The organism is Actimicrobium sp. GrIS 1.19, from assembly GCF_035984655.1.
Classification (GTDB): domain Bacteria; phylum Pseudomonadota; class Gammaproteobacteria; order Burkholderiales; family Burkholderiaceae_D; genus Actimicrobium.
The window spans coordinates 1-48,061 of the sequence record NZ_JAXCHT010000027.1 but is presented as its reverse complement, the minus strand read 5'-3'; the positions used below and the strand labels follow the sequence as shown (position 1 = coordinate 48,061).

Sequence of the window (48,061 nt, the reverse complement as noted above, 5' to 3'; positions counted from 1 at the left end):
TCTGGTTGGGCTTGAAAGATGTGCATGTCGCTGTCAAAACGATGCGCGCGCTACGTCGGCTGGGTGATCAGGCGAATTGTGTATAACGAGGTGCATTGATACCAGTACACAGTGTTGTGCAACGGAATAGAAAGTTGCAGTTTGTCCATGAAATCGACAGATATTTGACAAGCCCTGGGCGATATCTTCGAGATGAATATCCGATTCGCGTGGTGCTGTGAGATTCAAGAAATTTCCAGTGAATAATTCAATGTGCCCCATTTTCGCCACCCTTAAGAAAGAGATTTCGCCGGGAAAGGAGTCCATGCAGGTATCAGCTGCCGCCAAGCGCGATGCCGTGTTTTTCCATCAGGCGATACAGCGTCATCCGCGATATCCCCAGTTCTCGTGCCGCGTGCGTCACATTACGGCCGACTCTGTTGAGACTCAGGTGGATGGCATCGCACTCGGCGACCGTGCGTGCGCGATCCAGATCGATATAGCTGATCATTTCGTCTTCCTCCAGGCCCAGGTCGGACGGCGAAATCATGCTGCGTTCCGTCATCACCACCGCGCGTTGGACCCGGTTGTACAGTTCCCGGACATTGCCGGGCCAATCGTGCGACGTCAGGGCTGCCATCGCCTTGCGGTTGAAGCCGCCGGCGCGGGTTTTCTTGTCGGCTGCGCAGACGTTGAAGAAATGCAGTGCCAGCTGCGGCACATCTTCCTTGCGCTCGCGCAGCGGTGGCACGATGATCGACAGCACGTTCAGGCGGTAGAACAGATCCTCCCGAAACCGACCGCTGGCCACGGCCTCGGCCAGATCGACATGCGAGGCGGCGATCACACGGACATCGACATGAATGGCCTCGGTGCCGCCCACCCGGTTGATGGTTTTTTCCTGCAGGAACCGCAATAAATTGGTCTGCAGATCCAGCGACAGGTCGCCGATTTCATCGAGAAACAAGGTGCCGCCATGGGCAGCCTCGATCAAGCCGCATTTGCTGGTGGAGGCGCCGGTGTAGGCGCCGCGTTCATGGCCAAACAACTCCGATTGAATCAGCGACGGCGAGATGGCGCCGCAATTGACGGCGATGAAGGGCCCGCTGCGGGCCCGGTTCGACATCTTGTGTACGGCTTGTGCGGCAAGTTCCTTGCCGCTGCCGCTTTCGCCGCCAATCAACACCGGCGCGCTGGTTGCCGCGACTTTCCGGATCTGCCGCCGCAGGCGTCCAATGGCCGCGCTCTGGCCAACCATGCCCATGCTTTCGGCCGAACGCAGGTAGTTGTCATGCTCGCACCGCAACATGGCCCGGCCATAGGCATGGCCAAGCGTGCGCGCCAGATAGTCCGGGTCGACCGGATCGGTGTGATAGTCGAAAAAATAATTGACGATCAATTCGCGCATGGCAGCGGACTCCAGCGCACGGGGACCGAGCACGCCCAGCCATTCCGCCGAGGTCGCCAGCTTCATGCAGGCCTCGATGCGGTCGAGCGTCTGCGGATCAGTTTGCGGCAGCACCAGCACGCAGGCAAAGAACTGGTGATGCTGCAGGATCTGGCGTGCCTTCACCAGGTCGTTTGCCACCACTACTTCCCAGCCGGCGTCGCGCAGATGCGGCTCTACCGGCGCCGCAATGTCACCCAGGGTCATGCAGAGAATTTTGCGCGATGTCATGGCGGCGTCTAGAACGACATGGGGAGGCGTACGTTTAGCGTCAGATCCGGCGTGTCGCGCGTCAACCCGGCGCCGACCGACACATTCAGCGTGGTCTTTTCCGTGAGCCGGTGCGAGTAGCCGAGCAGCAGCGTGGCCAGTTGCGTGCGCACGGAGGCGGGAACGGTCACGCCGTTCTGCTTGGTGCGTCCGATCGAGTTCAAATCGAAGCCGGCGCTGAATGAGGCGCGGTCATTGAGCGCCAGACCCATGCCGAAATTCATGCCGAGGATATCGCCGGGTTCCACCGAGCCCAGGAATTCACTTTCGCCATTGAGCACGCGGCGGTAGACGTTGTTGCGCTTGAAGTTATAGGTGTAGCTGAAGCTGCCGAAGAACACCGCCGGGTCGGAAGCAAACAGCCAGGTCAGGCCGGGTTGCAGCGACAGGAAGCCCGAGCCGGTTGGCAGTTCGGTTGGCAGCCCGGTGCCGCTGGTATTGCCAACGCAGCGCGTGATGCAATCGGTAACGACATCGAACGGGTCCTTGCCGGTGCGCGACTTGAAGCGCAGGGTGCCGATCATGTAAGGCTTGTTCGCATCGCCATCGTTGAACTGGTAGCGGCCGGTGAGTTCGACATCGCCGAGCGCCTTGCCGCTGGTGTTGAAGGCATTCTCGTTGGCCGTGCCGGTGAAGATCTCGCGGCTGACGGTTGCGTCGGATCGATACACGTACGGCACCTTCGCTTCCACTTCAAAATGATTGGTAATGCCGAAGCGTCCGGTCAATGCGGCGGTAACGGTATTGCGCTTGACCTCGCGCACGTCGATCAGCCCGATCAGCAGCGCGGGGATCACGGTGTAGCCAACCAGCGCGACCCGGTTGTTCGACGAGTACGCGTACTGGATCGATGGTTCGACGACCGATGTGCCCTTGGGCGTCAGGATGCCGGGCTGTTCGAACAGCGGGGCCACGGCCAGCGGCTGTGTCTCGCGTTGCGGCGCGGCGCCGACCCGCACCGAGCGCGGCGCTTCGGGCTGCTCGGCCACGGGCGCAGCGGCCGTCGTCGTGCCGGCCACGGCCGCGCCGGATGGCTGCGCCGGGTACTGCAGACCGAGCGCGCGCTGGACATCCCGATAGCGCGCTTCCTGCGTTGCCATGGATTGCTTCAGCGCGGCAATCTGGCGGGTTTGTTCCTCGATCTGACGGCGCAACACATCGAGCTGAACGGCCTGGTCCTCTTGTGCGTTGGCCCATGGCGCGGCGATGCTGGAGAGGGCAAAAGTCGAACAAAGGGCCCATTTGATGGGTGCAAGCTGCATTGCTTTCACGCGAATTTCCTCCGGGCGATGGGGCGATGCTGGCCTTCAGCAACGCTTTTTTTGCGCGCACAGTGCGCACTTCTTGTTGTAAAGATGCTATCAAAATTCGGCTGCAGATCGCTCGGCGACGGCGCATTTATGGCGCTTCTTTGCGTTGGAATAAAGTTCGCTGAGGCATTCCGGCACGGCGTGATGGGAATGCCACGCGCGCCTGGCGCGACCAGGTGTCACAGGCTTGGTACAGGCCAATTGATGTTTCAGGGATATTTGCGGTCGCAGCATTGGCGGCGGGGTGCGCCGCAATCGCCAGTCGGTGGCGCATGAACGCTGCGCCCGCGTCACACAGGCGTGACAGTCAGCTCGCCGCGGCCGCGCAGGTTGCGCGACGAGGCTCACGTAGCTACAGAGCGCGGGTCGCCTGATACTGTCACAAAACAGTTACCGATTTGAAGTGATTGCTCACACGAATCCGGCTGCCGCGATACCGCCGGGGTACAGGCTGCCGGCGTCCCCGAATGACACGCTGATAGCGCCGCATTGAGGGCGTTGACTGGCACCGAAATTGCTGTCCGTTGCCACGTTGGCCACCAATCCAACTCAACCCGAACTCACAACCATCTCAATGGAGAATTTCTATGAACAGGACTTTATTGGCCTCGGCGCTTGCGCTTGCCTTTGGCCTTGGCGGTCAGGCAATGGCACAGACCACGACGCAAAGCGGTGGAGGGGCATCGGCCAGCGACAATTCGAGCGCGTCGCAGGATAGCAGCGACAACAGTGATCGCAGCACCAACCAGGCGTCCGGTGGGGCTTTCGCGAGCGCAGCGCGCAGTGTCTCGACCAACAATGGCTCGAACGCGTCATTCAGCGATGCCTTCAATATTTCGAAGGCGACGGCAACCAGTTCCCTGAGCGGCACGGTGACCAATAACGTAGTCCACAGCATTGGCAACTATGCCGATAACTATGGCAATGCGAATGGCGGCACCGGCAACGGCGGCACCGGCGGTCAGGGCTTCGGTGGCAATACGCAAGGCAATGGCGGCAATGGCGCGACGGCCACGGGTGGCGCCGGAGCGGTGGGCGCGATCGGTGGCTCGGCCTCCAACGGCAGTGCCTCGAATGGGTCGAGCACGGCTGGTTCCGGTGGCTTTGGCGGCGCCGCAACCGGCGCCTACAGCGGGCGCGGTGGCAATGGCGGTACAGGCGGGGCAGGCGGCGCTGGCGGTGCTGGCGGTGCGGCAGCCGGCGGTGCTGGCGGCGCCGGTGGCAACAGTGGCGATACGCTCGGCGGTGTGGGCGGCAACGGCGGCAAATCGTATGGCGGCAGCGGCGGCTCTTCGGGTCTCGCATCGGGCGGTAACGGTGGTAGCGGCGGCAGCACCGGCAACGCATCCGGTGGCTCGGGCGGCAGCGGTGGCGATGGCGGCAATGGCGGTCGCGGCGCCAGTGGTTATGGCGGTGGCGCAGTCGTGTCGAATGGCGTCAGTGGTGGTGGCAGCACGGGCGGCAGTACTGCAGCGTCGACTGGCAATGCCAATGGCGGCACGGCAACGCCACCTGCAACCGGTGGCAACGGCGGTAGTCAAGGCGCTGGCAGCGGCGCTGGCGGTGGCAGCACCGGCGGGGCCGGTTCGTCGGGCGCCAATACGGCCACGGCCGGCGCCGGCAATGGTGGCAGCGGTGCGGCTGGTGCGGTTGGTGCGGCTGGTGCGGCGGGTGCGGCCGGAACCAATACTGCGGCAGCCGGCGCAGCGGGCGCAACCGGTTCCAGTGGCGCTGGCGGGGCCGGAGCGGCGGCCGGCGGCGGGGCTGGCGGAACGGGTGCGGCAGCCTCCAGCGGCACGGGCGGATCCGGCGCAGTTGGCGCAACCGGCAACAGTACCGGTGGCAATGGTGCGGTGGGCGCAGCCGGCGGCAACGGCGGCAACAGCGGCTTTGCACAAAACACCGGCGGCAATGGCGCAGCGGGCGGTTCGTCGACCAATGGCGGCGCCTCCAATGGCAGTGCTACCGCAGGCAATGGCGGCTCAGGCGGCGCTGGCGGTGGCGGCAACACGGGCGGTTCCGGCGGGTCGGCAGGCACCAATACCGCTGGCGCTGGCAATGGCGGGGTGGGCAATGGCGGTGCTGGCGGCGCAGGTGGCACCAACACGGTCAATGCCGGCACCTTCAACATGTCCAACACCATGTCCGGTACGGCGCAGTCGGCTGCGGGCGTTCTGGTGATCTCGCAGCAAAGCGGGTTGTCCAGTCTGGTCCAGCAAAGCGTCAACGTGCAGTCCAATCTGGCCGTCGGCAAGTAGTGCGTCGTCCCGAGCAGTGCCGCGCGCCTGGTTGGGGCGCGCGGCGCTGGTTGGCCAGCCTGGATGGAGTTTGCCAAGGAATCATCATGCCTGTTCTGAAACCGTCAGTATTATTTTGCGCAGCCATGCTGGTCGCGCTGCCGTGTCGCGCTGCGGACGACCATCCTGGCGCGGCGACCGAGCCGGAGCGGATCGACACGCCGGCCATCGCGACAACCGCGCCCGGTCCGTTTGGCGCGCCGATCGAAGCCGATACGCTGGAGGGCTATCGCGGCGGCGCCGAGCAGGTCAGCAACGACATGACGCTCAATGGCACCACGGCGCAGAACACCGCCGACCGGGTCGTCACTGGCGCCAATTCGATCGGCACCGGAGCGTTTTCCAATCTCAGCGGAATTCCGATCGTGATCCAGAATTCCGGCGCCAACGTGCTGATCCAGAACGCGACCATCATCAACCTTCAGCTCAACTGATCCATGAAGCCATCGGGATTCCTGCTGGCCGTTGCGCTGCTGGCCGCCGCGCCAATCACCTGTTCCGGGGCGAGCTTCGCCGCACTGGGCGGGGCGGATTACGCGGTGCCGGTCACCAGCATCAAACAGGCGCGCATGCTGGGCACGACGCTGCAACAGTTCGATTTCAGCTGCGGCTCGGCCGCGCTGGCGACCTTGCTGACCTATCACTATGGTTTTCCCATTACCGAACGCGAAGTGTTCGAAGAAATGTACGTCGCCGGCGATCAGCAAAAAATCCGGCGCGAGGGATTCTCGCTGCTCGACATGAAGCGCTTCCTGGAAGCCCGCGGGTTTCATGCGGATGGTTTCGAACAGCCGCTCGACAAGCTGATGGAGGCAAACATCCCGGCCATCGTGCTGCTGGTCGAAAACGGCTATCACCATTTCGTGGTGGTCAAGGGCATTCACGGTGATCGGGTCCTGCTGGGCGACCCGGCCACCGGTACGCGTGCCATCGCGCGTGCACAGTTTCAAGCGATCTGGAAAAAGGAACTGCTGTTCGTGATCCATAACCGGATGGAGCAGGCCCGTTTCAACCGCGCCGAGGATTGGCGGGTTGCGCCGAGCGCACCGCTGGCGGCCGGTGTGATCCAGCGCAGCCTGATCGATTCGGCCTTGTCGAAATTTGGTCCGGGGGACTTTTGATGTCAGTGCTATTGCCGTTGCGAGGGCGTGTGGCCGGATGCGTTTGCGTACTGGCGAGCGCGTGCTGTGTGTATTCAATCCCGGCACGTGCCGAGGAGGGCGATGCTTCGGCGCTGCAGGAACCCAACGACGTCGCCAACGATGCGCTTGCGCCCATCGCGCTGGAAGCCGGCGATGAGGCCCTGCCCGTTGCCGGCGAGCCGGTCGAACCGGTTCGCGCCGATTCGATCATGGCGGTCGAGGCCGAGCCGGCAGACGCATTCTGGCCAGGCGATCCAGTCACGGAGAATAGCGCGACCGCTGTCGTCGAGGAGATCATCGGCAAGGAGGAACCGGTCGCGGTCGCGCTGGAACCCGGCAACCAGGAGTCGGTCGCGGTTGCGCCGGAACCCGCCGACGACGAGCCGGTCGCGGTCGGGTTGGAGCCCGCCGACCCCGATACCGTGTTGACGCCCGCCGCCAGTGCACCTGATGCGATGGACGAAGCGGTCACGCCGCCGGCTGCGGCAGCAGAGGAAGCGGTCCGGCCAGCGCCGCCGGTTGTGATGGCGCCGCCTGTCGCTGAGCCGCTGGATCCGCAACAACAGGAAGCGAACCGGATCGTCGAACAGTTGGCCGCAGAACAGCGCAACGCCGACATCGCCATCGAGCAGCTGGGTGCCGCGACGCAGGAAGTGCCACTGGTGGTCGAGGAACTGGCCGTGCGTCATCCTGAAATCGCGTCGTCTGCGGCGCCCGTCGCGCCAGCCGAGACGCCGGTCGTGACGGCGCAGGCTGCGGCCGCCAGCAGTGGCGATGAATGGCTGACGCTGAATAACCGCGCGCTGGATGCGATCCGCGGCGGCTTCGATGTGGGCAACGGATTGATCGTGACGTTTGGCATCGCCCGTGCGGTGTACATCAATGGCAATCTGGTCACCACCACGGCGCTGAATATCGGCGACCTGAGCAAGGTCACGCCGGAGCAGGCAATGGCCTTCAACCGCCAGGCAACCGCGCTCAATCTGGTGCAGAACGGACCCGGCAACACCTTTCAGCCGGGCGCCGGCAGTGTCAATTCACCCACCACGGTGATCCAGAACACGCTGAGCAATCAGAACATCCGGAGCCAGACCATCATCAACGCGACCAGCAATGCGTTGGGGATGGTGAAGGGCCTCAATACCATGAGCACGCTGCGCGATGCGCTGAGCAATTCGGTCGGCGCAAAATAGCCGCGCGCCGCTCCCGCGCGGTCAGCCGGTATTGCGCAAGCCGGCCGCGATGCCGTTGATCGACAAGTGGATTCCGCGCCGCACCCGCTCATCCATCTCGCGTTCACCCGCCACCGAGGCGCGGTGGCGCTTGATCAGCTCGACCTGCAAGTGATTCAGTGGATCGAGGTAGGCGAAGCGGTTCTTGATCGAGCGCGCCAGCAGCGGATTGCCTGCCAGTCGTTCCTTCATGCCGGTAATGGCAATTAATGCTTCGGTGGTGCGCTCATGCTCGCCGACGATGCGCTTGAAGATCGCCTTGCGCAATTTCTTGTCGACCACCAGTTCGGCATAGCGCGACGCCAGCGCCAGGTCGGTCTTGGCCAGCACCATGTCCATGTTCGACAGCAGGGTTGCAAAGAATGGCCATTCGCGCACCATCGCGCGCAGCAGCGTGCGTTTCTTGCTCAGGCTGTTGCCATCGCTGCTGTTGGCCAGCCAGGCGGTCACGGCGCTGCCGAAGCCATACCAGCCGGGCAGCAGCAGGCGGCATTGGCCCCAAGAGAAGCCCCAAGGAATGGCGCGCAGGTCTTCGATGCGGCGGGTCTCCTTGCGTGAGGCCGGACGCGAGCCGATGTTGAGCTCGGCGATTTCGGCAATCGGCGTGGCTTCGAAAAAGTAATCGGTGAAGCCCGGTGTTTCGTACACCAGATTGCGGTAGGCGCGATAGGCATGCTCGGACAACTGCTCCATCACCGCCTCGAATTCGAGCTTCTTCTTGGCGCGACGGCTGTCGATCGGTTGCGGCATCAGGCTCGCTTCCAGCGTGGCAGCCACCAGCAGCTCCAGGTTGCGGCGGCCGATTTCCGGGTTGGAAAACTTCGAGGCAATGATCTCGCCCTGTTCGGTCAGCCGGATCTGGCCGTTGACGGTGCCGGCCGGTTGCGCCAGGATCGCCTCGTAGCTGGGACCGCCGCCACGGCCGACGGTACCGCCGCGACCATGGAACAGGCGCAGCTTGACGCCGGCCCGGTCAAAGATCTGCACCAGCTGGGTTTCAGCCTTGTACAGCTCCCAGGTCGAGGTCAGGAAACCGCCGTCCTTGTTCGAATCCGAATAGCCCAGCATGACTTCCTGCAGCATGCCCTGACGCGCGATCAGACGGTTGACCTGGGGCAGCGCCATCCACTGTTCCATGATCTCGGCCGCCAGCCGCAGGTCGGGAATGGTTTCGAACAGCGGGATCACCATCAGATCCAGTTCGGCGCCCTCGCTGCCGAGGCGCAGCAATCCGGCTTCCTTTTGCAGCAGCAGGACTTCGAGCAGATCGGACACGGTTTCGGTGTGCGAAATGATGTAGTTGCGGATGGCCCGCTCGCCGTAGCGGGTGCGGATCGAGCAGGCGGTGCGCAGGATCGTGAGCTCGGATTGGGTTTCGTCGGAATAGGTCAGGTAAGGCGAGGTGAGCAGGCGCGGCTGCGACAGTTCCGCCAGCAGCAGCTTGATTTTTTGCTGCTCGCCGAGCGCCGCGTAATTGGTCTCGACGCGGGCGCTGGCGAACAGTTCGCGCAGGACGCGTTCGTGCACGTCCGAACTTTGCCGCATGTCGAGTGTGGCGAGGTGAAAGCCGAAGATGTCGGCGGCGCGGCGCAGCGATGCCAGGCGCGGCATGATCAGTGCCTCGCCGTGATGCGTGGCGAGCGAATCGGCCAGCACCTGCAGGTCGGCGGCGAATTCATGCGCGGCCGCATACGGCGCAGCCGGCGCCACTTCGCGCCGCAGGATATTGGTCGCGCCGAGTGCGCGCGCGGTGGCGGCGAGGCGTGCGTAAATGCCCACCAGCGCGCGCCGATACGGCTCGTCGGTGCGATGCGCCGAAGTATCCGGCGAAGCCGCAGCCAGGGCCTGCAGCGGCGCGCTGACATCCACCAGCAGCGTCGAGATCGACAGTTCGCCACCCAGCGCGTGCGCCTCTTCGAGATAGAAATCGAGGATGGTGGTGGACTGGCGTTGCAGTGCGTGTTGCATGGTGCCGGCGTTGACATTCGGATTGCCGTCGCGGTCGCCGCCGATCCAGCTGCCCATTTGCACGTAGGTCGCGGTCTCGGTACTGCCATGTTTCTGCGGGAATTGCAGCGCGATGTCGTCGTCGATATCGTCATACAGGCCGGGCAGTTCGCGCAGGAAGGTAATCCGGTAATACGACAGCGCATTCTCGATTTCGTCGGCCACCGTCAGCTTCGAATAGCGCAGCATGCGGGTTTGCCACAGGGTGGCGATGCGGGCATGCAGCAGCGCCGTGTTGCGCTTGCTCTCTTTCGGCGTCAGCGCCAGATCGCGCTCGGCCAGCAAGTGGGCGATCTCGTGCTCGGCGTCGAGAATGCTCTTGCGCTGCACTTCGGTCGGATGCGCCGTCAGCACCGGCGCGATCAGCGCTTCATTGAAGAAATTGCGCACCGTCGCGCCGGACACCCCGGCTGCATCCAGCTTGGCCAGCGCAAACGCGACGCTGCCCTGTTGCGCCACCGAGCCGGCCAGCTGATGAGCGCGGCGACGGCGGTTGTGATGCTGGTCTTCGGCAATGTTGGCCAGATGCGAAAAATACGAAAAGGCGCGCACCACCGAAATGGTCTGGTCGCGCGTGAGCTTTTTCAGCATGCGGTTGAGTTCGGCGCCGGCCTCGGTGTCGTCTTCGCGGCGGAACCGCACCGCGGTCTGGCGAATCGTCTCGACGACATCGAATACCGCATCGCCCTCCTGGGTGCGCAGCACGTCGCCCAGCAGACGGCCGAGCAAACGAATGTCTTCCTTGAGCGGTGCGTCCTTGTCGACGACGGGTTTGGCGGAAAGCGAGGTGCTAAGTGGTTTTGCCATGGCAGGTGACGCGAGCGAGAGAGTGGAGTGGCGAAAACCGGGCTGTCCGGAGGTATCGAATCGGCGGGAGCTGCGTGATAAACTTGGCCCCACAAATCTGGCTACAACCGGCGGCGCATCGGCTACATGGGCGCTGCAATCACTGAAAGAATGCGTGTTAAAAACATCCCCACCCGCAAGGCTCATCATCGCTTCTCGTGAAAGCCGTCTGGCCATGTGGCAGGCCGAGCATGTACGTGCACGACTGGCCGCATTATATCCGCTGTGCGTTGTTGAAATCCTTGGCATGACCACGCGCGGCGATCAAATTCTTGATCGGACGCTTTCCAAGGTCGGCGGCAAGGGCCTGTTTGTCAAGGAGCTCGAAGTCGCGCTGGAAGAAGGCCGTGCCGATCTGGCGGTGCATTCGCTCAAGGATGTGCCGATGGAATTGCCTGCCGGCTTTGTGCTGGCGGCGGTGCTGGAACGCGAGGACCCGCGCGACGCCTTCGTCTCGAATGACCATGCGTCGCTGGAGGCGTTGCCGGCCGGCGCCATCGTTGGCACCAGCAGTCTGCGGCGCCAGGCATTGATCGCGGCGCGTTTTCCGCATCTTGTGATCAAGCCGCTGCGCGGCAATCTCGATACCCGCCTGGGCAAGCTCGATCGCGGCGAGTATGCCGCCATCATTCTGGCGGCGGCCGGCTTGAAACGGCTTGGCATTCCGCAGCGCATCCGCGCCGCGCTGGAACCGGAGCTGAGTTTGCCGGCGCCGGGGCAGGGCGCCATGGCGATTGAAATTCGCGCCGGTCGCGACGATCTGCTGGCGCTGATGGCGCCGCTCGATCATCGCGCCACGGCACTGGCAGTGCGCGCCGAACGCACGCTGTCGCGCGCCTTTGGCGGCAGTTGCCAGATTCCGCTGGCAGCGTTCGCCACGCTCGATGGCGAGCACCTGCGCCTGCGCGCCATGGTGGCAACCCCCGACGGTACGCGCGTGGCCAGCTTCGAGGCCAGCGGACCGGCCGAGGCGCCGGAAGCACTGGGTCGCGAAGTCGCCGCCGCCTTGCATGCACGCGGCGCGCAAGCAATCCTGGCGCTGTGCGAAAGCGCCGCGCAGGATGGCACCGACCTCATCGGCGGCAATGCCTGACACCCTGATCGTGACGCGGCCGCTGGCGCAAGCCGGCGAACTGGCGCAGCGTTTGCGTGAGGCCGGGCGCGATGTCGTGGTGTTCCCGCTGCTCGACATCCAGCCCTTGCCGGACCCCACAGCGTTGCGTGCGGTGCTGGCGCGACTGACGGATTTCGCACTGGTCGCCTTCGTCAGTCCCAACGCCATCGATGCCACCTTTGCGCAACTGTCGGCGTGGCCGGTTACGCTGCCATTGGCAGTGATGGGCGAGGGCAGTCGACGCGCGCTGGCGCGCCACGGTGTCAGTGCACCGCACTATCAAATCAGCAGCCCGCACGACACCGAACGCACCGATTCGCAGACGCTGCTGCTGGCGCTCGATCTGGAGCGCCTGCGCGGGCGCCGCGTGCTGATCCTGCGCGGCGAAAGCGGCCGTGAGTTGCTGGCCGATGCCCTGCGCGCGGCCGGCGTCGTGGTCGAACAGGTGGCTGCCTACCGGCGCAGCGTCGTGCCGCTTGACGCCGCTCGCGCGCAGCAGTTGGGCACGTTGCTGGCAACGCCGCACGGCTGGATCATCACGAGTTCGCAAGCGCTGCAGGGTTTGCTGGAAAGCGCCGCGCATGTCGATCCACTGCAGGGAGTCGCCAAACTGCAACAACAACACTTCTACGTACCGCATCGCCGGATCGCCGAAACGGCCCTCGCCTGTGGCCTGCAACACATCCACTTGACCGACGCAGGGGACGACGGGCTACTTACCGCGTTACAATCGCGCCCATGACTGATTTACCCCATCCTCCCCAGCCTGGCACAATGTCCCCTTCTCCGACCCCTGACAATCTGGCAGCGGGCCGCCGCAAGGCGGGCGCCGCGCCGCGCTTGCTGTATGCATTGATCCTGCTCCTGACGGTTTTGCTGCTGGGCCAGTGGTGGTCCTGGCGCAATGAAATGCACATTCTGCGCACCGAAGCCGCGCAGCGCCTGAAGGCCGGCGACAACATCAACAGTGAAACCAGGGGCATCGTCAAGTCGCTGCAGGACAGCACGCGCGAATTGCAGGGCAAGGTCAGCGTGCTGGAAAACCGCCAGGCCGAAGCGCAGAGCCAGCAACTGGCGCTCGAACAGCTGTACCAGGACCTGTCGAAGAACCGCGACGACTGGGCGCTGGCGGAAATCGAACAGGTGCTGTCGACCGCCAGCCAGCAGCTGCAACTGGCTGGCAACGTGCAGGGCGCACTGATCGCGCTGCAAAACGCCGACCGCAGCCTGTCGCGTTCGGACAAACCGCAGTTCATCACGATTCGCCGCTCGATTGCGCGTGATCTCGACAGACTGCGCTCGGTGCCGGCACTTGATCTGACCGGCATTGCATTGCGCCTTGACAGCGCCATCGGCCAGATCGACGCCATGCCGTTGCTGTCGGACGAGAAACCCTCGCTTCCCGCCACGCCACCCAAGAACAATCGTCGTGCCATGGTGCACGCCGAGCGCACCTCACCGGCCGCCACGCCGCGCGGACGGCCGCCATCGGAATGGCCGGACGACTTGCGCAACAAATGGAATAGTTTCACCAGCGAAATGTGGAGCGAGGTTAGCCAGTTGATCCGGGTGCGCAGCGTCGAGAGTTCGGACGCCTTGCTGTTGTCGCCGACCCAGGCCTATTACGCCCGCGAGAACCTCAAGCTGCGCCTGCTCAATGCGCGTCTGGCACTGCTATCGCGCAATGAAAGCGCCTTCCGCAGCGACATGATTGCGTCGCAGGATGCGATCTCCAAATACTTCGACACGCGCGCGCGGCAGACTCAGAACACGCAGGCCCTGCTCAAGCAGATCCAGTCGAGCAATCTCTCGATCGACATCCCGACGCTGGCGGAAAGCCTCAACGCCGTGCGCAATTACAAAGCCAAACCATAGTGCGCCTCGTTCTCCGAATCCTGCTGCTGTTTGCGACCGCCGTTGGGCTGGCGGTTGCGTCACGTTTCAATCCGGGCAATGTGGTGTTTTTCTACCCGCCGTACCGGATCGATTTGTCGCTGAATTTCTTCCTGTTGTTGCTGGCCGTGCTGTTCTGGCTGTGTTTTTTGCTGCTCAACACGCTGGCCATCACGCAGCAAATGCCGGCCCGGGTCGCGGCCTACCGGCGCGACAAGCGCGAGCGTGAAGGCAACAAGGCCTTGCGCGAATCCCTCAAGGCTTTTTTCGAGGGCCGTTTCGGGCATGCCGAGAAAGCCGCTGCGCGCGCCGTCGATTCGCCCGACAACGCCGGCCTGGCAGCATTGATCGGCGCACGCGCCGCGCACCGCATGCAACAGGCGGCGCGACGCGAGGACTGGCTCAATCGCACCGTCGACGATCCGGCGCTGCGCACGGCGCGCCTGATGACCTCGCTCGAATTGCTGGTCAACGATCATCAGTCCGAAGGCGCGCTGGCGGCGGTCGCCGAACTCAACGCCAGCGGCACCCGCCACATCCATGTGTTGCGGCTGGCGCTGAAGGCGAACCAGCAGGCGCGCAACTGGCCCGAGGTGTTGCGGCTGGTGCGTTCGCTCGACAAGAACAATGCATTGCACCCGGTGGCATCGCGCCGCCTGCGCGAACTGGCCTACGAACATCTGCTGTCCGACAGCCTGCACGACGCCGAATCGGTGCGCCGCATCTGGCTCGATATCCCGACTGCCGATCGGACCACGCCATTTGTCGCCGAGCGTGCCGCGCGCGCGTTCGCTGAACGCGGCCTGTCCGACGAAGCCCGCACTATCGTCGAGCGGGCACTGGCAGTCGAGTGGAGCGACCGCCTGGTGCGCGCGTATCGCGACAGCGCTGCGGCCGAAGGTTCGCCCGCCCTGTTGCAGCAGATCGAACATTGCGAGTCGTGGGCAACGCAGCGACCGACCGATCCGGAACTGGCCCTGACGCTGGGCACGCTGTGCCTCAAGCAGAAACTCTGGGGCAAGGCACAGCGCCATCTGGAGCAAGCCTTGTCGGACGCCGTCGAAGCCGATACGGTGCGCACCGCCCATTTGAAACTGGCGCAGCTGCATGAAGCGCTGGGCCAGACCGAGCAGGCCAACAACCACTATCGCCAGTGTGCGCTGGCCGGCCTGTTCGATTGAACGAACCATCCCTTTTTTCACTTAGCGAGAAAACACCATGAGCTTGAACCACGTTTCCGCAGGTCGCGATCTGCCCAACGACTTCAACGTCATCATCGAAATCCCGATGAACGCCGATCCGATCAAATACGAAGTCGACAAGGAATCCGGCGCGATCTTCGTTGACCGTTTCATGGGCACCGCGATGCATTACCCGTGCAACTACGGCTACATCCCGCGCACCATCTCCGACGATGGCGATCCGGTCGATGTGCTGGTGATCACGCCGTTTCCGCTGTTCCCGGGCGTCGTGGTGCGCTGCCGCCCGATCGGCGTGCTGAAGATGTCCGACGAAGCCGGTGGCGATGCCAAGGTGTTGGCGGTGCCGGTTGACAAGGTGCTGTCGATTTACACGCATTGGCAGAAGCCGGACGACATGAACAAGTTGCGCCTGCAGCAGATCCAGCATTTCTTCGAGCATTACAAGGACCTGGAGCCAGGCAAGTGGGTCAAGATCGAAGGCTGGTTCGGTCCCGACGATGCCAAGGCCGAAATCCTCGGTGGCGTCGAAGCGTACAACAAGAGCCTCGCCAAACCGGCGTAAGCGGCACGGCCCTTGCAGGCAATCCGATCAACCCTGTCCCGCCAGACGCGACAGGGTTTTTTATCGCCGCGGCACAGGCATCGGTTTTGCCACCCCGCTGCGTTATCATTGCGCCATGCCGTCGACCTCTTTCCTTCATCTCAAGCCCAGCCAGTGGGGCCGCGCCTTCTTCGGCGGCGTGGTCAGCTGGTGGCAGATGGTGCATCTGGGCGCCATGATGCTGGTGCTGGCGTTTTCACCGTCGACCTACGGCGCTGCCAATCGCGGTGCGGCATCGCGCTACATCTATGCCAGCACCTGGCAGGTGCTGCCCTGGTTCACGGTGCTGAGTGCGCTGATCAGCCAGGTGCTGATCAGGATCGTGGTGGTCACCGCGCTCAGTTATGGCCTGTCGCAATATGCGCTGGAAATGATGGTGCGGGTCCTGGTGCTGGAACTGATTCCGCTGGCGGCGGCGCTGTTCGTCACGCTGCGCTCGGGACTGGCGTTCGATGCCACCGCCACGGCCGAGCTGCCACCGATTGACCTGTCGCATCTGCAGCGCGAACTGGTGCCGCAGGTACTGGCCGGCGCCTTCGCGGTGGTCAGCCTGGCCGCCGTCAGCAGTGTGCTGGTGCTGGTGCTGGCCTATCTGAACGTGTATGGCTTTTCGATCGGCGGGCTGGGCGATTACACGCGCACCGTCGGGCGCGTGTTCGAACCGGTGATCACCATTGGTTTCGCCCTGAAGACCGTGTTGTTCGGCCTTGCCGTGGCAGTCATCCCGATGGCGACGCTGATCGGCCAGCGGCAGGCGCCGAAACCTGACGTCGGCGCGGTCCAGCCCGGTGCAGTGCGGTTGTTGTCCGTGTTGCTGCTGATCGAGGCCGGTTCGCTGGCCATCAAATATATTTAATCGAGGTCCCGCCGAACCATGCAAGAAGATCCCGCCGCGCTGCCGATTGCGCATGTTGAATTCAGGGCCGTCATCCTGCTGGTGCTGATGACAGTGCTGGTGTGCAGTTTTTTGCTGTACGTGATGTATGCGCGTGGCGTGTTCGAAAGCACGCAGCGGCTGGTGCTGACCTCGGACAACTCGGAGGGCGTGATTGTCGGCATGGACCTGACCTTCTCCGGATTTCCGATCGGCCGGGTGCAGCGCATTGAACTGGCCGGCGACGGCACGGTGCGGATTCTGATTGATGTGCCGAAGAAGGATGCCCACTGGTTGCGCAGCTCCAGCATTTTCACGCTGGAGCGTGGCGTGGTCGGCGACACCCGGATTCGCGCCTTCAGCGGCATTCTGACCGATCCACCGCTGCCGGAAAACGCCGTGCGCGGCGTCCTGCGCGGTGACACCGGCGCGGAAATTCCGCGCCTGGTAGCGGCGGCGCGCACGCTGCTCGACAATCTCGGCGCCATGACCTCGTCCGATTCCAGCCTCAATACCGCGCTGGCCAACGTGCAGAATGCGACCGGACGCCTGTCCGGAAAATACGGGCTGCTGGGCGGCGCCCTGGGCAGCGACGACAACGCGAAAAAAATCATCACGGCGCTCGACAACGTCAATGGCTTGTTGGCCAAGGCGGATCAGCGCGTGTTCGGCAAGCAGGGTGTGATGGAGGATGCCCAGGCCACCGTGAAGCAACTCAACGCCGTGCTGGGCGATGCCCGCACCAGCCTCAAGAAGGTCGACGCGGTGCTGGCCGAGGCGCAGGCGGTCGGCGCCAACGCGCGCGTCGCCACCGACGATCTGGGCGCGCTGCGGCTGGAAGTCGATGCCAGCCTGCGCAAGGTGACCAGCCTGGTCGATGAAATCAATCGCAAGTGGCCGTTCGCACGCGACAACGAGCTCAAGTTGCCATGAAAATCCCCGTCATTCTGATTACCATCGGGTTGATGTCAGCCTGCAGCACGAAGCCGCTGCCGCCGGTCTGGCAAACCAATGCACATGGCGAGCTGCAAGCCTTTACCAGCGCCTGGCTAAGCGGCAATACGCGTATCGCCGAGCTCGAATACGGACGCGCGCGCGACAGCATTGCCAGCACCGGCCGCGCCGACCTGGTGGCCCGTGCCGAACTGGTGCGGTGCGCGGCGCGGGTCGCCACTCTGGAGTTCGATGCTTGCGCCGGCTACCAGCCGCTGGCGGCGGAGGCGGCCGCGCCCGAGCGTGCGTATGCCGCCTATTTGCAGGGACAGTGGCAGGCGCTGGATACGGCGCTGCTGCCGGCACACCATCGCGCGCTGGTGGATGCGGCGCGCAGCAATGCCACGACCAATGTGATCGGCATGATTGACGACCCGTTGGCACGCCTGATTGCCGCCGGTGTGCTGTTGCAGCGCGCGCGGCTGACGCCGGACGATATCGCGGTAGCGACCGAAACAGCCTCGGCGCAGGGCTGGCGGCGACCGTTGCTGGCCTGGTTGGGGGTGCAATTGCAACGCGCCGAGAAGGGTGGCGATAGCGCTGCGGCGGCGCGTGTTGCGAAGCGCATTGCGCTGGTGGCGGGACCCAGGACCGTGCCGTAAAACTCAGGCCGCAGCCTGTTGCTCGACCTGCTCGGCCGAGTGCAACAGCGCCTGCACGGCGCGGTCAAACACCGGCGCCGTCTCGACAAACTGAACTCGGCCCAGTCCCAGCAGGCGCAGGAACATGCGCACGCTCATCATCAATGGCTTCGGCTGACCTTCCATGGTCAACACCAGCGTCGTGGTCTGTTGATTGACCCAGTTCAACTGGCCATTGGCCGGCGTGTCACCGAGCATGATGGTGATCTGGAGGCCGCTGCGCAGACGCTCCAGCACCTCGGCCTCGCTCAGCTCGGTGGGTTGTGCGTGACCGCTTGCGCCCATCTGGACACCGGCGCGTTCGATCAGCGGATCGACCTGCTCGACCTGCGCCGCAGATTCCTGCAGTGCCTCGGCAAGGAAATCGTCGTGATAGACGCCGGTTTCGGCATCGCCGGCGTCGGACAGGTGCTCGTCGCGCTCCGGATTGGCAATGAAATGTTCGAAATGCAGATGCATTGACGCCAGAGTCAGCAGCGGCACGTTGTCGTCGGTGCTGCGCAGCGCCCGGCTGTGCACGTCAACCAGCCAGTTCAGCACTTCCTGCTGGCGTGCCGCGCTACAGTGTTCCAGCTGCATGCCGGAGCGCAGCGTACGCACGATACCCGGCAGCATGGCGACCAGTTTGGCGCGATCCGGCGGGGTGAACTTGGGCACGATGCTCCACAACAGATCGGGTACCAGCTGGCGATACAGTTGCGAGGTGGAGCCGACGGCGCGTTCGGCCCGTTCGATCACGTGGACCCAGGTGGTGGTCAGGAATTGGGCGAGGAACGGGTCAATCGTCAGTCCGGTCAGGACTTCACCGAGCTGTGCCGTCAGATGGGCGAAGCGCAGGGTGCGGCTCTGCGCGTTTTCAACCGCCTGCACCGCCAGATCGACGCGGCTGTCGCCGGCGCGCAGTTCGTTGGCGATGAACGCGTCGAATTCATCGAGCATGGTTTCGAACAGGTTCGAACTCTCGCTGCGGTCGGCCAGCAAGGTTTCGACAATCCGGCAGATCTCGGTGCCGACGCGCACGCCATCCGGGTCGATTTGCTTGAGCCCGGCCGAAATCGAACCGATCCGGTTGACCAGCAGGCGCGCCGGATGGCTCTTGTGGGTGAGCAGCGAGGTTTCCCGCAATGCCACCTTGAGCACGAGAAATTGCAGCCGCCCCAGTTGCGCGCGCACTTCCGCAGGCACCTGGGCGTCACGCAAAATGAACTCGAACAGCATGGCGACGACATCGATGGTCATCTGCTCGTTGCCGTCTTCAGTAATTTCCGACAGTGCCGCGCGCTGTTCGAAAATCAGGTTGCGCAGCGTGCCGTCGCCGCCGGTCATGGCCTCGCCGGTTGGAATGTGGTGGTTCATCAACTCCGCGAGGGAGGCGCTGAGCTTGCCGCTGACGATGCGGCTGGCGGGCGCTTCCGCAGCGCCCTGGTTGCCGCGCATCGGACCCATTGCGGCCGGGTTGAAGAACAGGTTGCGCAAGGTATCGGCCATGCCGCGTGCGCCCAGCCAACCCGGCACGGGATTGTCGCCAGCCGTGTCGCGCGAGCGTTGCTCAGCGCCGGGGCCGGGCTGGTCTGCGCTGCCGCTTGCCGGCGTCGCCTGCGGACGGGCGATCTGCATGACAAAATCGAACAGTTGCTCAATCCGGCGGCGCGGCTGATCGGACGACAGGCTGCGTTCGCCGGTGTCGAATTGATGCGGGTCGGTCGGCGCCGAACGGTAGCCTTCCTGCGCACCATAGGGCGCCGCCTCGGCCTCCGAATCAATCGCCTCCTCGCTGCTGTCGACCCGTGCCGACGCGGATTTCTTGATTTTCAGCTGGAGCTGCGCGGCAATCCCGTGCGCGGCCAGATGGGCATTGACGGCGTTGTAGACATCCGCGATTTCGTCTTCCAGTTCGCTGGCCAGCTGATCGAACAGGGCGGTGTTGAGTTCGACCAGATGCCCCAGGTTGTCGATCGCGGTGGCAATCGCGCGGGCCAGCAGAAAGGGACGAAACGGATTCTCGCGCTCGTTGATGCTGTCCTGCTCGAACAGGATCGCGACGCGAATGTTGAGGTCGCGCAGCTGGTCTTCCGCGCTGTTGCGAAACGCGCCGGTGACCTCATCGATGCGCAGCTGGTCTTCGTACACGGTGGCGTCCACCAGCGCCAGTCCGGCGCCGGTGTAACTGGACAGGAACGAGGGCCGGAACGTGCTGTAGGTCGTCTGGAAACTGCGATTGAGCAGCTGGTCCATGCTGCGCGCCATTTGCTGTTGCAGGTCGGCGGCGCGATCACGCAACATGCTGTAGGCGCCGATCAGGCGTTGCTGGTCGGCGGCGTAGAAACTGGCATCGGCCGCCTTGAATAGACCGACGCTGGTGCGGGGCAAGGCGCGATCCACCGCCAGCAAAAAAGCCCGCAGAAATTCAGCACGAGTCGTTGCCAGCAGGGCGTTGCGGTCCATACCTTCTCCGGAAATTTCTTGTTGACTTCTTTATTCGATGGCGACGGCCGTCGGATTAATGAAAATGCGTCGCGCCCTGCGGGATATCTTCCGGCATTTCGGCATGCACCAGATCCGCATCCGGATCCGGGAACAGCGGCGCGTTGCAATCATCGCAGAATTCCATCGGAAAGCGGTCGGCATGACGTATCACCCGGACCACGCCGGCCTCGCGCAACAGCGTCGTGATTTCTTCCAGTGGCGTTGGGCGCGGTATTTCGCCGGCGGCGAGGCGCTGCAACGGCAATGTCGCCAGTTCGCTCAGGTCTTCTTCGTCTTCCTCGCCATACAGGGGCCAGACCACACCGTACACCACATCGCTGGTGTCGCCGACCGAGAAGCCGATGCGGTATTCGTCAGCGCGACCGGTGCCGGCGTCTTCGCCGAAGCTGCCGATACTGGCTTGCAGATCGCGCGCATCGACCGCCAGCGTATGGATCAGGAAATGCACCGCGGCGCGAATCGAGGCTGGCCGGATCTGCCGGTCGCCTTCGCGACAGGCCACGTAATACGCTTCCGGCAACAGCAGTTCGATGCCGCAACCCGGCAGCAGGCGGGCAATGTTGGGCATGGCCTGCGCCTGCCACTGCGTCAGCGCGTCGTCGCGGTCGGACAGTTGCATGGTGGCCTGCCAGCGTAGCAGGGGTTCACCGGCCGGGACCACCACGACCGCCAGCAAATAGCGGGTATCGGCCAGGAAGGGCGCCGTTTCCGGTACGTCGGCCGGCGTGCGTAGCACGGTGCCCTTGAGCGCGGCCTGGGCCAGCCGTTGCGTGACGGTCCAGGTTTCGACATGTGATCGGGGCAATTGGTCGATCGCAAACAATGTCGGCGCCATCGCAAACTTTACGTTGGGGGCCGGCAGGTGCGCATTCAGGTGTGCCGACAGCGTCATCAGCATATCGGCGGGAATCGGGCCGGAGGGAATCGAAAAGCGCGTCCAGGCCAGGATGGGTACGGCCAGCAGCAGTGCATCGAACAGCAGGTCATCGTGTTCGATCACGGCCGATTCGCTGGCGGCTTCGGCCGCTTCCATCAGTGCATCGTAGGCATTCGCATCGCTGCCAAACAACTGGTCCAGCGCGGCGTCAATGGTTTCCTGATGATCACCCCGCAGCAGCTTCTGCAGCAGGGCGTCGAGCTGGCTTTCCCAGCCGCGCTCTTCGAGGCGGCTCGAGGCCAGCACGATGGCTTGCGCGAACGTTGCCAGACGTTGGCTGTCGGCAGAAAGTTTATGGGAACCGGCTTTGGATGAACGACGCATGAGGGACTTGGAGTGACGAAAGCAGAGAGACGTATTGTAGTGGATTCGGTCGGCACGCACCGAATAAGTGTGGCGCGGCCTTGCGGCGGCGCTTGCTGCTGCAGACGAAAAAAAACGCCGGGCGAACCTGGCGTTGTCGGAGGCGGCGTGAGCCGCTGTTATGCAGCCAGCAACTGGCGCAGCACGAATGGCAGAATGCCGCCGTGCTTGTAGTAATCGACCTCGATTGGCGTATCAATGCGCAGCAGGACCTTGACGTCCTGCGACGCGCCGTTGGCACGGTGAATCACCAGCGTGGCTTCCTGTTGCGGCAGGATTTCGCCTTCGATGCCTTTCAGATCGAAGGTTTCATCGCCACGGATACCGAGTGTGGCAGTGCTGTCGGTGCCCAGGAACTGCAATGGCAACACGCCCATGCCGACCAGATTGGAACGGTGGATGCGCTCGAACGAGCGCGCGATGACCGCTTTCACACCCAGCAACTGGGTGCCTTTGGCAGCCCAGTCACGCGACGACCCGGTGCCGTATTCTTCGCCGCCGAACACCATCGTCGGCGTGCCTTCATCGACGTAGCGCATGGCGGCATCGTAGATCGACATTTCTTCGCCGGTGGGTTGATGCAGCGTGATGCCGCCTTCGACCTGCGAGCCGTCCGGCTTGGTCGGGATCATCAGGTTCTTGATACGCACATTGGCAAAGGTGCCGCGCATCATGATCTCGTGATTGCCGCGGCGTGAGCCGTACGAGTTGAAGTCGGCCAGCAGGACGCCATGGGCCTTGAGCCATTTTCCGGCCGGGCTGGATTCCTTGATCGCGCCGGCGGGCGAAATGTGGTCGGTGGTGATCGAGTCGCCGAACACACCCAGCGCGCGCGCCGCGGTGATGCCGGTGGCGGCAGCTTTCGGCTCCATCGTGAAGTCGGCGAAGAACGGCGGCTCGGCGATGTAGGTCGATTTCGGCCAGTCGTAGACTTCACCGGTGGCGACGCCACTGATGTCTTCCCACAGCTTGCCCGGTGCGCCTTTGACATCGGCGTAATTTTCGCGGAACACCTTGGCATTCATCGCGAACTTCATCACCTTGGCGATCTCTTTCGAGGTTGGCCAGATGTCGCCCAGGAAGATGTCCTTGCCCTTGACGGTGCCAACCGGCTCGGTCATCAGATCGCGCGTCATGTTGCCGGCGATGGCATAGGCCACCACCAGCGGCGGCGAGGCAAGGAAGTTGGAGCGAATGTTCGGATGGATCCGCGCTTCGAAGTTGCGGTTGCCCGACAGCACGGCCGAGGCCACGATGTCGTTCTTGACGATGGCTTCGTTCATCGCCGGCGTCAGGTCACCGGCGTTGCCGATGCAGGTGGTGCAGCCGTAGGCGGCCACGCCAAAGCCAAGCTTTTCCAGATAGCCGAGCAGGCCGGCAGCTTCCAGATACTTGGTCACCACGCGCGAGCCTGGCGCCAGCGAGGTCTTGATGTGCGGCGCGACGGTCAGGCCGGCTTCGACCGCTTTCTTGGCCAGCAGGCCGGCTGCCAGCATCACGCTCGGATTGGAGGTGTTGGTGCAGGACGTGATGGCCGCAATCAGCACATCGCCGCTGCTGACCTTGACGCCATCGGCATCGGTGTAGACCGCAGCCAGATCTTCTGCTTTCTTGTTGAAGCCATTCTCGGAAGTTGGCTTGGCAAACAGGTCGGCGAAGGTGGATTTGACTGCGCCGATTTCGATGCGGTCTTGCGGACGCTTCGGACCAGCCAGCGATGGCGCCACCGTGCCGAGATCCAGCGCGACGACATTGGTGTAATCGATTTCGCCGGACTTCGGAATGCCGAACAGGCCCTGGGCGCGGAAATAGTTCTCGAAGGCGGTGATCTCGGCCTTGCTGCGACCGGTGCCCTTGAAGTACTCGATGGTTTGTTCGTCGACCGGGAAAAAGCCCATCGTCGCGCCGTATTCCGGCGCCATGTTGGCGATGGTGGCGCGGTCGGTCAGCGACAACGATTCGGTGCCTTCGCCGAAGAACTCGACGAACTTGCCGACGACTTTTTCCTTGCGCAGCATTTCGGTAATGTTCAGCACCAGATCGGTGGCGGTCACGCCTTCGCGCAACTGTCCGGTCAGGTTCACGCCGACCACGTCAGGAGTCAGGAAATACACCGGCTGGCCAAGCATGCCGGCTTCGGCTTCGATACCGCCGACGCCCCAGCCAACCACGCCGATGCCGTTGATCATGGTGGTGTGCGAATCGGTCCCGACCAGCGTGTCCGGGTAGTAGACGCTGTCGGCAGTCTTGTGTACGCCGCGTGCCAGATATTCCAGGTTGACCTGATGCACGATGCCGAAGCCCGGTGGCACCACGCCGAAGGTGTCAAACGCCTGCATGCCCCATTTCATGAACTGGTAGCGCTCCTTGTTGCGGGAGAATTCCAGTTTCATGTTCAGGTCGAGCGCGCCCTTTTCGCGGAAGTGATCGATCTGGATCGAGTGGTCGACCACCAGATCGACCGGCACCAGCGGCTCGATGTTCTTGGCCTTGACGCCCATCTTGGCCGCGACGTTGCGCATCGCTGCCAGATCGGCCAGCAGCGGCACCCCGGTGAAGTCCTGCAATACCACGCGTGCCACCACGAACGGAATTTCGTTGGTGCGTGGCGCCTTGGCATTCCAGCTGGCCAGCTCACGGATATGTTCTTCAGTGACTTTCTTGCCATCGCAATTGCGCAATACCGATTCGAGCACGATCCGGATCGATACCGGCAGACGCGACAGATCGACGCCTAGTTTTTTTTGTAGTGCGGGCAGCGAGTAGAACTTGCCCTTTTTGGAATCGGATAGTTTGAATTCCTTGAGCGTGTTCAGTGTATTGCGGGCCATGACCTCTCCTTGGATTGCACAGTGTGACGATGGGGTGTTGAGCTTGTGTCAGTCAGCTTTTTACGGTGTCGGCTTCCACCACTTTCGGGGCCGCCTGTTCGGGATTCTTGCACTCGTTGGCCAACTGCTGGCCTTTTTTCGAATCCAGCAAGATTCCCTTTGCCGGGATGCCGACCCAGACCAGACCGGAGCGCTTGTTCTCGAAACGGTGCGCGCCCGTGGTGGTACCAACGCGCTGCATGCGCGTGATCAGGTTTTTCCAGCGTAGGGCGATGTATTTCTCATCCCCGTCGTTGTGAAAAATCGTGATGTTGTTGCCCAGTTCGCATTTGTATTCGACCGCCAGCGATTTGGCCGCATCGATCGGTGCGCCGTTGTCGTCGTCGTCGGGGGCGGCCAGTTCGGCCGCGGCAGGCGTGGCCGATTTCTTGTCGGTTTTTTTGGCGACGTGCCTTTTGACAGCTGGCGTGCCGGCGTCGGCAGCCAGTGCGATGGCTGGTGTCAGCGTGGCCAGCATGGCGCCGGTGAGCAGTGCGAGCAGGATTTTGTTCATGGAAATTTCTCCGGTGATTGGATTACAGCAAGCCTGCAACGCCGTCGGGCAGTGCGACTCCACTGGCCTTGGCGCGTTGCAGAATGGTCCAGTAGTAACGGTAACTGGCGCGGTCGTGCAGGCGACTTTGGTGTTTGATCGGGCCCCAGTTGGCAGCCTGCGCGTCAAGCAGGATCTGCGCAGCTTCGGCGACTTCGGAAACGCGTGGTGCAAACGACTTGATGATCGGTTTGATCTGGCCCGGATGAATGCTCCACATCCGGGTGTAGCCGAATTCGCCGGCAGCGCGCGCGGCGTCATTGGCGACAATGCCAGTGTCCTTGATTTCGGTGGTGACATTGTGCGACGGCACCTTGCCGTGGGCATGGCAGGCCGCGGCGATATCGAGCTTGGCGCGCACCACCAGCGGGTGGGTGAACTGGCCAGGTGTGCGCATCGCGCTCGACGGGATGGCGCCAAAGTGGGCCGAGACGAAATCCATGATGCCGAACGACAGGCATTCGACCTGCTGCAGTGCGGCTATCTTGAACACGTCTTCCAGCGCGCCATGCGTTTCGACCAGCACATGAACCGGCACGGGCTTGAAGCCGGCCAGCCGGGTTTCACGGTTGATGCTGTCAATGGCCTGCTGGACGTCGGCGACGCCATCGGCTTTCGGCAGCACCAGATAGGCCAGCCGGTCAGCGATACGGCTGAACACGGCGACATCGCTGGCGAAAAACGCACTGTGCACGTCGTGCACGCGTGCGCCGATACGATGGAACTGATTGGCATCGCTGGCAATCAGCGATGCGACGAGTTCGGCATGGGCGATTTCATCGCCGACGGCGGCGCCGTCTTCGCAATCAAGGGTAATGTCAAATACGGGGCCAAGCTCTTGTTGCAGGGCGATCGACTTGCGCATGAGCTTGTCGGAGCCGGCATAGTGATCGCAGACCGGAAGCAACACCGGTGGACGTTTGCCCTGGAATAAAACCTCGGAAGGGTGCATGAGCAATGAGAGTCAGAGTGCAATTGCGGATTCGGAGCTGCGCGAAAAAAGCACCGGCGTCAACAGCGCGCCGGTGCGATGCGGGCCGGTGTCAGCCGACCAGATGCTTGACGCCTTCGCGCTCTTCGAGCAATTCGTTGAGCGTCACGTTGATGCGCTCGCGCGAGAACGCGTCGATTTCCAGGCCAGCGACAATCTTGTATTCGCCGTTCTCGGTGGTGACCGGGAAGCCGAACATGGTGCCTTCGGGAATATCGTAGGAGCCGTCCGATGCAATACCCATCGTGGTCCATTTGCCGCCGGTACCCAGTACCCAGTCATGCACATGGTCGATGGCTGCATTGGCTGCCGAGGCTGCCGACGACAGGCCGCGCGCTTCGATGATCGCACCGCCGCGTTTGCCAACGGTTGGCAGGAACACGTCCTTGTTCCACGCGGCGTCGTTGATCATGTCCTTGACGGATTGTCCGTCAATGGTGGCGAAGCGATAGTCGGCGTACATGGTCGGCGAATGGTTGCCCCAGACGCACAGTTTTTCGATCGCGGCGACCGGCTTGCCGGTTTTGGCAGCGATCTGCGACAGGGCGCGGTTGTGGTCCAGGCGCAGCATCGCGGTGAAGTTCTTGGCTGGCAGGTTGGGCGCCGATTTCATGGCGATATAGGCATTGGTATTGGCCGGATTGCCGACCACCAGCACCTTGACATTGCGCGAGGCGACGGCGTCGAGTGCCTTGCCTTGCACGGTAAAGATCTGTGCATTGGCTTCGAGCAAATCCTTGCGCTCCATGCCCGGGCCGCGTGGGCGCGCGCCGACCAGCAATGCCACATCGATATCCTTGAAGGCCGTCATCGGGTCGCTATGGGCGGTCATCCCGGCCAGCAACGGGAATGCGCAATCGTCAATTTCCATCATCACGCCCTTGAGCGCTTTCTGGGCCTTCTCGTCCGGGATCTCCAGCAGTTGCAGAATGACGGGCTGATCCTTGCCGAGCATGTCGCCGTTGGCGATGCGAAACAGCAGTGAATAACCGATCTGGCCGGCAGCGCCGGTCACTGCAACACGCATTGGGGCTTTAGCCATGATGAATCTCCAAGTGGGTAAGTAATGAAGCAAAAGAAGCGAATCCGAGGCCGAAACCGTGGGTGGGTTTTCGGCAGCCTGTAATCATACTGCTGAAAATGCGTCGAGTCAGCCAGAGTTCACAGTGCATTGATTACTGCCGCGGCGGCGCTCGACCCATTAAATTGCTTGCGAGTGTAGACGCGCCGTACCATCATGTCAACACTGATCTTATATCTTATATAAGACACCTTACAAGGCAGTTTGTTGTGGACGCCATGGCTGCTTTTATGATGAAATCGGTCCCTATGAGCAATCTGCCGATTAATTTTTCGAGTGCCGCGAACAATCCCCCTGTCGCCGTCGTTGCGCCGACCTTCAGCCCGCTGTATCAGCAAATCAAGGCGCTCATTACAGCCAGTCTGCAGGCCGGTGAATGGAAGCCGGGCGAACTGATTCCCAGCGAGATTGAATTGGCGGCGCGCTTCAAGGTCAGCCAGGGAACCGTGCGCAAGGCGATCGACGAACTGTCGGCGGAAAATCTGGTGGTGCGCCGGCAGGGCAAGGGCACCTTTGTTGCCACCCATCATGAAGTCCGCGCGCAGTTCCGTTTCCTGCGCCTGATGCCCGACGCCGGCGAGCCGCACCAGGCTGACAACCGCATCATCGAAGTCAAGCGGCAGCGCGCGCCGGCCGAGGTGGCACGCCAGCTGGAGATCAAGCCATCCGATGCGGTGATCTTCATCAAGCGGGTGCAGGCGTTCGATTGCGCGCCGACGATTCTGGAAGAGCTGTGGTTGCCCGGCGCCATCTTCAAGGGGCTGACCGCCGAGCGGCTGGTGGCCTACAAGGGGCCGATGTATGGCTTGTTCGAGACCGAATTCGGCACCCGGATGATCCGCGCCACCGAGAAAATCCGCGCCGTCCATCCCGATCGGGTGGCTGCCGGCCTGCTGCAGGTGACGGTCGACACGCCGTTGCTCAGCGTTGACCGGGTCTCATATACCTATGGCGATCGGCCGGTCGAGGTGCGGCGCGGGCTGTATCTGACGGACTCCCATCACTACCAGAACGAACTGAGCTGATGCGGCGCACCCAAAGCGCCGGTGCCGGTAACGCGCTATATTGTCGTGCGTGCCCAATAACATTTGGTGTGGCGCACAAAATCGGTGAAAATCACGGGATTATCAAGTTGGGGAGGTGTTTGCATGTCTGAAGCAGCGAAGAAAAACAAGCCGGAGTTTCGAAATATCCATGTCACGGATCTGGCCAATTATCGATTGCCACTAGCCGGAGTCATCTCGATTCTGCACCGTATCAGCGGTCTTCTGATGTTTGCGTTACTGCCTTTTGTGCTTTACATGCTGCAGCAAAGCCTGGTTTCCGAAGATACCTTCGCCTACCTCAAGGGCTTTACGTCAGGCTGGTTTGCCAAGCTGGTCATTCTGGCGCTGTCCTGGGCCTTTCTGCATCACTTTTGCGCCGGCATCCGGCACCTGATCATGGACAACCACATTGGCATCGACAAGGACTCGGCACGGCAGTCGTCGGTCGTGGTCCTGGTGACCAGCCTGGTGCTGGCCGCAGCAATTGCCTTGAAACTGCTGGGAGCGTTCTAAATGGCCATCAATAACAACATCGGTCCGAAACGCCTCGTCGTTGGCGCCCATTACGGTCTCAAGGACTGGCTGGCGCAACGCATCACTGCGGTTGTCATGGCGCTTTACACCGTCATTCTGCTGGTCAGTTTTCTGGCGGCCAGTGATTTCAGTTACGTCGGCTGGGCCGGCCTGTTTGCGCAGCAGTGGTTCAAGATCGCCACCTTCGTCACCTTTGTCGCATTGTTCTATCACGCCTGGGTCGGCATGCGCGACATCTGGATGGATTACGTCAAATCAGTCGCCGTTCGCATTACCTTGCAAGTCGCCACTATCCTGTGGCTGATCGCTTGTGCCGGATGGGCGGCACAAATTATCTGGAGAGCATAAATTGTCAGCAATTAAATCCACCATTCCTTCACGCCGCTTCGATGCAGTGATTATCGGTGCAGGCGGGTCAGGCATGCGTGCTTCGCTGCAGCTGGCGGAAGCCGGACTGAACGTCGCGGTCCTGTCAAAAGTTTTCCCGACCCGTTCGCACACAGTGGCAGCGCAAGGCGGCATTGGCGCCTCGCTGGGCAACATGTCCGAGGACAGCTGGTACTGGCACATGTTCGACACGGTCAAGGGCGGCGATTATCTGGGTGACCAGGACGCCATCGAATTCATGTGTCGCGAAGCGCCGAAAGTGGTCTACGAACTCGAACACTTCGGCATGCCGTTTGACCGCAATCCGGATGGCACGATTTATCAGCGTCCGTTCGGCGGCCACACTGCCAACTTTGGCGAGAAGCCGGTGCAGCGTGCTTGCGCCGCGGCCGACCGTACCGGCCACGCCATGTTGCACACGCTGTATCAGCGCAACGTGCGGGCCCGGACCCACTTCTTTGTCGAGTGGATGGCGCTGGACCTGATCCGCGATGCCGAAGGCGATGTCATCGGCGTGGTTGCGCTGGAAATGGAAACCGGCGAATGCATGATCCTGGAAGCCAAGACCACCATCATGGCCACCGGCGGCGCCGGGCGCATCTGGGCTGCATCGACCAACGCCTTCATCAACACCGGCGACGGCATGGGCATGGCGGCACGCGCCGGCTTGCCCCTTGAAGACATGGAATTCTGGCAGTTCCACCCGACCGGCGTGGCCGGCGCGGGCGTGCTGATCACCGAGGGTGTGCGCGGCGAGGGCGGGATTCTGGTCAACAGCAATGGCGAACGCTTCATGGAACGCTATGCGCCGACGCTCAAGGATCTGGCGCCACGCGATTTCGTGTCACGTTCGATGGACCAGGAAATCAAGGAAGGCCGTGGCTGTGGTCCGAACAAGGATTACGTGCTGCTTGACCTGCGTCACATCGGCGCCGAAACCATCCAGAAGCGCTTGCCGTCGATTCTCGAAATCGGCCACAAGTTCGCCAACGTCGATGCCACCAAGGAACCGATCCCGGTGGTGCCGACGATTCACTATCAGATGGGCGGCATCCCGACCAACATCCATGGTCAGGTCGTGGCGCCGAAAGATGGCAATCCGAACAGCGTCGTCAATGGTTTGTACGCGATCGGCGAATGCGCCTGCGTGTCGGTGCACGGGGCCAATCGCCTCGGCACCAATTCGCTGCTCGATCTGCTGGTGTTCGGTCGTGCCGCCGGCAATCATGTGGTCGCGAGTAATCTCAAGGCGCGCAGCAACAAGCCGCTGCCGGCCGATGCCTCGGATTACGCGATGGGTCGTCTGAACAAGCTGGAAACCTCGACTGGCAGCGAAAAGGTGCAGACCGTCGCCAACGACATCCGCGCCACGATGCAGCGCTACTGCGGCGTGTTCCGTACCGATGAGCTGCTGCAAAGTGGTTTCAACGCGATCATGGAACTCGACGAACGGCGCAAGCATGTGTCGTTCAAGGACAAGTCGAAGGTGTTCAACACGGCCCGCGTCGAAGCGCTCGAACTGGACAACCTGATCGAAACCGCCAAGGCAACGATTACGTCGGCCAACGCCCGCAAGGAGTCCCGCGGCGCGCATGCGCAAAGCGATCACGACAAGCGCGACGATGAAAACTGGATGAAGCACACGTTGTGGTTCTCCGAAGGCAACCGTCTGGATTACAAGCCAGTGATCACCAAGCCATTGACCGTCGACACGTTCATTCCAAAAGCACGGACGTTCTGATCAAAAACAATCTTGGGCGCCGACAGTTGCAAAATCGTCGGGTCCGAAAAGGGAAACCATGCCACGCACGCTGAAATTTGAAATCTACCGCTACGATCCGGACAAGGATGCCAAGCCGTACATGCAGGAACTGTCAGTCGAACTGCTGGACACCGACAAGATGCTGCTCGATGCGTTGCAACGCATCAAGGCCGATGTGGACGACTCGCTGGCGTTGCGCCGTTCCTGCCGTGAGGGTGTCTGCGGCTCCGATGCCATGAACATCAATGGCAAGAATGGACTGGCCTGCACCACCAACCTCAACGAGCTGACCCAGCCGATCCGGCTGCGTCCACTGCCAGGCTTGCCGGTGATCCGCGACCTGATCGTCGACATGACGCAGTTCTTCAAGCAGTACAACTCGATCAAGCCGTTCCTGATCAACACGACCATCCCGCCGGAAAAAGAGCGGCTGCAGTCACCGACGGAACGTGAAGAACTCGATGGCTTGTACGAGTGCATCCTGTGCGCGTGCTGTTCGACGTCATGCCCGTCGTTCTGGTGGAATCCGGACAAGTTCGTCGGCCCCGCCGGTTTGTTGCAGGCTTACCGTTTCATCGCCGACAGTCGCGATGAAGCCACCGCCGAGCGTCTCGACAATCTGGAAGACCCGTATCGTCTGTTCCGCTGCCACTCGATCATGAATTGCGTCGATGTTTGTCCAAAGGGCTTGAACCCGAACAAGGCAATCGGCAAGATCAAGGAACTGATGGTGCGTCGCGCAGTGTGAGCGGGCCATCTCTGACCGCCATGACCAGCACGCACCAGTCCGACCCCGCCAACCGTGCCCGCCTGCGATGGCGTGCCCGGCGCGGATTGCTTGAAAATGATTTGATCCTGACGCGCTTTCTGGATGCCAGCGAAGGGAGCCTGACGGATGACGAAGTCGACGCGCTGACCCGACTGCTGGATCTGTCGGACATCGCCTTGATGGATCTGATGCTGGCCCGCAAGGAACCGGAAGGCGCGGATGATTTGCCGCAGGTGCATGCACTGTTGGCGCGCCTGCGACGTGCCTGATTGCAGTTTTAAGAACGATAATTTTCCCCATTGATTCATCGCCCAAGAGAAGGAACAGCCATGTCCCAAATTGCTGATAGCACCGCCACACTGTCATTTTCCGATGGCAGTCCTTCGCTCGACATGCCGATCTACAAAGGTACGGTTGGCCCGGATGTCATCGACATCCGCAAGCTCTATGCCGCCACCGGCAAGTTCACCTACGATCCCGGCTTCATGTCGACCGCTGCCTGCAATTCGGCCATCACGTACATCGACGGCGACAAGGGCGAGCTGCAATATCGCGGTTACCCGATTGAACAACTGGCGGTCAATTGCGACTTCCTGGAAACCTGCTATCTGCTGCTCAACGGCGAGCTGCCGTCGGCTACGGAGCGCCAGACCTTTGTCGACACGGTCACCAAGCACACCATGGTGCACGACCAGATGCAATATTTCTTCCGTGGTTTCCGTCGCGACGCCCATCCGATGGCCGTGCTGGTTGGCACCGTCGGCGCGCTGTCGTCGTTCTACCATGACTCGCTCGACATCACCGATCCGCATCACCGCGAAGTGTCGGCCATTCGCCTCATCGCCAAGCTGCCAACGCTGGTGGCGATGGCGTACAAGTACAACGTCGGCCAACCCTTCGTGTATCCGCGCAATGACCTGTCGTACAGCGCCAATTTCATGCACATGATGTTTTCCAATCCGTGCGAAGAGTACAAGGTCAACGACGTGCTGGTGCGCGCGCTGGATCGCATCCTGATCCTGCATGCCGATCACGAACAAAATGCCTCGACCTCGACGGTGCGTCTGGCCGGCTCCAGCGGCGCCAATCCGTTTGCCTGTATCGCGGCCGGTATCGCCTGCCTGTGGGGTCCGGCACACGGCGGCGCCAACGAAGCGGCACTGAACATGCTCAAGGAAATCGGCAGCGTCGACAAGATTCCCGAGTTCATCGCCAAGGTCAAGGACAAGAACTCCGGCGTCAAGCTGATGGGCTTCGGTCACCGCGTCTACAAGAACTTCGATCCGCGCGCCAAGCTCATGCGCGAAACCTGCTACGAAGTGCTGGAAGAGTTGGGTCTGCAAGACGATCCGCTGTTCAAGCTCGCCATGGCGCTGGAAAAAATCGCCCTCGAAGACGAGTACTTCGTCTCGCGCAAGCTGTATCCGAACGTGGATTTCTATTCGGGCATCGTGCAGTCGGCACTGGGCATTCCGGTCTCGCTGTTCACCGGGATCTTCGCCATGGCGCGCACCGTTGGCTGGATCGCGCAATGGAACGAAATGATCTCCGATCCGGAGCAAAAGATTGGCCGTCCGCGTCAGCTGTTTGTGGGTCACACACAGCGCGACGTCGTGCCTGTTGCCAAACGGGGCTAAACCCTCCGGCGACGTTTTTTGCAGCAATGCACAGCCCCGCAACGCCAGTCGTTGCGGGGTTTTTTTATTGGCATTGCATTGCCCGGGTCCGGCGATCAGGCCGGCGCAAGAATTCCGAGGCAGGTGGACCGTTGCGCATCTGCCGTCGGTAACTTGCCGCAGATGCCATTGAGTTGCGCGGCCACCCGTGCGAACGCGGCTTCGTGCCTGGCTGCTTTCCAGTCAGTCAATTTGTGGCCCAGGCCTTCCAGCCGGATGCGGTTGCGTTCGTAAAACGCGTCGGGCGTTTGCGCCAGTTCGTCGAACACGGCGCGCGCAGTCTTCTCGATGCGGGCTTCGTCGGCCGGACTCAATTCGATCAGGTTAGTCAGGTAGGTCGTGCCCCACTGCAGACGAGTGGCCGGGCCGGTGGCCTGTTCCCACGCCTGTTGATACCATTTCAATGCGGTCGGATTGTCGCCGCGCTTCCTGGCATTGGCCGCCAGCCCCAGCATGAAGTAATACGGCGAATGCGAGCGCGATAACTCGGCGTTGAGCAGGCGGTCCGATTCATCGAGCAAGCCGGCGTCGGTCAGTACGTCGGCGGCGGCGCTGATGACCGATTGCCGTTCATACACGTCCGTGGTGGCGCGATCGGCGGCGGCCACCTGGGCCTGCGCGGCATGCACCAGCGCCGCCGCCGGCCTGCTCGACACACCCGGCAGTGCGCCCAGTTGCAACTGGGCGTCGCGCGCCATCAGCTGGTCGGTGGTCGACAGGCTGCGATCGCGCGCCAGCCGCGCCAATGCCGCATCGCCTGCGCGCAGCAGTTGGCGGCGTGCAGGTGAAGCCGGGGCCGAATTTGCGGCAACCAGCCTGGCGGAAAAATTGGTCAGTACATCGGCATTGCTGCGGGCCTGATCCTGGCGTCCAAACACCTGCATCAAGGTCGTGCTGGCGCGTACATTGTCGGTGCCGGGGCGATCCTGCGGGCGTTCATTGGCTGCGGCGACCAGCGCCAGCAATTGCAAGCGGGTGGCCGCTTCGCCCGGCGGCGCGGCCCTGGCCAGCCGTTGCAGCGTAGTGACCCGTTGCGACTGTTGCACCAGCTGCTGCTCGTCCGTGTCCCACGCATAAAAACTCAGCAGGCGCCAGCCGTTGGCGTCCACCGTCGGCTTGTCGCCCAAGGCGTTGGCCAGCGTTGCCCGCACCGGATGGGTGGCGTTCATCCCCAGCGCCAGCACGCGCAGATAGCGGCTACTGTCGACTTCGCCGGGCAACCGGGTGATTTCAGTGCCGTCCGGGCGAAACAGGATCGTGGTCGGATAGCCGCGCACCTTGAAGCGCGCCCCCAGTTTCTGCGCGCCCGGGCTGTCGCCATCGATATGCACCGGCACGAAAAAGCGCGAGCGAGCAATGAAATCCTGGCGATTGAAAATGGTCGCCTTGACCTGATTGCAGGGCGGGCACCAGGCCGCACCCCAGTACAGGAAGAGCGGCTTGTCTTCCTTTTTCGCCGCGGCGAAGGCGGCATCGACGTCGCCGCTGAACCAGTCGATGCCTTCGGCGGCGGCGGCCTGGGCGATCGAGCCGGCAACCAGGATGAGCAACGCAACGACACTTTTTTTCATGCGGATTCTCGCGAGACTTGTATCGTGGCAGTGTGACACGATATGGGAAATACAGCGCATGGCGTTGCGCAGGGCGGGGCATCCGGGCCAATGTCGGGATGCAAAGGCTTTCGGCATCGGTCGCCAGCTATGCTATTCTCTCGGCAGCAAAGTTTTAAAGAAGCGTCCTACCGAATTGATTGACCGAATTCCCAGCCCTTCCCCACAACTTGATGTGCAATCCGCTAACCGGTCAGGCCGTGTCGCGGAAGGTTAAATGAACCCGCTAATCTCGCGAAACGCGAAGAAAGGTGAGCAAGATGATGCAGCAGTATCGATCCAACTCCTATCTGTTCGGTGGCAATGCCCCGTACATCGAAGACCTGTACGAGTCCTATCTCGACAATCCAGGCTCCGTCCCCGATAACTGGCGTACCTATTTTGACGCAATGCAGCACGTTCCCGCCGTCGATGGCTCGGACAAGCCTGACGTCGCGCATGCTCCTGTGGTCGCCTCGTTTGCCGAGCGCGCCAAGCAGGGTCCGATCCGCACGGTGGTTGCCTCGGCCGACGCCGAAATGGGCCGCAAGCGCGTCGCCGTCACCCAGCTGATCGCCGGCTATCGCTTCCTTGGCAGCCACTGGGCCAACCTTGATCCGCTGCAGCGCCAGGAGCGTCCGAGCATTCCCGAACTGGAGCCGAGCTTCTATGGCTTCACCGATGCCGACATGGACATCGTGTTCAACATCAGCAACACCTATTTCGGCGGCGAAACCGCCACCCTGCGTGACATTCTCAACGCCTTGCGCGACACCTATTGCCGCAATATCGGCGCCGAGTTCATGTACATCAGCGATCCGGGCGAAAAGCGCTGGATGCAGGAGCGCCTCGAATCCACCCGCGCGTCACCCAGCTTTTCGCTGGAGAAAAAGAAAGACATTCTCGACCGCCTGACCGCGGCCGAAGGGCTGGAGCGGTATCTGCACACCCGCTATGTCGGCCAGAAACGCTTCTCGCTCGAAGGCAGCGAGAGCTTCATCGCCTCGCTCGACGAAACCATCCAGCGCGCCGGTGAAAAAGGCGTGCAGGAAATCGTCATCGGCATGGCCCATCGCGGCCGCTTGAACGTGCTGGTCAACATCCTCGGCAAGACGCCGCAGGAACTGTTCTCGGAATTCGAAGGCAAGCATGCCGACGATCTGCCGGCCGGCGACGTCAAGTATCACCAGGGCTTCTCCAGCGACATCACCACGCCGGGCGGTCCGGTGCATCTGTCGCTGGCGTTCAACCCGTCGCATCTGGAAATCGTCAACCCGGTGGTCGAGGGTTCGGTCAAGGCGCGCATGGATCGTCGCGGCGACAAGGATGGCTCGCAAGTGTTGCCGATCCTGGTGCATGGCGATGCCGCCTTTGCCGGCCAGGGCGTGGTCATGGAAACGCTGAATCTGGCGCAAACCCGCGGCTACGGCACCGGCGGCACGATGCATATCGTGATCAACAACCAGATCGGTTTCACCACGTCCGATCCGCGCGATTCACGCTCGACGCTGTACTGCTCGGATGTGGTCAAGATGATCGAAGCGCCGGTGCTGCACGTCAACGGCGATGATCCGGAAGCCGTCGTGTTCGCCACGCAGATCGCGATGGACTACCGTGTCGAGTTCAAGAAGGACATCGTGGTCGACATCATTTGCTACCGCAAACTGGGTCACAACGAGCAGGACACGCCAGCGCTGACGCAACCGCTGATGTACAAGAAGATCGGCCAGCATCCGGGCACCCGCAAGCTGTATGCCGACAAGCTGGTCGCGCAGGGCGCGATTCCGCCAGAAGGCGGCGACGAGATGGTCAAGGCGTTCCGCGATGCGATGGATGCCGGCCGCCACACGGTCGATCCGGTGATCTCGAACTTCAAGAGCAAGTATGCGGTCGACTGGATGCCGTTCCTGAATCGCAAGTGGACCGATGCTGCCGACACCGCCGTGCCAATGGCCGAATTGAAGCGCCTGGCCGCCCGCGTGACCACGGTGCCGGAAAACTTCAAGGTCCATTCGCTGGTGGAAAAAGTGCTGGGCGATCGCGCCACCATGGGCCGCGGCGAACTGAATCTGGACTGGGGCATGGGCGAACATCTGGCCTACGCCACGCTGGTGGCATCCGGTTATGCGGTGCGCCTGACCGGGCAGGACGCCGGTCGCGGCACCTTTGTGCATCGCCACGCCGTGCTGCATGATCAGAACCGCGAACGCTGGGATGCCGGCAGCTACATTCCGCTGCAAAACGTCTCGGATCAGCAGGCGCCGTTCACGGTGATCGACTCGGTGCTGTCGGAAGAAGCCGTGCTCGCTTTCGAATATGGCTACTCGACCGCCGAGCCGAACACGCTGACGATCTGGGAAGCCCAGTTCGGCGATTTCGCCAACGGCGCGCAAGTCGTCATCGACCAGTTCATCAGCTCCGGCGAAGTCAAATGGGGTCGCGCATCGGGCCTGGTGATGATGCTGCCGCACGGCTATGAAGGGCAGGGACCGGAGCATTCCTCGGCACGCCCCGAGCGTTTCCTGCAACTGTGCGCCGACAACAACATGCAAGTCGTGCAGCCCACCACCGCAGCGCAGATTTTCCATCTGCTGCGGCGGCAGATGATCCGCCTGTTCCGCAAGCCGCTGGTGATCATGACGCCGAAGTCGCTGCTGCGTAACAAGGATGCCGGTTCGCCGCTGACCGATCTGGCCAAGGGCAGCTTCCAGACCGTCATCGGCGAAGTCGATGACAAGATCGATCCGAAGAAGGTCAAGCGCGTGGTGGCCTGCTCCGGCAAGGTCTACTACGATCTGGTCAACGCCCGCAAGGAACGTGGCCAGACCGATACCGCGATCGTCCGCATCGAGCAGCTGTATCCGTTCCCGCACAAGGCGCTGGCGACCGAACTCAAGAAGTTTCCGAACTTCACCGAACTGGTCTGGACGCAGGACGAGCCGCAGAATCAGGGACCGTGGTTTCAGATTCAGCACAACATCTTCGAGAATCTGGAAGATGGCCAAAAGCTTGCGTATGCAGGTCGTCCCGCCTCGGCATCGCCTGCCGTCGGTTACTACGACAAGCATTACGCCCAGCAAAAGGCGTTGATCGACGTCGCATTTTCCAAACTCAAGGGCTTTGCCCTTACCAAATAATTGAAGCGACGCCATCCCGGAATCCGGGGTGGCGCCAGAGCAAACCGAAACGGAGACTTACATGGCAATTCTTGAAGTCAAAGTCCCACAGCTGTCGGAATCCGTCGCTGAAGCGACCTTGTTGCAATGGCATAAAAAAGTCGGTGACAGCGTCACCCGCGACGAAAATCTGATCGACATCGAAACCGATAAAGTGGTGCTTGAATTGCCCGCACCCGAGGGCGGCACGATTACCCAATTGATGAAGCCGAACGGGGCGACCGTCGTTGCTGGCGAAATCATCGCCATCATCGATACCGAAGGCCTGGCCAAAGTCAGCCCGATGGAAGTGTCCGCACTGCCGGTGCCGCAACCTTCAGCGCCGCCACCAGTGGCGACGGCGACCGAATCGACCGGCTCAGCCGGCGTCGCGATGCCGGCCGCTGCCAAGATGCTGGCCGATAACAACATGACCACGACCCAGGTCACCGGCACCGGCAAGGATGGCCGTGTCACCAAGGGCGACGTGATCAACAAGCTGGAAGCGACCCCGGCAAAACCGACCGCACCGGTAGTTGCGCCGCCGCCGGCCGCCACGGTCGCCGTCAAGCCGGCACTGCAACAGGTCAATGCCGCCACCGCCCTGAATCTCGGACAGCGTCCGGAAGAACGTGTGCCGATGAGCCGCCTGCGCGCCCGCATCGCCGAGCGTCTGGTGCAGTCGCAGTCGACCAACGCGATCCTGACCACGTTCAACGAAGTCAACATGGCTCCGGTCATGGAATTGCGCAACAAGTACAAGGACAAGTTCGAAAAGGAGCATGGCGTCAAGCTCGGCTTCATGTCGTTCTTCGTCAAGGCCGCCGTCGCCGCACTGAAGAAATACCCGATCATCAATGCCTCGGTCGATGGCAACGACATCGTCTATCACGGCTACTTCGACATCGGTATTGCGGTTGGCTCGCCACGCGGGCTGGTGGTGCCGGTGCTGCGTGATGCCGACCAGCTGTCGATTGCCGAGATCGAAAAGAAAATCGGTGAATTCGGCGCCAAGGCCAAGGACGGCAAGCTGACGCTGGACGACCTGACCGGCGGCACGTTCTCGATCTCGAACGGCGGCACCTTCGGTTCGATGCTGTCGACCCCGATCATCAACCCGCCGCAATCGGCGATCCTGGGCGTGCATGCGACCAAGGACCGTGCGGTGGTGGAAAATGGTCAGATCGTCATTCGTCCGATGAACTATCTGGCCATGTCGTATGACCACCGGATCATCGATGGCCGCGAAGCCGTGCTGGGCCTGGTGGCAATGAAAGAGGCGCTGGAAGACCCGGCCCGCCTGTTGCTCGATCTGTAAAAAAACTCCGGCTGCAATGCGACGCAATGCGCGCGTTGCAGCCGTTGGCGCCTTGCGAGGCAATTAGGGAATAAAAATGTCGAAAAATTTTGATGTGGTCGTCATTGGTGGCGGTCCTGGTGGATATATCGCTGCAATTCGTGCCGCCCAGCTTGGCTTTGCGGTGGCTTGTATCGATGAGTGGAAGAATGCAGTCGGTGGTCCGGCCCTGGGCGGCACCTGCACCAATGTCGGATGCATTCCATCGAAAGCCTTGCTGCAATCCTCGGAGCATTTCGAACACGCCGGTCACGCGTTTGCCGAGCACGGCATCGATGTGAAAGGCCTGAGCCTGAATCTGGACCAGATGCAAAAGCGCAAGGATGGCGTCGTCAAGCAAAACAACGATGGCATCGTGTATCTGTTCAAGAAAAACAAGATTACCTTCTTCCATGGCCGTGGTGCGTTTGTCAAAAACGACGCCGCCGGGATTGAAATCAAGGTCAGCGGCAAGACCGAAGAATCGCTGATCGCCAAGCAGGTCGTCATCGCCACCGGCTCGAATCCGCGTCCCTTGCCAGGCACGCCATTCGACGAAAAGATGATTCTGTCGAATACCGGCGCGCTGGCCATCGAGGCCGTTCCAAAGCGACTCGGCGTGATTGGTGCGGGCGTGATCGGACTCGAAATGGGCAGTGTCTGGCGCCGCCTGGGCGCCGATGTCACGGTGCTCGAAGCCTTGCCAACCTTTCTCGGCGCGGTCGATGAGCAGATTGCCAAGGAAGCCCACAAGCTGTTCACCAAGCAGGGCCTGGTGGTCACGCTGGGTGTGAAGATCGGCGTTATTACGAGCGGCAAGAAAGAAGTCACCGTCGAGTACGTCGACGCTGCCGGCACCGCGCAAAAGGCGGTGTTCGACAAGCTGATCGTCTCGATTGGCCGGTCGCCGAACACCATCGGCCTCAACGGCGAGGCGATCGGCCTGAAGCTGGATGAGCGCGGCTTCATTGCGGTCGACGACGACTGCAAGACCAGTGTTGCCAATGTCTGGGCGGTCGGCGATGTGGTGCGTGGGCCGATGCTGGCGCACAAGGCAGAAGAAGAAGGCGTCGCGGTAGCTGAGCGCATCGCCGGCCAGCATGGCCATGTCAACTTCAATACCGTGCCGTGGGTGATTTACACGTCGCCGGAAATTGCCTGGGTCGGCAAGACCGAGCAGCAGCTCAAGGCCGACGGCGTGGCGTACAAGGCCGGCACGTTTCCGTTCATGGCCAATGGCCGGGCGCGCGCGCTGGGCGACACCAGCGGCATGGTGAAATTTCTGGCTGACGCAAAAACCGATGAAATCCTCGGCGTGCACATTGTCGGTCCGTCGGCGTCGGAGCTGATTTCCGAAGCCGTGGTCGCCATGGAATTCCGTGCCTCGTCGGAAGACATCGCACGCATCTGTCACGCCCATCCGTCGCTGTCGGAAGCCACCAAGGAAGCCGCACTGGCAGTCGAAAAACGGTCGTTGAATTTCTAAGGAAATCGCCATGCGCCGCTTGCTCCTGGTACCACTTGTGTTACTGACCGCCTGCGCCACCAGCCCGGGCAACCAGACCCTGCAAATTGATACGCGCAGCGGCGGGCAGGCGCTGGAAGGCGCCACGTGCATCGTCAATCTGGGGCCGGACGGTTATACCGTCACGACACCGGCGACGATCACGGTCAATGGCGCGAGCGGAGATTTGCGCATCAGTTGCAACAAGCCCGGCTATCGCACTTCGGAGTTCTACCTGCGTTCCGGAGGTGGTGGTGGCGGCACCAGTGTGGGTCTGGGTGCGGGTGGCGGCAGCGGTAATGTGGGGCTCGGGCTGGGCATGAGCTTTCCGTTGGGCCAACAACGTGCCGACTATCCGCCGCGCGTGACGGTCAACATGAATCCGCAGTAATCCCGCAGGAAGAAACGGTTAACACCGGGCAGTAGCGGGCGAGATCATCTCGCCCGTTTTTTTTATTTCAGGAAAGCGCCATCAAGTTGAAGCCAATGACGGTCATGGAGTTTTACGAACACGCGCTGTCGCAGCGTGGGTTCACGGCTGACCCGGCGCAACGCGCGGCAGTCGAGCGCTTGCAGCGTTGCTACGATGAGTGGGTGGGGTTCCGGGCGCGCCGTTCGTCGACCTTCAAGCGCCTGATCAACCGGCCGGATGTGCCGCGCGGCGTGTACCTGTGGGGCGGGGTAGGTCGCGGCAAGTCGTTCTTGATGGACAGCTTCTATTCGGTGGTGCCGGTAGTGCGCAAGACGCGCGTGCATTTTCACGAGTTCATGCGCGATGTGCACCGCCAGCTCGATTCCCTGAAAAACGTCGCCGACCCGCTCGACGAAGTCGCACGCAATATCGCCAAAAAATACCGGCTGATCTGTTTCGACGAATTCCACGTCTCCGACATCGCCGATGCGATGATTCTGTATAACCTGCTCAAGGCGCTGTTCGAACTGGGCACGTCGTTTGTGATGACCTCGAACTATCAGCCCGATACGCTGTACCCCGACGGCCTGCATCGCGACCGCATGCTGCCCACCATCGCGCTGCTCAAGGACAACCTCGATGTGATGAATGTCGACGCTGGCAACGACTATCGCAAACGCGCGCTGGAGCAGGTCGAGGCGTATCACACGCCATTGAATGCTGCCGCCGACCATGCCCTGCGCACGGCCTTCGCCAGCATCGCCGAAACCGCCGACGAGGACCCGCGCTTGCGCATCGAAGCACGGGAGATCCGTGCACTGCGTCGCGCCGGTGGGGTGATCTGGTTCGATTTCGCGACGCTGTGCGGCGGGCCGCGTTCGCAAAACGATTATCTGGAGATCGCCAGCCAGTTCCATACGGTGATCCTGTCCGGCGTGCCGGCGATGGGTGCGGCGATGTCCTCCGAAGCACGCCGCTTTACCTGGCTTATCGATGTGTTCTACGACCACAAGATCAAATTATTGATGTCGGCCGCAGTGCCGCCTGACCAGCTGTATACCGAAGGAATGCTGGCAAACGAGTTTCATCGCACCGTCTCGCGTATCATCGAAATGCAATCGCGCGAATACATGGAGGCGCTGCGCACCATCGTTGCCTGACCTTGTCCGCGCCACCCCGATTTCACACCTTCTCACTGATGATGACCATATTGAACGTTTTGCCAAAAACCTTTCTGCCGCGCCTGCTGTTGCTGGCGGCCATTGGTGCGACCGCCGGTTGCGCCTTGCTCGAACCGGAGCCGGTGGCTGACGTTTCCGACAAGCCGATTGGCCTGGCGATGGTGTATCCACCCGGCTCAATCACGACGGTCGACATGGCCGACCTTGCGTTGCGCGATGCCACCACCCGCCGCAAAATCATTCAGGATGCTTACCAGCAGGAAGAAGTGGCCTGCTTCGACCGCTTCTTCATGACCGCGTGCACCGACAAGGCCGCCGAACGCCGCCGTATCGCGCGGGCGGAAGTGCGGTCGGTCGAAGTCCAGGCGAATTTCGTCAAGCGGCGCGACCGCGCCGAGTCGCGCGACCGCGCCCTGGCCGAGCGCGTGGTGCAGGACACCGCCGAAGCGCCACAGCGTCTGGACGAGACACTGCGCCGTGAGCAGGCCGCCGCCGACAAGGCAGCGCGACGCGAAGCCGACGCCGGCAAAGCGGCCGCCACTGAACAACGCGTGGGGAACATCGATCCGTTGCAGCGCCAGCGCGAGCATGAAGCCAATCTGGCGCGCCAGCAGGCCAGGCAGTCATCGCAGGACACGCTGCGGGCCGCCAACGTCAAGGCATTTGAAAAGAAAAAGGCAGACGCTCTCGCGCGTCAGAAGCAGGTTGCCGAGAACAAGGCGAACAAGCAGGCAGAACGTGAGCGCAAGGAAGCCGCTGCCAAGGAAGCTGCCGAGCAGGCTGCGGCAGAAGCCGCCGCTGCCGCAGCAAAGAAATAGGTCAGACCGCGCGGCGCATTTTCTGCACGGTGTAGCTCTTGTCTTCCGGCGGTGGCACCACCAGTTTTACCATCGCCATGGTGCAATTGTCGGCCATGGTGCCTTCGGCGCGTTCGCGCGCCTTGCGGATCAGCATCTCGGATAACTGGCGCGGACCGTTCATGGCGATCGCCGCCCCGAGTTCTTCATCGGTAAAGTAGTGCCACAGTCCGTCCGAACAGAGCAGAAACGCATCGCCGGCGCGCAGGCCATCGTAGCGGCCCAGCGTGACAAACGGCTCTTCGCGCATGCTGCCGAGGACGTTGACCAGGATATTTGAGAGCCGGTGATTCTTGGCTTGCTCCGGTGTGAATTTGCCTTGCGCAACCATGCGCTCGACAAAGGAATGGTCGATCGTGCGTTCCGCAAAGTTCGGCCCGTTGAAGCGATATAGCCGCGAGTCGCCGACATGTGCCCAGTGCGCGGTGCCCTCCGGCGACAGGACCAGCACCACCATGGTGCTGTGTGGTTCCTTTTCGGCGGTAATGCCACTGAGCTTGATGATGGTGTGCGCTTCGCGCGCGATGGTCTGCAGCATGTCGTCGACGGCGCCGGTGGCGGGGGAAAATTCGTCGAACAACTGTTTTGCCGTACGCACTACCTGTTCCGCCGCCATGGACCCGCCGGTGCGGCCACCCATGCCGTCGGCCAGCACGGCCATCATGTAGCCGGGCGCTTTCGGTGCCGCAAACAGGCCAACCCGATCCTGTTGTTCCTGGCGGTCACCGAGATGTTGTCCTGTTCCTGCTTCGATCTTGTATTGGCTCATACACCGGGGTAGATTAAACTGCACGCAATGCCAAAGATTATTGCACAGCAAAACTTTGTCCCAACCGAAATCCACACTTTTTTTGTAAGTACCTGACACAATTGGCCATGATCAACCCGCCATCAGACGACGTGCGTCGCCGCATCATTGAACTGGAAGTCGAACATCGCGATCTGGATGCGGTTATTGACGCCTTGTTGCGGGACACCCGCCATGAAGAATTGCAATTGCGGCGGCTCAAGAAACGCAAGCTGCAGCTCAAGGACCACATCACCTTGCTCAGAATGCAGCTGATTCCCGATATCCCGGCCTGATGCGCGCCTTGTCGCCTGCTCCCGCTCCCGCTTCACCTCACCGATTGTCATTTTGACCGACGAACTTCCTGTTGTCCCCGCTGCCGGCGCCCACGATGCCGACGTAGATCGCCTGTTCGGCGAGGGTGGCGCGCTCAGCCATGCCGTGCGCGGGTTCCGTTCACGGACGGCGCAAACCGAGATGGCCAAGGCCATCGGCCATGCCATCGCCAATCAGGAAACCCTGATCGCCGAAGCCGGCACCGGCACCGGCAAGACCTTTGCCTATCTGGTGCCGGCCCTGCTGTGGGGTGGCAAGGTGATCGTCTCGACCGGTACCAAAAACTTGCAGGACCAATTGTTCCTGCGCGATATCCCGACCGTGCGCAAGGCGCTCAATGCGCCGGTGTCGGTGGCCCTGCTCAAGGGGCGCGCCAACTACCTGTGTCATTTTCATCTGGAACGCACGCTGCAGAACGGCCGCCTGACCTCGCGCGACGACGTCGGCAATCTGCGCGAAATTTCGCGCTTCATGAAAACCACCACGACCGGCGACAAGGCCGAATTGTCGAAGGTGCCCGAGAACGCCATGATCTGGAATCTGGTCACCTCCACGCGTGACACCTGCATGGGCTCGGAGTGCCAGTATTACCAGGACTGTTTCGTCATGCGGGCGCGCAAGGAGGCGCAGCAGGCCGACGTGGTGGTGGTTAACCATCACCTGTTCTTTGCCGATGTCGCCCTGAAGGAAACCGGCATGGCCGAGCTGCTGCCATCGGCCAACACCATCATTTTCGATGAGGCGCACCAGCTGCCCGAGACAGCCACGCTGTTTTTTGGCGATACCGTCTCGACCTCGCAAATCCTTGAGCTATGCCGCGACGTGCTGGCCGAAGGCCTGTCGCACGCGCGCGCCGGCGCCGACTGGGCCAAGGTGGTGGCGCCGGTGGAGAAGGCCACGCGCGACTTGCGGCTGGCGTTCGGACAGGATGCCGTGCGATTGGCGGTCAGCCAGATCGCGCCGTCGAGCAGTTTTTTTCCGGCCATGACGACTTTGCAGGAGGCGCTGCAGACGCTCATCGATGTGCTCGAAAAGCAGGCCGAGCGGGCCGAGACCATCGAGCAGTGCCGGGTGCGGGCGATCACCTTGCAGACCCAGCTGGCGGCCTGGAACACGGCGCGCGACCAGGCTGCCGCAGCGCCGCAGGCGGAGCAGGAAAAAGTACTGTGGGTCGAAGCCTTTTCGTCCTCGCTGCAGCTGCATCAGACCCCGCTGTCGATTGCGCCGATCTTCAACAAGCAGCGCGAAGGCACGCCGCGCACCTGGATCTTTACCAGTGCCACGCTGGCCGTGAAGAACGATTTCAATCACTACAATTCGCAAATGGGGCTGTGGGATGTGGTCGCCAGGTCGTGGCCGAGTCCGTTCGATTACGAGCAGCAGGGCTTGCTGTACGTGCCCCATAATCTGCCGCAACCGAGTGCGCCGGACTACACCGATGCCGTGGTGGATGCGGCGCTGCCGGTAATTGAAGCGGCGGGCGGACGCGCCTTTTTATTGTGCACCACGATTCGCGCGGTGAATCGCGCCGCCGAGCGCCTGCGGCTCGAATTCGCGCAGCGTAATCTGCCGTTTCCGTTGATGGTGCAAGGCGAAGCCGGGCGCACCGAGTTGCTTGACCGGTTTCGCGCGGCCGGCAATGCGGTGCTGATTGGCAGCCAAAGTTTCTGGGAAGGCGTCGATGTGCGTGGCGAGGCCCTGTCGCTGGTGATCATCGACAAGTTGCCATTTTCGCCACCGGACGATCCGGTGCTGGCGGCCCGCATCGCGGCACTCGAACGCAAGGGCCTGAACGGTTTCGTGCATCATCAGTTGCCGGAAGCGATCATCAACCTGAAGCAGGGCGCCGGTCGTTTGATTCGCGACGAAACCGATCGCGGCGTGCTGATGCTGTGCGATCCGCGCCTGATTTCGAAGCCCTATGGCAAGCGCATCTGGCAGAGTCTGCCGGCGTTCAAGCGGACCCGCGAGCTGGACGCGGTGCGGGCCTTTTTTGCCCAGGCGACGGTGTAATGGATTGCCTGTGCAACGCGTGAAGATTGCCGGTTTGCCTATGAAATACCGTTATACTTGTGACGCGCTTTTGTCCCTCGTACCCAGTGCTATGACTCTGTCGGCGTTACCGGAAAGATGTGAATGACCGAATCTGTTTCCCTGATCCCTGTGCGCGCGGCCGAAGTGGTAGTGGGAAAGCCGCTGCCGCGCGCGGTGTATGACTGGCATGGCAATTTGCTGCTGGCATCCGGTTATGTGATTGAAAATGCTGCCCAGGCTGCCGGTCTGCTCGACTCCGGGTACTTTCAGGATTCCAGCTGGGACGCACCGGCCAAGCCGTTGCCGCCGATTCAGAACGTCAACCGGCTGGTGGAAGTCACCGCGCCGCCGAAACCGGAAACGGCCGCCAGCGAAATCGCCATCAACATGGAGGACGTGCGCTGGCATATCGGCGAGACGCTCTATCTGCAATTGCAGGACAAGCCGGCCATGCGCTATTCGGTCAAGCTGATCGGCTTCGTCAAGGGCAAGACGATCTTTGTCACGGCGCCCACGGTGGATGGCAAATACGAATTGATTCGCGAGGGACAGACCTTCGTGGCGCGCGCCTTCTCCGGCAAGAAAGCCTACGCCTTCATTTCTTCTGCCGTGAAATCGGTGCACACGCCGCATCCGTACCTGCATTTATCCTATCCCAAGCAACTGCGTTGCACCGTCGTACGCCAGACCTCGCGCGTCGGGGTGCGCCTGATCGCCGCGATCCTGCTCGGTGCGCCCGAACGCAATGCTGCCGGTACCATCACCGACCTGTCGATGGGCGGCGCCTCCGTGGTGGCCAAGGAGCCGCTCGGCGAAAAGGGCGAGGCCGGCCGCATCAAGCTCAAGCTGCATGTCGCCGACCAGGATTCGTTCCTGAACCTGAAAACCGTGCTGCGCGCGGTGATCCCGGCAGAAACCGGACAGGGCTACCGGCATGGTTTCGAATTCGTCGATGTGCCGGTCAGTGATCGTCTGATCCTGTCGGCATTCGTGCACCAGACGCTGGTTGAGACCGACTAGGCACGTTTGACACAACAAGGAATATGCATGACGGCGACATCGTCATCACCACCAGCAATAGTTCATGGACTGCGATTGCCGACGCGCGGGTAGCGACGAACTGCGCGTATCAGGGTTTCGCTCCGAATCAGAATGAAGACGTCCATCAACGAATTCATGTTGCAGTAGTCGTGTCGCGCTGCTTGCGCTGGATCAGCAACTGGTTGCCAACTGCATGGATGGGTCGGGCAATACGTGTTTTTGGCGAAATCCCGTCTTGTCAGCACAACCAACAGGCGGTGGCAAATCGCTACCATTGCGCACTTTCACCTGCGCATGCGTACTGCCATGACATTGACTTCGACCGCCAGCTTCCGGCGCACTGCCGCGTTGACCAGCCTCGCCGTGCTGCTGGTCCAATCCGCGTGTTCACCCGCCAATCGTCCCGACCTCGGTCCGGCCGCCGAGCCTCTAGCCTGAATTTTGCATAAAAAAGGGCAAGAATGCCGTAAGTGATTGATAAAATGTAAGTTATCGAGAAACACACTCATCAACACAAACGCCACC

40 protein-coding genes are annotated in these 48,061 nt (G+C 61.9%); 29 read left to right on the top strand and 11 right to left on the bottom strand.

Annotated features, from left to right (window positions below):
• Positions 1–313: 313 nt before the first annotated feature.
• Together RCH09_RS16585 and RCH09_RS16580 are read right to left on the bottom strand one after the other, a co-directional pair.
• On the bottom strand, positions 314–1,657 hold the full coding sequence (locus RCH09_RS16585) for a sigma-54 dependent transcriptional regulator (protein WP_326942245.1): 1,344 nt from the start codon (positions 1,655–1,657) through the stop codon (positions 314–316).
• Positions 1,658–1,665: 8 nt separating this feature from the next.
• The gene (locus RCH09_RS16580; RefSeq protein WP_442785051.1) at positions 1,666–2,958 is read right to left on the bottom strand and encodes an acetate kinase; all 1,293 of its coding nucleotides are present in this window, start codon (positions 2,956–2,958) and stop codon (positions 1,666–1,668) included.
• 635 nt (positions 2,959–3,593) lie between these two features.
• On the opposite strand from RCH09_RS16580, the gene RCH09_RS16575 reads away from it, so the two are divergent.
• The 4 genes from RCH09_RS16575 (at position 3,594) to RCH09_RS16560 (ending at position 7,638) form a co-directional block, all read left to right on the top strand.
• Positions 3,594–5,264 (top strand): hypothetical protein, encoded by a 1,671-nt coding sequence (locus RCH09_RS16575; protein ID WP_326942244.1) that lies wholly within the window; start codon positions 3,594–3,596, stop codon positions 5,262–5,264.
• 86 nt (positions 5,265–5,350) lie between these two features.
• On the top strand, positions 5,351–5,737 hold the full coding sequence (locus RCH09_RS16570; protein WP_326942243.1) for a hypothetical protein: 387 nt from the start codon (positions 5,351–5,353) through the stop codon (positions 5,735–5,737).
• A 3-nt stretch (positions 5,738–5,740) separates the two neighbouring features.
• Positions 5,741–6,424 carry a C39 family peptidase gene (locus RCH09_RS16565; protein ID WP_326942242.1) on the top strand — a complete coding sequence of 228 codons (684 nt, stop codon included), beginning with the start codon at positions 5,741–5,743 and terminating at the stop codon, positions 6,422–6,424.
• A gap of 68 nt (positions 6,425–6,492) precedes the next feature.
• The gene (locus tag RCH09_RS16560; protein WP_326942241.1) at positions 6,493–7,638 is read left to right on the top strand and encodes a hypothetical protein; all 1,146 of its coding nucleotides are present in this window, start codon (positions 6,493–6,495) and stop codon (positions 7,636–7,638) included.
• 21 nt (positions 7,639–7,659) lie between these two features.
• Here RCH09_RS16560 and ppc read toward each other — a convergent pair whose 3' ends face one another.
• Positions 7,660–10,491, bottom strand: a complete 2,832-nt coding sequence (gene ppc / locus RCH09_RS16555) for a phosphoenolpyruvate carboxylase (protein WP_326942240.1) — start codon at positions 10,489–10,491, stop codon at positions 7,660–7,662.
• 154 nt (positions 10,492–10,645) lie between these two features.
• On the opposite strand from ppc, the gene hemC reads away from it, so the two are divergent.
• The 8 genes from hemC (at position 10,646) to RCH09_RS16515 (ending at position 17,809) form a co-directional block, all read left to right on the top strand.
• The gene (gene hemC, locus RCH09_RS16550; protein ID WP_326942239.1) at positions 10,646–11,623 is read left to right on the top strand and encodes a hydroxymethylbilane synthase; all 978 of its coding nucleotides are present in this window, start codon (positions 10,646–10,648) and stop codon (positions 11,621–11,623) included.
• A complete protein-coding gene (locus tag RCH09_RS16545; RefSeq protein ID WP_326942238.1) occupies positions 11,616–12,386 on the top strand; it encodes a uroporphyrinogen-III synthase in 771 nt (256 codons plus the stop codon). The genes hemC and RCH09_RS16545 overlap by 8 nt, the downstream gene beginning before the upstream one ends.
• A gap of 32 nt (positions 12,387–12,418) precedes the next feature.
• Positions 12,419–13,519 (top strand): uroporphyrinogen-III C-methyltransferase, encoded by a 1,101-nt coding sequence (locus RCH09_RS16540; RefSeq protein WP_326942237.1) that lies wholly within the window; start codon positions 12,419–12,421, stop codon positions 13,517–13,519.
• Positions 13,519–14,718: a heme biosynthesis protein HemY gene (locus RCH09_RS16535; RefSeq protein ID WP_326942236.1), complete on the top strand. Its 1,200-nt coding sequence runs from the start codon at positions 13,519–13,521 to the stop codon at positions 14,716–14,718. Before RCH09_RS16540 ends, RCH09_RS16535 begins: the two co-directional genes overlap by 1 nt.
• A 37-nt stretch (positions 14,719–14,755) precedes the next feature.
• Positions 14,756–15,301 (top strand): inorganic diphosphatase, encoded by a 546-nt coding sequence (gene ppa, locus RCH09_RS16530; protein ID WP_326942235.1) that lies wholly within the window; start codon positions 14,756–14,758, stop codon positions 15,299–15,301.
• Positions 15,302–15,416: 115 nt separating this feature from the next.
• Positions 15,417–16,196 carry an MlaE family ABC transporter permease gene (locus tag RCH09_RS16525; RefSeq protein ID WP_326942234.1) on the top strand — a complete coding sequence of 260 codons (780 nt, stop codon included), beginning with the start codon at positions 15,417–15,419 and terminating at the stop codon, positions 16,194–16,196.
• 18 nt (positions 16,197–16,214) lie between these two features.
• On the top strand, positions 16,215–17,147 hold the full coding sequence (locus RCH09_RS16520; protein ID WP_326942233.1) for an MlaD family protein: 933 nt from the start codon (positions 16,215–16,217) through the stop codon (positions 17,145–17,147).
• The gene (locus RCH09_RS16515) at positions 17,144–17,809 is read left to right on the top strand and encodes a hypothetical protein (RefSeq protein ID WP_326942232.1); all 666 of its coding nucleotides are present in this window, start codon (positions 17,144–17,146) and stop codon (positions 17,807–17,809) included. The genes RCH09_RS16520 and RCH09_RS16515 overlap by 4 nt, the downstream gene beginning before the upstream one ends.
• Positions 17,810–17,812: 3 nt before the next feature.
• Here RCH09_RS16515 and RCH09_RS16510 read toward each other — a convergent pair whose 3' ends face one another.
• The 6 genes from RCH09_RS16510 to RCH09_RS16485 form a co-directional block, all read right to left on the bottom strand.
• Entirely contained in the window at positions 17,813–20,293 is a 2,481-nt protein-coding gene (locus RCH09_RS16510) for a DUF1631 family protein (RefSeq protein ID WP_326942231.1), read from the bottom strand.
• A 55-nt stretch (positions 20,294–20,348) separates the two neighbouring features.
• A complete protein-coding gene (locus tag RCH09_RS16505; RefSeq protein ID WP_326942230.1) occupies positions 20,349–21,596 on the bottom strand; it encodes a DUF2863 family protein in 1,248 nt (415 codons plus the stop codon).
• A gap of 158 nt (positions 21,597–21,754) precedes the next feature.
• Positions 21,755–24,466 carry an aconitate hydratase AcnA gene (gene acnA / locus RCH09_RS16500; protein ID WP_326942229.1) on the bottom strand — a complete coding sequence of 904 codons (2,712 nt, stop codon included), beginning with the start codon at positions 24,464–24,466 and terminating at the stop codon, positions 21,755–21,757.
• A 52-nt stretch (positions 24,467–24,518) separates the two neighbouring features.
• Positions 24,519–25,019: a hypothetical protein gene (locus RCH09_RS16495; protein WP_326942228.1), complete on the bottom strand. Its 501-nt coding sequence runs from the start codon at positions 25,017–25,019 to the stop codon at positions 24,519–24,521.
• A gap of 22 nt (positions 25,020–25,041) precedes the next feature.
• On the bottom strand, positions 25,042–26,010 hold the full coding sequence (locus tag RCH09_RS16490; protein WP_326942227.1) for an HpcH/HpaI aldolase/citrate lyase family protein: 969 nt from the start codon (positions 26,008–26,010) through the stop codon (positions 25,042–25,044).
• Positions 26,011–26,101: 91 nt separating this feature from the next.
• Entirely contained in the window at positions 26,102–27,091 is a 990-nt protein-coding gene (locus tag RCH09_RS16485; RefSeq protein WP_326942226.1) for a malate dehydrogenase, read from the bottom strand.
• Positions 27,092–27,378: 287 nt separating this feature from the next.
• Here RCH09_RS16485 and RCH09_RS16480 point away from each other — a divergent pair, with 287 nt between their 5' ends.
• The 7 genes from RCH09_RS16480 to gltA all read left to right on the top strand — a co-directional run bounded on the left by RCH09_RS16480 (position 27,379) and on the right by gltA (position 33,265).
• Complete coding sequence (locus RCH09_RS16480; protein ID WP_326942225.1) at positions 27,379–28,155, top strand: GntR family transcriptional regulator; 777 nt, start codon at positions 27,379–27,381, stop codon at positions 28,153–28,155.
• A 123-nt stretch (positions 28,156–28,278) separates the two neighbouring features.
• On the top strand, positions 28,279–28,689 hold the full coding sequence (sdhC, locus tag RCH09_RS16475; protein ID WP_326942224.1) for a succinate dehydrogenase, cytochrome b556 subunit: 411 nt from the start codon (positions 28,279–28,281) through the stop codon (positions 28,687–28,689).
• Positions 28,690–29,058: a succinate dehydrogenase, hydrophobic membrane anchor protein gene (sdhD, locus tag RCH09_RS16470; RefSeq protein WP_326942223.1), complete on the top strand. Its 369-nt coding sequence runs from the start codon at positions 28,690–28,692 to the stop codon at positions 29,056–29,058. It begins immediately after the preceding gene.
• Between the two features lies 1 nt (position 29,059).
• Positions 29,060–30,838, top strand: coding sequence for a succinate dehydrogenase flavoprotein subunit (gene sdhA, locus RCH09_RS16465; protein WP_326942222.1), 1,779 nt, complete (start codon positions 29,060–29,062; stop codon positions 30,836–30,838).
• 58 nt (positions 30,839–30,896) lie between these two features.
• Positions 30,897–31,607, top strand: a complete 711-nt coding sequence (locus RCH09_RS16460) for a succinate dehydrogenase iron-sulfur subunit (RefSeq protein ID WP_326942221.1) — start codon at positions 30,897–30,899, stop codon at positions 31,605–31,607.
• Positions 31,608–31,627: 20 nt separating this feature from the next.
• Complete coding sequence (locus RCH09_RS16455) at positions 31,628–31,897, top strand: FAD assembly factor SdhE (RefSeq protein WP_326942220.1); 270 nt, start codon at positions 31,628–31,630, stop codon at positions 31,895–31,897.
• A gap of 60 nt (positions 31,898–31,957) precedes the next feature.
• Complete coding sequence (gene gltA, locus RCH09_RS16450) at positions 31,958–33,265, top strand: citrate synthase (protein WP_326942219.1); 1,308 nt, start codon at positions 31,958–31,960, stop codon at positions 33,263–33,265.
• Positions 33,266–33,360: 95 nt separating this feature from the next.
• Here the strand turns inward: gltA and RCH09_RS16445 are convergent, their stop codons facing one another.
• Positions 33,361–34,875 (bottom strand): thioredoxin family protein, encoded by a 1,515-nt coding sequence (locus RCH09_RS16445; protein ID WP_326942218.1) that lies wholly within the window; start codon positions 34,873–34,875, stop codon positions 33,361–33,363.
• Between the two features lie 299 nt (positions 34,876–35,174).
• Between RCH09_RS16445 and RCH09_RS16440 the strand changes: the two genes are divergently transcribed.
• From RCH09_RS16440 to RCH09_RS16415, 6 genes are all read left to right on the top strand, one after another.
• Positions 35,175–38,030: a 2-oxoglutarate dehydrogenase E1 component gene (locus RCH09_RS16440; protein WP_326942246.1), complete on the top strand. Its 2,856-nt coding sequence runs from the start codon at positions 35,175–35,177 to the stop codon at positions 38,028–38,030.
• 61 nt (positions 38,031–38,091) lie between these two features.
• Positions 38,092–39,366 (top strand): 2-oxoglutarate dehydrogenase complex dihydrolipoyllysine-residue succinyltransferase, encoded by a 1,275-nt coding sequence (odhB, locus tag RCH09_RS16435; protein ID WP_326942217.1) that lies wholly within the window; start codon positions 38,092–38,094, stop codon positions 39,364–39,366.
• 76 nt (positions 39,367–39,442) lie between these two features.
• The gene (lpdA, locus tag RCH09_RS16430; RefSeq protein WP_326942216.1) at positions 39,443–40,870 is read left to right on the top strand and encodes a dihydrolipoyl dehydrogenase; all 1,428 of its coding nucleotides are present in this window, start codon (positions 39,443–39,445) and stop codon (positions 40,868–40,870) included.
• Positions 40,871–40,880: 10 nt separating this feature from the next.
• Positions 40,881–41,279, top strand: coding sequence for a hypothetical protein (locus RCH09_RS16425; protein WP_326942215.1), 399 nt, complete (start codon positions 40,881–40,883; stop codon positions 41,277–41,279).
• 95 nt (positions 41,280–41,374) lie between these two features.
• On the top strand, positions 41,375–42,460 hold the full coding sequence (zapE, locus tag RCH09_RS16420) for a cell division protein ZapE (RefSeq protein ID WP_326942214.1): 1,086 nt from the start codon (positions 41,375–41,377) through the stop codon (positions 42,458–42,460).
• Positions 42,461–42,498: 38 nt separating this feature from the next.
• On the top strand, positions 42,499–43,299 hold the full coding sequence (locus tag RCH09_RS16415) for a hypothetical protein (RefSeq protein WP_326942213.1): 801 nt from the start codon (positions 42,499–42,501) through the stop codon (positions 43,297–43,299).
• A gap of 1 nt (position 43,300) precedes the next feature.
• On the opposite strand, the gene RCH09_RS16410 is transcribed toward RCH09_RS16415, so the two are convergent.
• Positions 43,301–44,107, bottom strand: a complete 807-nt coding sequence (locus tag RCH09_RS16410; RefSeq protein ID WP_326942212.1) for a PP2C family protein-serine/threonine phosphatase — start codon at positions 44,105–44,107, stop codon at positions 43,301–43,303.
• Positions 44,108–44,214: 107 nt separating this feature from the next.
• On the opposite strand from RCH09_RS16410, the gene RCH09_RS16405 reads away from it, so the two are divergent.
• The 4 genes from RCH09_RS16405 (at position 44,215) to RCH09_RS16390 (ending at position 47,974) form a co-directional block, all read left to right on the top strand.
• Positions 44,215–44,421, top strand: coding sequence for a YdcH family protein (locus tag RCH09_RS16405; protein ID WP_326942211.1), 207 nt, complete (start codon positions 44,215–44,217; stop codon positions 44,419–44,421).
• 52 nt (positions 44,422–44,473) lie between these two features.
• The gene (locus tag RCH09_RS16400) at positions 44,474–46,474 is read left to right on the top strand and encodes an ATP-dependent DNA helicase (RefSeq protein ID WP_326942210.1); all 2,001 of its coding nucleotides are present in this window, start codon (positions 44,474–44,476) and stop codon (positions 46,472–46,474) included.
• 123 nt (positions 46,475–46,597) lie between these two features.
• A complete protein-coding gene (locus RCH09_RS16395) occupies positions 46,598–47,515 on the top strand; it encodes a flagellar brake protein (protein ID WP_326942209.1) in 918 nt (305 codons plus the stop codon).
• Positions 47,516–47,842: 327 nt separating this feature from the next.
• Positions 47,843–47,974: a hypothetical protein gene (locus RCH09_RS16390; RefSeq protein ID WP_326942208.1), complete on the top strand. Its 132-nt coding sequence runs from the start codon at positions 47,843–47,845 to the stop codon at positions 47,972–47,974.
• Positions 47,975–48,061 lie beyond the last annotated feature (87 nt).

Bases quoted from the DNA above. Each gene is read 5' to 3' on its own strand.
- RCH09_RS16585 (WP_326942245.1), bottom strand. From the start codon at position 1,657: ATGACATCGCGCAAAATTCTCTGCATGACCCTGGGTGACATTGCGGCG.
- RCH09_RS16580 (WP_442785051.1), bottom strand. From the start codon at position 2,958: ATGCAGCTTGCACCCATCAAATGGGCCCTTTGTTCGACTTTTGCCCTC.
- RCH09_RS16575 (WP_326942244.1), top strand. From the start codon at position 3,594: ATGAACAGGACTTTATTGGCCTCGGCGCTTGCGCTTGCCTTTGGCCTT.
- RCH09_RS16570 (WP_326942243.1), top strand. From the start codon at position 5,351: ATGCCTGTTCTGAAACCGTCAGTATTATTTTGCGCAGCCATGCTGGTC.
- RCH09_RS16565 (WP_326942242.1), top strand. From the start codon at position 5,741: ATGAAGCCATCGGGATTCCTGCTGGCCGTTGCGCTGCTGGCCGCCGCG.
- ppc (WP_326942240.1), bottom strand. From the start codon at position 10,491: ATGGCAAAACCACTTAGCACCTCGCTTTCCGCCAAACCCGTCGTCGAC.
- RCH09_RS16545 (WP_326942238.1), top strand. From the start codon at position 11,616: ATGCCTGACACCCTGATCGTGACGCGGCCGCTGGCGCAAGCCGGCGAA.
- RCH09_RS16540 (WP_326942237.1), top strand. From the start codon at position 12,419: ATGTCCCCTTCTCCGACCCCTGACAATCTGGCAGCGGGCCGCCGCAAG.
- ppa (WP_326942235.1), top strand. From the start codon at position 14,756: ATGAGCTTGAACCACGTTTCCGCAGGTCGCGATCTGCCCAACGACTTC.
- RCH09_RS16525 (WP_326942234.1), top strand. From the start codon at position 15,417: ATGCCGTCGACCTCTTTCCTTCATCTCAAGCCCAGCCAGTGGGGCCGC.
- RCH09_RS16520 (WP_326942233.1), top strand. From the start codon at position 16,215: ATGCAAGAAGATCCCGCCGCGCTGCCGATTGCGCATGTTGAATTCAGG.
- RCH09_RS16515 (WP_326942232.1), top strand. From the start codon at position 17,144: ATGAAAATCCCCGTCATTCTGATTACCATCGGGTTGATGTCAGCCTGC.
- RCH09_RS16510 (WP_326942231.1), bottom strand. From the start codon at position 20,293: ATGGACCGCAACGCCCTGCTGGCAACGACTCGTGCTGAATTTCTGCGG.
- RCH09_RS16505 (WP_326942230.1), bottom strand. From the start codon at position 21,596: ATGCGTCGTTCATCCAAAGCCGGTTCCCATAAACTTTCTGCCGACAGC.
- acnA (WP_326942229.1), bottom strand. From the start codon at position 24,466: ATGGCCCGCAATACACTGAACACGCTCAAGGAATTCAAACTATCCGAT.
- RCH09_RS16495 (WP_326942228.1), bottom strand. From the start codon at position 25,019: ATGAACAAAATCCTGCTCGCACTGCTCACCGGCGCCATGCTGGCCACG.
- RCH09_RS16490 (WP_326942227.1), bottom strand. From the start codon at position 26,010: ATGCACCCTTCCGAGGTTTTATTCCAGGGCAAACGTCCACCGGTGTTG.
- RCH09_RS16485 (WP_326942226.1), bottom strand. From the start codon at position 27,091: ATGGCTAAAGCCCCAATGCGTGTTGCAGTGACCGGCGCTGCCGGCCAG.
- RCH09_RS16480 (WP_326942225.1), top strand. From the start codon at position 27,379: ATGAGCAATCTGCCGATTAATTTTTCGAGTGCCGCGAACAATCCCCCT.
- sdhC (WP_326942224.1), top strand. From the start codon at position 28,279: ATGTCTGAAGCAGCGAAGAAAAACAAGCCGGAGTTTCGAAATATCCAT.
- sdhD (WP_326942223.1), top strand. From the start codon at position 28,690: ATGGCCATCAATAACAACATCGGTCCGAAACGCCTCGTCGTTGGCGCC.
- RCH09_RS16460 (WP_326942221.1), top strand. From the start codon at position 30,897: ATGCCACGCACGCTGAAATTTGAAATCTACCGCTACGATCCGGACAAG.
- RCH09_RS16455 (WP_326942220.1), top strand. From the start codon at position 31,628: ATGACCAGCACGCACCAGTCCGACCCCGCCAACCGTGCCCGCCTGCGA.
- gltA (WP_326942219.1), top strand. From the start codon at position 31,958: ATGTCCCAAATTGCTGATAGCACCGCCACACTGTCATTTTCCGATGGC.
- RCH09_RS16445 (WP_326942218.1), bottom strand. From the start codon at position 34,875: ATGAAAAAAAGTGTCGTTGCGTTGCTCATCCTGGTTGCCGGCTCGATC.
- RCH09_RS16440 (WP_326942246.1), top strand. From the start codon at position 35,175: ATGATGCAGCAGTATCGATCCAACTCCTATCTGTTCGGTGGCAATGCC.
- odhB (WP_326942217.1), top strand. From the start codon at position 38,092: ATGGCAATTCTTGAAGTCAAAGTCCCACAGCTGTCGGAATCCGTCGCT.
- lpdA (WP_326942216.1), top strand. From the start codon at position 39,443: ATGTCGAAAAATTTTGATGTGGTCGTCATTGGTGGCGGTCCTGGTGGA.
- RCH09_RS16425 (WP_326942215.1), top strand. From the start codon at position 40,881: ATGCGCCGCTTGCTCCTGGTACCACTTGTGTTACTGACCGCCTGCGCC.
- zapE (WP_326942214.1), top strand. From the start codon at position 41,375: ATGACGGTCATGGAGTTTTACGAACACGCGCTGTCGCAGCGTGGGTTC.
- RCH09_RS16415 (WP_326942213.1), top strand. From the start codon at position 42,499: ATGATGACCATATTGAACGTTTTGCCAAAAACCTTTCTGCCGCGCCTG.
- RCH09_RS16410 (WP_326942212.1), bottom strand. From the start codon at position 44,107: ATGAGCCAATACAAGATCGAAGCAGGAACAGGACAACATCTCGGTGAC.
- RCH09_RS16405 (WP_326942211.1), top strand. From the start codon at position 44,215: ATGATCAACCCGCCATCAGACGACGTGCGTCGCCGCATCATTGAACTG.
- RCH09_RS16395 (WP_326942209.1), top strand. From the start codon at position 46,598: ATGACCGAATCTGTTTCCCTGATCCCTGTGCGCGCGGCCGAAGTGGTA.
- RCH09_RS16390 (WP_326942208.1), top strand. From the start codon at position 47,843: ATGACATTGACTTCGACCGCCAGCTTCCGGCGCACTGCCGCGTTGACC.